53 protein-coding genes, 1 tRNA gene and 1 pseudogene (2 of these 55 only partly in view) are annotated in these 56,547 nt (G+C 70.6%); 28 read left to right on the plus strand and 27 right to left on the minus strand.

All coding sequences use genetic code 11. From position 1 onward, the window contains the following. The 3 genes from FHR82_RS04725 to aceE form a co-directional block, all read right to left on the minus strand. Positions 1-36, minus strand: the 5' end (the start) of a protein-coding gene (locus tag FHR82_RS04725) for an ACP S-malonyltransferase (protein WP_184808956.1). 894 nt of this gene lie to the left of the window's left edge; 36 of the gene's 930 nt are visible here — the first part of the coding sequence; its start codon is at positions 34-36; the stop codon falls past the left edge of the window. Positions 37-167: 131 nt separating this feature from the next. Beyond that, entirely contained in the window at positions 168-1,334 is a 1,167-nt protein-coding gene (locus FHR82_RS04730) for a PucR family transcriptional regulator (RefSeq protein WP_184808957.1), read from the minus strand. A gap of 559 nt (positions 1,335-1,893) precedes the next feature. Beyond that, positions 1,894-4,668 (minus strand): pyruvate dehydrogenase (acetyl-transferring), homodimeric type, encoded by a 2,775-nt coding sequence (aceE, locus tag FHR82_RS04735; protein ID WP_260417893.1) that lies wholly within the window; start codon positions 4,666-4,668, stop codon positions 1,894-1,896. A 228-nt stretch (positions 4,669-4,896) separates the two neighbouring features. Here aceE and FHR82_RS04740 point away from each other — a divergent pair, with 228 nt between their 5' ends. From FHR82_RS04740 to FHR82_RS04750, 3 genes are all read left to right on the plus strand, one after another. Further along, the gene (locus tag FHR82_RS04740; RefSeq protein WP_184808959.1) at positions 4,897-5,328 is read left to right on the plus strand and encodes a DUF3052 domain-containing protein; all 432 of its coding nucleotides are present in this window, start codon (positions 4,897-4,899) and stop codon (positions 5,326-5,328) included. A 56-nt stretch (positions 5,329-5,384) separates the two neighbouring features. Beyond that, the gene (locus FHR82_RS04745) at positions 5,385-5,834 is read left to right on the plus strand and encodes a peroxiredoxin (RefSeq protein WP_184808960.1); all 450 of its coding nucleotides are present in this window, start codon (positions 5,385-5,387) and stop codon (positions 5,832-5,834) included. 33 nt (positions 5,835-5,867) lie between these two features. Next, positions 5,868-5,939: transfer RNA gene (locus FHR82_RS04750), tRNA-Val, on the plus strand. A gap of 254 nt (positions 5,940-6,193) precedes the next feature. On the opposite strand, the gene FHR82_RS04755 is transcribed toward FHR82_RS04750, so the two are convergent. Next, complete coding sequence (locus FHR82_RS04755) at positions 6,194-7,066, minus strand: hypothetical protein (protein ID WP_184808961.1); 873 nt, start codon at positions 7,064-7,066, stop codon at positions 6,194-6,196. A 443-nt stretch (positions 7,067-7,509) separates the two neighbouring features. On the opposite strand from FHR82_RS04755, the gene FHR82_RS04760 reads away from it, so the two are divergent. Then, entirely contained in the window at positions 7,510-7,689 is a 180-nt protein-coding gene (locus tag FHR82_RS04760; RefSeq protein ID WP_221463288.1) for a KTSC domain-containing protein, read from the plus strand. A gap of 190 nt (positions 7,690-7,879) precedes the next feature. Then, a complete protein-coding gene (locus tag FHR82_RS04765) occupies positions 7,880-8,236 on the plus strand; it encodes a 2'-5' RNA ligase family protein (RefSeq protein ID WP_184808963.1) in 357 nt (118 codons plus the stop codon). Positions 8,237-8,284: 48 nt separating this feature from the next. On the opposite strand, the gene pspM is transcribed toward FHR82_RS04765, so the two are convergent. Both pspM and lipA read right to left on the minus strand, forming a co-directional pair. Then, complete coding sequence (pspM, locus tag FHR82_RS48260; protein ID WP_446471754.1) at positions 8,285-9,445, minus strand: phage shock envelope stress response protein PspM; 1,161 nt, start codon at positions 9,443-9,445, stop codon at positions 8,285-8,287. Positions 9,446-9,548: 103 nt separating this feature from the next. After that, complete coding sequence (lipA, locus tag FHR82_RS04775) at positions 9,549-10,556, minus strand: lipoyl synthase (RefSeq protein ID WP_184808964.1); 1,008 nt, start codon at positions 10,554-10,556, stop codon at positions 9,549-9,551. A gap of 80 nt (positions 10,557-10,636) precedes the next feature. Between lipA and FHR82_RS04780 the strand changes: the two genes are divergently transcribed. Then, positions 10,637-13,171, plus strand: coding sequence for a M14 family zinc carboxypeptidase (locus tag FHR82_RS04780; RefSeq protein ID WP_184808965.1), 2,535 nt, complete (start codon positions 10,637-10,639; stop codon positions 13,169-13,171). A 57-nt stretch (positions 13,172-13,228) separates the two neighbouring features. On the opposite strand, the gene FHR82_RS04785 is transcribed toward FHR82_RS04780, so the two are convergent. Further along, positions 13,229-13,717 carry a hypothetical protein gene (locus FHR82_RS04785; RefSeq protein WP_225943948.1) on the minus strand — a complete coding sequence of 163 codons (489 nt, stop codon included), beginning with the start codon at positions 13,715-13,717 and terminating at the stop codon, positions 13,229-13,231. Positions 13,718-13,815: 98 nt separating this feature from the next. Between FHR82_RS04785 and FHR82_RS04790 the strand changes: the two genes are divergently transcribed. Together FHR82_RS04790 and FHR82_RS04795 are read left to right on the plus strand one after the other, a co-directional pair. Continuing rightward, positions 13,816-14,418: a TetR/AcrR family transcriptional regulator gene (locus FHR82_RS04790; protein WP_184808966.1), complete on the plus strand. Its 603-nt coding sequence runs from the start codon at positions 13,816-13,818 to the stop codon at positions 14,416-14,418. Beyond that, positions 14,415-15,020, plus strand: a complete 606-nt coding sequence (locus tag FHR82_RS04795; protein ID WP_184808967.1) for a GNAT family N-acetyltransferase — start codon at positions 14,415-14,417, stop codon at positions 15,018-15,020. The genes FHR82_RS04790 and FHR82_RS04795 overlap by 4 nt, the downstream gene beginning before the upstream one ends. Here the strand turns inward: FHR82_RS04795 and lipB are convergent. The 4 genes from lipB to lpdA form a co-directional block, all read right to left on the minus strand. Beyond that, complete coding sequence (gene lipB, locus FHR82_RS04800; protein WP_311770870.1) at positions 14,995-15,723, minus strand: lipoyl(octanoyl) transferase LipB; 729 nt, start codon at positions 15,721-15,723, stop codon at positions 14,995-14,997. The two genes, FHR82_RS04795 and lipB, sit on opposite strands and share 26 nt — an antisense overlap. Positions 15,724-15,767: 44 nt before the next feature. Continuing rightward, positions 15,768-16,649, minus strand: a complete 882-nt coding sequence (locus FHR82_RS04805; RefSeq protein WP_184808968.1) for a TIGR01777 family oxidoreductase — start codon at positions 16,647-16,649, stop codon at positions 15,768-15,770. A 72-nt stretch (positions 16,650-16,721) separates the two neighbouring features. Next, entirely contained in the window at positions 16,722-18,488 is a 1,767-nt protein-coding gene (gene sucB, locus FHR82_RS04810; protein WP_184808969.1) for a 2-oxoglutarate dehydrogenase, E2 component, dihydrolipoamide succinyltransferase, read from the minus strand. 69 nt (positions 18,489-18,557) lie between these two features. Further along, positions 18,558-19,928, minus strand: a complete 1,371-nt coding sequence (gene lpdA, locus FHR82_RS04815; protein ID WP_184808970.1) for a dihydrolipoyl dehydrogenase — start codon at positions 19,926-19,928, stop codon at positions 18,558-18,560. 134 nt (positions 19,929-20,062) lie between these two features. Between lpdA and FHR82_RS04820 the strand changes: the two genes are divergently transcribed. The 3 genes from FHR82_RS04820 (at position 20,063) to FHR82_RS04830 (ending at position 24,761) form a co-directional block, all read left to right on the plus strand. After that, on the plus strand, positions 20,063-20,377 hold the full coding sequence (locus FHR82_RS04820) for an oxidoreductase (RefSeq protein WP_184808971.1): 315 nt from the start codon (positions 20,063-20,065) through the stop codon (positions 20,375-20,377). A gap of 182 nt (positions 20,378-20,559) precedes the next feature. After that, positions 20,560-22,653 (plus strand): Hsp70 family protein, encoded by a 2,094-nt coding sequence (locus FHR82_RS04825; RefSeq protein ID WP_184808972.1) that lies wholly within the window; start codon positions 20,560-20,562, stop codon positions 22,651-22,653. Next, positions 22,650-24,761 (plus strand): Hsp70 family protein, encoded by a 2,112-nt coding sequence (locus tag FHR82_RS04830; protein ID WP_184808973.1) that lies wholly within the window; start codon positions 22,650-22,652, stop codon positions 24,759-24,761. The genes FHR82_RS04825 and FHR82_RS04830 overlap by 4 nt, the downstream gene beginning before the upstream one ends. A 154-nt stretch (positions 24,762-24,915) precedes the next feature. Here FHR82_RS04830 and FHR82_RS04835 read toward each other — a convergent pair whose 3' ends face one another. Continuing rightward, entirely contained in the window at positions 24,916-26,421 is a 1,506-nt protein-coding gene (locus FHR82_RS04835; protein ID WP_184808974.1) for a leucyl aminopeptidase, read from the minus strand. Between the two features lie 99 nt (positions 26,422-26,520). Here FHR82_RS04835 and FHR82_RS04840 point away from each other — a divergent pair, with 99 nt between their 5' ends. Together FHR82_RS04840 and FHR82_RS04845 are read left to right on the plus strand one after the other, a co-directional pair. Next, a complete protein-coding gene (locus FHR82_RS04840) occupies positions 26,521-27,456 on the plus strand; it encodes a hypothetical protein (protein ID WP_184808975.1) in 936 nt (311 codons plus the stop codon). Positions 27,457-27,625: 169 nt separating this feature from the next. Beyond that, positions 27,626-28,723, plus strand: a complete 1,098-nt coding sequence (locus FHR82_RS04845) for a branched-chain amino acid aminotransferase (RefSeq protein WP_184808976.1) — start codon at positions 27,626-27,628, stop codon at positions 28,721-28,723. Here FHR82_RS04845 and cobS read toward each other — a convergent pair. The 3 genes and pseudogenes from cobS to FHR82_RS04860 form a co-directional block, all read right to left on the minus strand. After that, the gene (gene cobS, locus FHR82_RS04850) at positions 28,716-29,414 is read right to left on the minus strand and encodes an adenosylcobinamide-GDP ribazoletransferase (protein WP_184808977.1); all 699 of its coding nucleotides are present in this window, start codon (positions 29,412-29,414) and stop codon (positions 28,716-28,718) included. The two genes, FHR82_RS04845 and cobS, sit on opposite strands and share 8 nt — an antisense overlap. Positions 29,415-29,710: 296 nt before the next feature. Then, positions 29,711-30,757 (minus strand): annotated as a pseudogene (gene cobT / locus FHR82_RS04855) (nicotinate-nucleotide--dimethylbenzimidazole phosphoribosyltransferase); the annotation flags it as partial. A 15-nt stretch (positions 30,758-30,772) separates the two neighbouring features. Beyond that, positions 30,773-31,285, minus strand: coding sequence for a bifunctional adenosylcobinamide kinase/adenosylcobinamide-phosphate guanylyltransferase (locus tag FHR82_RS04860; RefSeq protein ID WP_184808979.1), 513 nt, complete (start codon positions 31,283-31,285; stop codon positions 30,773-30,775). Between the two features lie 24 nt (positions 31,286-31,309). Between FHR82_RS04860 and FHR82_RS04865 the strand changes: the two genes are divergently transcribed. After that, positions 31,310-31,483 carry a hypothetical protein gene (locus FHR82_RS04865; protein WP_184808980.1) on the plus strand — a complete coding sequence of 58 codons (174 nt, stop codon included), beginning with the start codon at positions 31,310-31,312 and terminating at the stop codon, positions 31,481-31,483. Positions 31,484-31,512: 29 nt separating this feature from the next. On the opposite strand, the gene FHR82_RS04870 is transcribed toward FHR82_RS04865, so the two are convergent. The 3 genes from FHR82_RS04870 to FHR82_RS04880 are packed head-to-tail and all read right to left on the minus strand — an operon-like array spanning position 31,513 to position 33,982. After that, on the minus strand, positions 31,513-32,499 hold the full coding sequence (locus FHR82_RS04870; RefSeq protein WP_184808981.1) for an aldo/keto reductase family protein: 987 nt from the start codon (positions 32,497-32,499) through the stop codon (positions 31,513-31,515). A gap of 51 nt (positions 32,500-32,550) precedes the next feature. Then, positions 32,551-33,348: an SDR family oxidoreductase gene (locus FHR82_RS04875; protein ID WP_311770871.1), complete on the minus strand. Its 798-nt coding sequence runs from the start codon at positions 33,346-33,348 to the stop codon at positions 32,551-32,553. After that, positions 33,332-33,982, minus strand: a complete 651-nt coding sequence (locus tag FHR82_RS04880; RefSeq protein WP_184808982.1) for a DUF3043 domain-containing protein — start codon at positions 33,980-33,982, stop codon at positions 33,332-33,334. Before FHR82_RS04880 ends, FHR82_RS04875 begins: the two co-directional genes overlap by 17 nt. 38 nt (positions 33,983-34,020) lie before the next feature. Between FHR82_RS04880 and FHR82_RS04885 the strand changes: the two genes are divergently transcribed. After that, positions 34,021-35,130 carry a glycerate kinase family protein gene (locus FHR82_RS04885; protein WP_184808983.1) on the plus strand — a complete coding sequence of 370 codons (1,110 nt, stop codon included), beginning with the start codon at positions 34,021-34,023 and terminating at the stop codon, positions 35,128-35,130. 145 nt (positions 35,131-35,275) lie between these two features. Next, positions 35,276-35,638 (plus strand): HesB/IscA family protein, encoded by a 363-nt coding sequence (locus FHR82_RS04890; RefSeq protein WP_184808984.1) that lies wholly within the window; start codon positions 35,276-35,278, stop codon positions 35,636-35,638. Positions 35,639-35,710: 72 nt separating this feature from the next. Here FHR82_RS04890 and FHR82_RS04895 read toward each other — a convergent pair whose 3' ends face one another. After that, complete coding sequence (locus FHR82_RS04895) at positions 35,711-35,881, minus strand: hypothetical protein (RefSeq protein ID WP_184808985.1); 171 nt, start codon at positions 35,879-35,881, stop codon at positions 35,711-35,713. A gap of 195 nt (positions 35,882-36,076) precedes the next feature. Here FHR82_RS04895 and FHR82_RS04900 point away from each other — a divergent pair, with 195 nt between their 5' ends. Next, positions 36,077-37,009 carry a carbohydrate kinase family protein gene (locus FHR82_RS04900; protein WP_184809308.1) on the plus strand — a complete coding sequence of 311 codons (933 nt, stop codon included), beginning with the start codon at positions 36,077-36,079 and terminating at the stop codon, positions 37,007-37,009. A gap of 38 nt (positions 37,010-37,047) precedes the next feature. Continuing rightward, a complete protein-coding gene (locus FHR82_RS04905; RefSeq protein ID WP_184808986.1) occupies positions 37,048-37,875 on the plus strand; it encodes a hypothetical protein in 828 nt (275 codons plus the stop codon). A gap of 3 nt (positions 37,876-37,878) precedes the next feature. Here FHR82_RS04905 and asnB read toward each other — a convergent pair whose 3' ends face one another. Continuing rightward, positions 37,879-39,798 (minus strand): asparagine synthase (glutamine-hydrolyzing), encoded by a 1,920-nt coding sequence (gene asnB, locus FHR82_RS04910; RefSeq protein ID WP_184808987.1) that lies wholly within the window; start codon positions 39,796-39,798, stop codon positions 37,879-37,881. Positions 39,799-39,942: 144 nt separating this feature from the next. On the opposite strand from asnB, the gene ctaC reads away from it, so the two are divergent. Both ctaC and FHR82_RS04920 read left to right on the plus strand, forming a co-directional pair. Next, positions 39,943-40,911, plus strand: a complete 969-nt coding sequence (ctaC, locus tag FHR82_RS04915; protein ID WP_184808988.1) for an aa3-type cytochrome oxidase subunit II — start codon at positions 39,943-39,945, stop codon at positions 40,909-40,911. 20 nt (positions 40,912-40,931) lie between these two features. Next, the gene (locus tag FHR82_RS04920; RefSeq protein WP_184808989.1) at positions 40,932-41,333 is read left to right on the plus strand and encodes a cytochrome c oxidase subunit 4; all 402 of its coding nucleotides are present in this window, start codon (positions 40,932-40,934) and stop codon (positions 41,331-41,333) included. A 578-nt stretch (positions 41,334-41,911) separates the two neighbouring features. Here FHR82_RS04920 and trpD read toward each other — a convergent pair. Together trpD and FHR82_RS04930 are read right to left on the minus strand one after the other, a co-directional pair. After that, complete coding sequence (gene trpD / locus FHR82_RS04925) at positions 41,912-42,946, minus strand: anthranilate phosphoribosyltransferase (protein WP_184808990.1); 1,035 nt, start codon at positions 42,944-42,946, stop codon at positions 41,912-41,914. 6 nt (positions 42,947-42,952) lie between these two features. Then, positions 42,953-43,360 carry a hypothetical protein gene (locus tag FHR82_RS04930; protein ID WP_184808991.1) on the minus strand — a complete coding sequence of 136 codons (408 nt, stop codon included), beginning with the start codon at positions 43,358-43,360 and terminating at the stop codon, positions 42,953-42,955. Positions 43,361-43,600: 240 nt separating this feature from the next. Here FHR82_RS04930 and ctaE point away from each other — a divergent pair, with 240 nt between their 5' ends. The 6 genes from ctaE to FHR82_RS04960 all read left to right on the plus strand — a co-directional run bounded on the left by ctaE (position 43,601) and on the right by FHR82_RS04960 (position 49,442). Beyond that, positions 43,601-44,146: an aa3-type cytochrome oxidase subunit III gene (gene ctaE / locus FHR82_RS04935; protein WP_184809309.1), complete on the plus strand. Its 546-nt coding sequence runs from the start codon at positions 43,601-43,603 to the stop codon at positions 44,144-44,146. 58 nt (positions 44,147-44,204) lie between these two features. Beyond that, positions 44,205-45,011: a cytochrome bc1 complex diheme cytochrome c subunit gene (qcrC, locus tag FHR82_RS04940; protein WP_184808992.1), complete on the plus strand. Its 807-nt coding sequence runs from the start codon at positions 44,205-44,207 to the stop codon at positions 45,009-45,011. Next, complete coding sequence (qcrA, locus tag FHR82_RS04945; RefSeq protein ID WP_221463291.1) at positions 45,008-46,135, plus strand: cytochrome bc1 complex Rieske iron-sulfur subunit; 1,128 nt, start codon at positions 45,008-45,010, stop codon at positions 46,133-46,135. Before qcrC ends, qcrA begins: the two co-directional genes overlap by 4 nt. Beyond that, the gene (gene qcrB / locus FHR82_RS04950; protein ID WP_184808993.1) at positions 46,132-47,817 is read left to right on the plus strand and encodes a cytochrome bc1 complex cytochrome b subunit; all 1,686 of its coding nucleotides are present in this window, start codon (positions 46,132-46,134) and stop codon (positions 47,815-47,817) included. Before qcrA ends, qcrB begins: the two co-directional genes overlap by 4 nt. 2 nt (positions 47,818-47,819) lie before the next feature. Further along, the gene (locus tag FHR82_RS04955; RefSeq protein WP_225943947.1) at positions 47,820-48,734 is read left to right on the plus strand and encodes a serine hydrolase; all 915 of its coding nucleotides are present in this window, start codon (positions 47,820-47,822) and stop codon (positions 48,732-48,734) included. 252 nt (positions 48,735-48,986) lie between these two features. Continuing rightward, complete coding sequence (locus tag FHR82_RS04960; protein WP_311770872.1) at positions 48,987-49,442, plus strand: contact-dependent growth inhibition system immunity protein; 456 nt, start codon at positions 48,987-48,989, stop codon at positions 49,440-49,442. Here the strand turns inward: FHR82_RS04960 and iolB are convergent. The 4 genes from iolB to FHR82_RS04980 are packed head-to-tail and all read right to left on the minus strand — an operon-like array spanning position 49,433 to position 53,756. After that, positions 49,433-50,224: a 5-deoxy-glucuronate isomerase gene (gene iolB, locus FHR82_RS04965; RefSeq protein WP_311770873.1), complete on the minus strand. Its 792-nt coding sequence runs from the start codon at positions 50,222-50,224 to the stop codon at positions 49,433-49,435. The genes FHR82_RS04960 and iolB overlap by 10 nt on opposite strands. A 5-nt stretch (positions 50,225-50,229) precedes the next feature. Next, positions 50,230-51,117, minus strand: a complete 888-nt coding sequence (locus FHR82_RS04970; RefSeq protein ID WP_184808995.1) for a Cgl0159 family (beta/alpha)8-fold protein — start codon at positions 51,115-51,117, stop codon at positions 50,230-50,232. Then, the gene (gene iolC, locus FHR82_RS04975) at positions 51,107-52,051 is read right to left on the minus strand and encodes a 5-dehydro-2-deoxygluconokinase (protein WP_311770874.1); all 945 of its coding nucleotides are present in this window, start codon (positions 52,049-52,051) and stop codon (positions 51,107-51,109) included. Before iolC ends, FHR82_RS04970 begins: the two co-directional genes overlap by 11 nt. Next, on the minus strand, positions 52,044-53,756 hold the full coding sequence (locus FHR82_RS04980) for a DEDD exonuclease domain-containing protein (protein WP_184808996.1): 1,713 nt from the start codon (positions 53,754-53,756) through the stop codon (positions 52,044-52,046). Before FHR82_RS04980 ends, iolC begins: the two co-directional genes overlap by 8 nt. A gap of 72 nt (positions 53,757-53,828) precedes the next feature. On the opposite strand from FHR82_RS04980, the gene FHR82_RS04985 reads away from it, so the two are divergent. Together FHR82_RS04985 and FHR82_RS04990 are read left to right on the plus strand one after the other, a co-directional pair. Next, the gene (locus tag FHR82_RS04985) at positions 53,829-55,184 is read left to right on the plus strand and encodes an NYN domain-containing protein (protein WP_184808997.1); all 1,356 of its coding nucleotides are present in this window, start codon (positions 53,829-53,831) and stop codon (positions 55,182-55,184) included. Positions 55,185-55,214: 30 nt separating this feature from the next. Beyond that, positions 55,215-55,769, plus strand: coding sequence for a cysteine hydrolase family protein (locus FHR82_RS04990; RefSeq protein WP_184808998.1), 555 nt, complete (start codon positions 55,215-55,217; stop codon positions 55,767-55,769). Positions 55,770-56,292: 523 nt separating this feature from the next. Here the strand turns inward: FHR82_RS04990 and FHR82_RS04995 are convergent. Next, on the minus strand, positions 56,293-56,547 hold the 3' end of the coding sequence (locus FHR82_RS04995) for a D-alanyl-D-alanine carboxypeptidase family protein (protein ID WP_311770875.1). Its footprint extends 1,392 nt past the window's final position; the window shows 255 of its 1,647 coding nt (coding positions 1,393-1,647); its start codon lies off the right edge, out of view; it ends in the stop codon at positions 56,293-56,295.

Consider the following 56,547-nt stretch of genomic DNA (forward strand, 5'->3'; position numbering starts at 1 on the left):
CTGGGAGCCCTGACCGGGGGCGAGTAGTGCGAGCACATGTCAAGGGAACACGGTGAACCGGCTGTGGGGGCATGCCGACAGTCACCAAGTCGCGGCAACCGAGTTGTAGGAACCCTACAAAGGTGACGGCCGCATGAACGGTAAAGACGGTTTTCCGTAGTAGGTCACTACCACAGGCCACGAGACCGCGACAATCTTCCGACGGCAAGTGCGATGCGAAGCACGAGCGCGTCCCGAGGCAGGTTCGCGTTGTGCCCGGTGATCTCGGTGGCCTTCCGCAACCGGTAGCGGACGGTGTTCGGGTGCACGAACAGCAACCGCGCGCACGTTTCGAGCACCCCACCCACCTCGAGGTAGGTCTCGACGGTCTCCAGAAGCGCCCCGCCCGCCACCTCGAGCGGCCGGGCGATCTGGTCGATCAACTGCCACTCGGCCTCGGGATCCCCGGCGAGCGCCCGCTCGGGAAGCAGGTCCATGGACCGGACGGGCCGGGGCGCGGACGGCCAGGCGACAACGGCCCGCAACCCGGAGAGCGCCTCGACAGAGGACCGGTGGGCGTCAGCGATGTTCACCACAGTCGGGCCCGCGACGACGGGCCCGTCCCCGAAGGACGTGGCCATCTTGTCGAGCACCCTGGGGTCGTCGGTGTCCCCGGCGAGGACGACGACGAGCCGGGACCCCTGCACGCCGAGCAGCACCGGCCGGTTGGCCCTGGCTGCCCGGCTGCGCACTTCGTAGACCACGGTGGGCGGGTCGTCGGAGGGCGAGTTGCCGACCAGCACGGTGGCTGGTTCGTCGAGGTCCCACCCGAGCGCCGCCGCGCGGGAGAGCAGGGACTCCTCGGCGTCCCCACGGACGATGGCGTCGACGACGGAGGCTTCGAGCCGCGCGTCCCACGCACCGCGGGTCTCGGCGGCGGAGGCGTAGGACATGGCGGAGGTGAAGGCGACCTCCCGGCCGTAGCGGAGCACCGCCTCGGTGAGCACCTGGCGCTCGTCCTCGTCGGCGGCGAGGTCGGGCACCTCCCGTTCGATGACGTGCACGGCCACCCGCACCAGTTCGACGGTCTGCCGGAGTGAGATCCACCGTGAGAGGTCCCGGGGCGCCTGCCGGAACGCGTCGGCGGTGAGCCGGATCGCGTCTCCTTGGTCCCGCAGGTAGGCGACGAACCCGGCGGCTCCCGTCTGGGCGATGAGCTGCACGGAAGCTCGCTGGTCAGCGGGCATCCGGCCGAACCAGGCGAACTGCTCGTCCATGGACGCCAGCGCGGCGGAGGCCAGCTTCCCGGACGCACGATCAAGCGCCGCAAGCGTTTCCTGCGACACCTTCACCATGCCAAGAGCCTAGCGACCCGGGTGCGTACTCCTGCGAAACGAGTTGATCGGGCGCTGGTTCCTGGTCCTCGCCGGATGGGTTTGCCTCCGGCGGCTCCTCGCCGGAGGGGCAGGTCTCCGGGATGGCAGGCAGCCTGGGGGGTGTGGGCTTGCGCCCCCGGCGTCTCCCGCACTCTCGCGACGTCCCCGTTGTGCCGTGAAAGGCGCTTTCACGGCGTTGGCCATGCTGTGAAAGGCGCGTCCGGGTCACTGAGTGTCCTGAAGGCGCCTTTCATGCCATCGGCCGCTGTGGTCCCGCGACCGCGAAGGGAACCAAGCTGGGTCAGGAACCGAACGCACCGTGGGGGGCTCGGGGGGCTCGGCCCCCCGGCAGACACTGAGGCGAAGCAAACGGGAAGGTGTCCCCAGACACCGAACAGCCCCGCCCGGCTTCGCCGGGCGGGGCCTCTCCCCGGTCCCCACCGGTGACTCCACTATGGAGGGTTCGGGGAGAGGACGCCACTGCTGTCCCCCGATCGTGCTACTGATTCATCAGCGCAGGTCAGAGGGTTACCCAGAGTCAGGCGACGCCGGGGTCGGATGTCTGCGGTCCGGCGGCCTGGATGTCGTCGATGCGGTATCGCCGCGCTGCTTCCACGACCTTGTTCTGGTCGATCTCGCCCGTCTTGGCCAGCGCTGCCAGTACGCCGACGACGATGGACTCGGTGTCGACCAGGAAGTGGCGCCTTGCCGCCGGGCGGGTGTCGGAGAAACCGAACCCGTCGGTGCCCAGCGTCAGCATCTCGCCGGGGACCCATGGCCGGATGAGGTCGGGCACGGCACGCATCCAGTCGGACACCGCCACGACCGGGCCGTCCGTGTTCTCCAGTACGGAGGTCACGTACGGCTTGCGTGGTTCGGCCTCGGGGTGCAGGAAGTTGTGCCGGTCGATGTCGACGGCGTCGCGGCGCAGTTCGGCCCACGAGGTGGCGGACCAGACGTCGGCGTAGACGCCCCACTCCTCGTCGAGCTTCTGCTGTGCGGCGAGCGCCCACGGCATGGCGACACCGGAGACGAGGATGTTGGCCCTCGGTCCGTCGCCCTCCTCGGCCTTCTTGTACCGGTAGAGCCCGCGGAGCAGGCCCTCGACGTCGAGGCCTTCGGGTTCCGGCGCCTGCACGTACGGCTCGTTGTAGATGGTGAGGTAGTAGAAGATGTCCTCCGCCTGCTCGCCGTACATCCGCCGCAGGCCGTCCTTGACGATGTGCGCGATCTCGAAGGACCACGCGGCGTCGTAGGCGACGACCGCCGGGTTCGTCGCGGCCAGCAGCAGTGAGTGGCCGTCGTTGTGCTGCAGGCCCTCGCCGGTCAGCGTGGTGCGGCCCGCGGTGGCGCCGAGCACGAAACCGCGTGCCATCTGGTCGGCGGCCGCCCACAGGCCGTCGCCGGTGCGCTGGAAGCCGAACATCGAGTAGAAGATGTAGATCGGGATCATCGGCTCGCCGTGCGTGGCGTACGAGGTGCCCGCCGCGGTGAACGACGCGGTCGACCCGGCCTCGTTGATGCCCTCGTGCAGGATCTGGCCCTGCTCGCTCTCCTTGTAGCTGAGCATGAGCGACGCGTCCACGGACGTGTACATCTGCCCGTGGGGGTTGTAGATCTTCTGCGTCGGGAACATCGAGTCCATGCCGAACGTGCGTGCCTCGTCCGGGATGATCGGCACGAGCCGGCCGCCGATCTCCTTGTCCTTGGCGAGGTCGCGGACGAGCCGGACGAACGCCATCGTCGTGGCGACCTCCTGCTTGCCGGAGCCCCTGCGGATCACGTCGTAGACCTTGTCGCCGGGCAGCACCAGCGTCTTGGCCTTCTTGCGGCGCTCCGGCACGAACCCGCCGAGCTGGCGGCGCCGTTCCAGCAGGTACTGGATCTCCGGCGTGTCGGGGCCCGGGTGGTAGTACGGCGGCAGGTACGGGTCGGACTCGAGCTCCGCGTCGGAGATCGGGATGTGGATGGAGTCCCGGAACTGCTTCAGGTCGTCCAGGGTCATCTTCTTCATCTGGTGCGTCGCGTTGCGCCCGGCGAAGTGCGATCCGAGGCCGTAGCCCTTGATCGTCTTGGCGAGGATGACCGTGGGCTGGCCGTGGTGCTCGACGGCGGCCTGGTAGGCGGCGTAGACCTTGCGGTAGTCGTGGCCGCCGCGCTTGAGGTTCCAGATCTCCTGGTCGGTCATCGGCGTGACCAGCTCCTTCGTGCGGGGGTCCCGCCCGAAGAAGTGCTCGCGCACGAACGCGCCGTCGTTGGCCTTGTAGGTCTGGTAGTCGCCGTCGGGTGTGGTGTTCATCAGGTTGATGAGGGCACCGTCACGGTCGGCGTGCAGCAGCGTGTCCCACTCGCGGCCCCAGATGACCTTGATGACGTTCCAGCCCGCGCCGCGGAAGAACGACTCCAGCTCCTGGATGATCTTGCCGTTGCCGCGCACCGGGCCGTCCAGGCGCTGCAGGTTGCAGTTGATCACGAACGTGAGGTTGTCGAGGCCCTCGTTCGCCGCGACGTGCACGAGGCCGCGTGACTCCGGCTCGTCCATCTCGCCGTCGCCGAGGAACGCCCACACGTGCTGGTCGGAGGTGTCCTTGATGCCGCGCGCGTTCAGGTAGCGGTTGAACCGCGCCTGGTAGATCGCGTTCATCGGGCCGAGGCCCATCGACACGGTCGGGTACTCCCAGAAGTCCGGCATCAGCCGGGGGTGCGGGTAGGACGGCAGTCCCGCGCCGGGGCCGCCGTGGGAGTACTCCTGCCGGAAGCCGTCGAGCTGGTCGGCGGAGAGGCGGCCCTCGAGGAAGGCGCGCGCGTACATGCCGGGGGAGGCGTGGCCCTGGAAGAAGACCTGGTCACCGCCGCCGGGGTGGTCCTTGCCGCGGAAGAACCAGTTGAAGCCGACCTCGTAGAGCGTCGCCGAGGACGCGTAGGTCGAGATGTGGCCGCCGACACCGACGCCGGGCCGCTGCGCGCGGTGCACGGTCATCGCCGCGTTCCAGCGGATCCACGCACGGTAACGACGTTCTGTCTCCTCGTCACCGGGGAACCACGGTTCCTTGTCGGTGGGGATCGAGTTGACGTAGTCCGTGCTGGTCAGCGACGGTACGCCGACTCGGCTCTCCCTGGCGCGCTCGAGCAGCCGCAACATCAGGTAGCGCGCACGCTGCTGGCCGCCCGACGCGAGCATCGCGTCGAACGACTCGAGCCACTCGCTGGTCTCGTCCGGATCGATGTCCGGGAGGTGTGCCGCGAGACCGTCGCGGATGACCCGGACCCGCTCGGGCTGTTTCCTGCTGTTTTCGCTGTTCTGCGTAGCCAAGGGGTCTCCAGTGCCTGCGCTCATACCGCTAACTCTGCCATCGTCGTCCCGATGGCCGCTCAGGTCATCCTTACCGGCGAGTAGCGGTGGGTTTTGGGATGGTCCGTCCAGGGCAAACCCGGCGTGGGTGGTTGCGCGGTATGGCAAGGTCAGTGTTCGCTGTCCCAATACCGTTTCGCGGTTGGTCGCAAGATCGCCGCGGTGGCGTTCGAGGAGGAGTGAGAAGCCGTGGTCGCCGCGGGAGACGCTGGCAAGGCCGGTGTCGCCGAGAGGCTCGGGATCGAGCCGGGCATGGTCGTCCAGGAACTCGGCTGGGACGAGGACGTCGACGACGGCGTCCGAGTCGCCATCGAGGAACAGATCGGTGGCGATCTGCTGGACGAGGATGCCGATGACGTCGTCGACGTCGTGCTGTTGTGGTGGCGCGAGGACGACGGCGATCTCGTCGACGCCCTCATGGACGCCATAGGTCCCCTCGCCGACGAAGGCACGATCTGGGTACTCACCCCCAAGACCGGCCGCGATGGTCACGTCGAACCGAGCGAGATCGCTGAGGCGGTGCCCACCGCGGGCCTCGCGCAGACGTCGAGCATCAGTGTCGGTACGGAGTGGTCGGCCATCAGGCTGGTGTCACCCAAGTCGGCGAAGACCAAACGCTGAGCTTCGTTAGGCTGTCCTCCGGCAAGGCTCACTAGCTCGTCGGAGGTGGCTGCTCGGTGGTCGACGTCGGTTCCAAGGCGCCGGAGTTCACGCTCAAGGACTACAACAAGCAGGACGTGTCGCTGTCGTCGCTGGTCGGTCAGAAGCCGGTGCTGCTGGTCTTCTACCCGTTCGCGTTCAGCGGCATCTGCACGGGCGAACTGTGCCAGATCCGCGACGACTTCACGTCGTTCGCCGACGTCCAGGTGGTCGGTGTGTCCGTCGACACTCCGTTCAGCCTCAAGGTGTGGGCTGAGCAGGAGGGCTACCAGTTCCCGCTGCTGTCCGACTTCTGGCCACACGGGGCGGTCGCCCAGCAGTACGGCGTCTTCAACGAGAAGGCGGGCATGGCGAACCGCGGCACGTTCCTCATCGACACCAAGGGCGTCGTTCGGTTCGCGGAGGTCAACGGGCCCGGTGAGGCCCGCGACCAGGAAGCGTGGAAGAAGGCGGTCGCGAGTTTGTGACTGTTCGGCCGGGCCTTTCGGGTTCGGCCACCAGGGCGTATAGCTCAGCGGAAGAGCACTCGGTTTACACCCGAGCGGTCGTAGGTTCGATCCCTACTGCGCCCACCGGCGGTTTCTTCGCCCCCTGGGGTGGCGCTCCTATATGGAGCGCGGTAGTCTTCGCGCCACAATGGACGCTGAGCGGTCCGGCAAAATCGGTACCTGCTCCGGGGGCCTTTCGTCAACGCGGAACCGCCACCATTCAGCGCATCAGTACGAACAGAAGGAAATATCAAAGATGTTTCTTGGTGGCGGAGAGGATGGCGACAGCTGAGTGCTGTTGCCGTTGAACGTAGCCCGCGTCGCCAAGTCGTCGCGGGTTATTTTAGTTGTAACCTGATTCCGATCCACGTGTATTCAGGAACTTTCTCCGCGTACCACGTGTAGGTCTTCCGGCCGTGTTGTTCGGTCATGTCGCCGATCAGCTGCACGTCGGGTTCGCCTTCGCCGATCAGTTCGTACGCTGCTTCGAACTCTTCGGGTAGGACCACGCTGTACCTGACGAACTTGATCTCCAGTGCGCTCGTCGTCCGGAGTAGGAAGTCCTCCGGCTTGTTGTCGCGCATCATGGGGCGGCACTTGGCCGGCCAGGTGCGCTCCACCTGGAAGCGGATGGTCTCCCCTCGGCGTAGCGGCGGGTCGAGATCGATGTAGGCCACCAGTTTGTCGCCTTCCCAGGCCGCCATCACGTGCCACGACGGCCCGAGCGAGTTGTCCGCGTTGACGCGTCTCGCGGTCATGGTGATCCGGCGGAGCTGACGCTTCGGTTGCCGCCAACGGCTCCTTGCGGTCAGCCTGGCGAAGAAGACCATCTCGCGCGGTGCGACCGCATCGATGATCTGCACTTCGTGCGTGTCGCCGTTCGGCATGATCACTACCGTCTGTTCCCAGTTGTCGACGACGATGAGGGGTTCTGGCCCGAGTTTGCTGAGCACCTCGTAGTACCAGTTCAGCCGGTGCAGGTAGGTGTCGCGTTCTTGCCGGACACCGTGCCGGTCGGCCAGCAGCAGGAGTATTCCGATCACCAGGCAGACAATGCTTACGGCAAATGTCACCGTGTCAATTGTCCCATCGCCGAAGAATGTGCCAAGAAGGCTGGCGAATGCCGTCGCTCCGAGGGCTGTCTTCAGCGCTGCCGAAGGCTCGTGGTCGCGACGATAGACGTCCCACCACCTCGTGGATTTACGGAGCATCGCGTCTCCCCCACCGGCAAAGTGCGAGGTAGGCGCTGTCCGGGTGGTTTCGAGCGCCTATCTCAAGAATAGATGGCGCCGTGCGGAACTCATTAGTGCATCAGAGTGGATCTCCGGCACCTGCGATGACCGTCGGTGCGTGCGCACGCATTTCGGTTGGGTCGAAGAAGGAATGGCCTGCGGGGGCCTTCAGGGCAAATGCCGTGGAGAGGAAGGAGGCGGCCGCGGCGTCGAGCGGGATCCTGATCGTTCATGGGAACGATCTGTGCGGGGGTGTGTAGGGATCCCCAGTGCTCGAGTGCCGCGGTGCCCCGGTCCGCTGTACCTCTTCGTGGTGGAGATCGGATCGTGGTGACAGCGTGTTACTTGCTTTGGGGAGGTATCACCCGTGAGGGGGAGGGTAGCCTGGTCACATGTACCGGCAGCGGGTTGATTCTTCTGCTGTGGTTTCTGTGGGTTACGACCGGAAGCGGCGGGTGCTCGAGGTCGAGGTCGAGGGTGGGGCGGTCTACCAGTACCTCGACGTCCCTGCTCGGGAGTACTTCGCGTTGGTGAGTGCGGAGAGCGTCGGGCGGTACTACAACCAGCGGATCAAGGCGGAGTACGAGTTCCGGCGCCTCTGATCGATGGTGGTGCGGAACCGGAGTGGGTCGTAGACGGTCGGTGCGCCCAGCCACGGGATCGGGGTGCTGACGCCGAGGCCTGAGAAATCCGTGTAGCTCAACGGGATCGCGGCCGGCGTGCCGACGACCACGCCCGCCTGCGGCCCGGTTCACCGCCACCGGCAGAGGTACCCGATGTCGGCGGAGGAGGATGGGTGGAACCCACCGAGAGCGCCGTCCTGGTGCCCTGTGCCGGGACGACGTGGTGTGGCTGGCGCCCGAGCCGGACCGGCCGTTCCGCGCCATGACCGGCGCGGTCTGGCGGGCCTTCCCGGACCACCCGCCCTACGGCGGTGAGTTCGACGACATCGTCCCGCACCTGACCGTCGGCCACGCGGACCTGCCCGCCATGCGGGCCACCGCGGCGGAACTCGCACGGCGCCTGCCGGTACGCGCGCTCGTCGACCGGGTGCAGGTGATGGAAGGGACCGACGCGCCGGACTCGTGGCGGACGACTGCCGAACTCAGCCTGCGGGGGCCAGCTCCGGGGCCGCGCCCTCCGGGGTGACCGACGGGAGCCACCTCAGCGGGGCCAGGACCACCGCACGTGTCCCAGTCAGGCGGACAGTTCCTGCATCGCCGCCGCGAGGCCCGCGAGGTGATCGGTGGCCTCGACCAGTTCGTCGGGCACCGGGTTCGGCGAACCGGCTACCACGAGGTGCCCGGCGGCGGCGATCAGTTCCCGGTAGCCGTCGAGCCCGCGCCCGAAATGGGTCAGCAGGCCGTGCGCACCGTCCTCCAGTGCGGCCCGCTGGTCGGCGGGCGCTTGTGCGACCGCTGCCTCGACCGCCTCGACCTTGGCGGCGATCGTGCGAAGGCGCTGCGCGGTTTCGGTCGCGGTGCGCTGGGCGTCGTCGACCACGTCCTGCGGTACGGACGGACCGCGGTTGGTGTCGCTGAGCTGGGCCATCAGCTCCTCCAGCGCCGTTTCCGCCTCGATGAGCCGCTGCATGGGCACCCGCGCGGCCGAGTTCTTGTGCGGCAGCCCGGACCTGGCCGGTGCGGGCACGACGACGGGCACGGACACGGTGGCCGCGACCACACCGGCGTCGGCCAGCTCCAGCTCCGCGTCTCCCGGCGTGACCACCAGGGCCGCCTCGGCGCGGGCCTTCTTGCGGCGCTTGCGGATCGTCATGGTGATGAGCAGGGCCAGGACCGCGCCGGCCACCACGATCAGGCCGCCGGTGCTGATGACGCCTTCGATCTTCTTCGCGGCCTCGCCGAGCGCGGCGCCGATCGCGATGTGCATGGCCGACCAGCAGGCGGCACCGGCCACCACGGCGGGCAGGAACTTGCGGTACGCCAGCCCCGAAGTACCGGCGGCCGCGGGTGTCAGTGTGCGGACCACCGGCAGGAACCGGGCGAAGAACACCGCCCACGCACCCCTGCGCCGCAGGATGTCGGTGGCCTTGTCCCAGCCGTCGGCGCCGTACTTCTTGATCACCTTCGTCTCGCGGAGGGCCGGGCCGAAGCGGCGGCCGATGGCGTAACCGATGGAGTCGCCGATGCCGGCCGCGACGGTGACGACCGCCCACAGCACGAGGAACCGGGAGACCGAGTCGACGGTCGTCGCGGCCACCAGGAGGCCACCCTCGCCCGGGGCGATGAAGCCCAGACCGATCGTGCACTCGGCGAAGACCAGCGCCCCGGTGGCCCCCACCAGCGCGGGCTGCGGCAACGCCTGCAGCCACTCCAGGACGTCGGTCACCAATGCCACAATCCGCTCCCTCAGATGCTTTGCCCCCGGCGGCGCGCCAAGTCTGGCACTAGGACCGAGGAAATCACATCCGGGTTCCCCCCGACATCAACCCAGGAGCTGACTAGGCGTGCCTACTCAGGACTGACGAGATCTCCTGCGACGCGGGGCCTGCCTCCGCCAGGTGGCGCAGCGCGTCCGGGACTTCCTCGCCGCGGTGGGCGATGGCCTGCGCGTACAGCCGGCCCGCCCGGTAGGACGAGCGGACCAGCGGTCCGGCCATCACACCGGCGAAGCCGATCGCCTCGGCCGACTCCTTGTGCTCGAGGAACTCCTCGGGCTTCACCCACCGGTCGATCGGGTGGTGGCGCAGCGACGGGCGCAGGTACTGGGTGATCGTGATGATGTCGCAGCCCGCGTCGTGCAGGTCCCGCAGCGCGGTGGTGACCTCGTCGGGCGTCTCGCCCATGCCAAGGATCAGGTTCGACTTGGTGACCAGGCCGAACTCGCGGGCCTTCGTGATCACCTCGAGCGACCGCTCGTAGCGGAACGCGGGCCGGATGCGCTTGAAGATCCTCGGCACGGTCTCCAGGTTGTGCGCGAGCACCTCCGGCCGCGCGCCGAACACCTCGGCCAGCTGGTCGGGGTCCGCGTTGAAGTCGGGGATCAGCAGCTCGACGCCGGTGCCGGGGTTCATCGTGTGGATCTGCCGGACGGTCTCCGCGTACAGCCACGCGCCGCCGTCGGCCAGGTCGTCGCGGGCGACGCCGGTGACCGTCGCGTACCGCAGGCCCATGGCCTGGACCGACTCCGCGACCTTGCGCGGCTCGGTGCGGTCCAGCTCGGCCGGGCGGCCGGTGTCGATCTGGCAGAAGTCGCACCGCCGGGTGCACTGCTCGCCGCCGATGAGGAACGTGGCCTCCCGGTCCTCCCAGCACTCGTAGATGTTGGGACAGCCGGCCTCCTCGCACACGGTGTGCAGGCCCTCACGCCGGACCAGGCCCTTGAGCTCGGTGTACTCAGGGCCCATCTTGGCGCGCGTCTTGATCCACGCGGGCTTCTTCTCGATCGGCGTCTGGCTGTTGCGGACCTCGAGGCGAAGCAGTTTTCGACCTTCGGGAGCGATCGTCACGCCGTTCAGGTTACGCCCCTTGACTGGGTCCGATCCGTCCCGTTAGACACGGCCGACCCTGCTACTCCTGGAGGAAGTTCGTGCACGTCAAACGAAGAGTTCTCCTCGCACTCACCACAGCCGCGCTGGCAGTGACTTCGCTCACCACACCGGTGGCCGCCGACCCGGCGGCGAACGCCGAGCGGAACTTCGGCAACGGCCCGGAGCGCAACGCGGTGGCCGCGACCGATCCCGTGGCGGCCGCACGCAGCGCAGGCCCGCTCGGCGAGAACAAGGCGGGTGTCCGGCAGGGCTACCCGCGCAAGACGCAGCTGCGCGTCTACCCGGAGGACGCGACCGACAAGTCGATCAAGCTGGGCCTCACCCCGTACCACGCGATCGCGCCGAGGCTGAACGAGCTGCAGGCCCGCAGCAACCGGATCTCCGTCGAGGTCGTCGGCCAGTCCGGGCTCGGCCGCGACCTGTACCTGGTCACGCTGACCGCGCCGGAGTCCGCCCACGAAACGCGCAGGCAGGACGCCTGGCGGGCGCTGATCGAGGACGACCCGCGCCGCGCCGCCCGCGACAAGGGCCTCGAACGCGGCTACAAGGCGCCGGTGTGGATCAACAACAACATCCACGGCAACGAGTGGGAGGGCACCGACGCCGCCCTCCGCCAGATCGAGTACCTGGCGACCTCGAACGACCCGGCGGCCAGGCGCCTGCTCGCCACCAGCCGGATCTACTTCAACGTCACCGCGAACCCCGACGGCCGCGTCGCTGGCACCCGCGCGAACGCCAACGGGTTCGACATGAACCGCGACTTCGTGACGAACTCGCAGGCGGAGAACCGCGCCATGCGGGACATGATCATCGACACGCAGCCGGTGATCACACTGGACGAGCACGGCTACGTCGACGGCACGCTGATCGAGCCGACCGGCCCGCCGCACGGCCAGAACTACGACTTCGACCTCTACATCGAGCACGGCTACGCCAACGGTCTGGAGATGGAGAAGGCCGTGCAGGCCCTCGGCTACCCGGAGGCGCAGGAGGTCGTGGTGCCGTTCCGCGACCTGCCGCCCGGCGAGTGGGACGGCTGGCCGCCGATCTTCACCGCGCAGTACGCGATGTACCACGGCGCGGTGTCCTACACCGTGGAGATCCCGCTGCGCGTCAACAACGCCTCCTACGACCAGCTGCCGGTCGAGGAGCTGCGGCGGCGGTCGGCGATCAACACCGACGTGTCGGAGGCGACGATGACGACCACGCTGTCGTACCTGTCGCGGCACCGCGACGAGCTGGTCGACAACCAGATCGAGATCTTCCGCCGCGGTGCGGCGGGGGAACGGCAGCGGTACCTCCCGGACGGGTTCGTGCCGGGCTTCGGGCCGGAGGACCGGTTCACCACCGAGTTCCCGCGCGCGTACGTGATCCCGGCCGGTGCCTCGCAGCGGTCGGCCGCGGCCGCCGCACGGCTCGTGGACCAGCTGGTCGCGCACGACGTGCGGGTGCGGCAGGCGACGCGGCCGTTCGCGCTGAACGGCAGGACCTACCCGGCCGGGTCGTACGTCGTGGACATGCACCAGCCCAAGCGGGGCCTCGCCAACGCCATGCTGGAGGCGGGCAAGGACCTGTCCTCGGACGCGCCGCAGATGTACGACATCGCGGGCTGGAGCCACCGCCTGCTGTGGGGCGCTTCGGTGGACATCGTGAAGAAGGGGCAGCTGCGGGTGCCGTCGCGGGACGTCACGGCCGCGTCGCCGACCGGTGGCGTGGACGCCGCGCCGGGCCGCGACCTGGCGCTGCGGGTGCTCGACGGCAAGGACGCGAGTGCCGTGAACGACCTGCTCGGGCGCGGTACCGAGCTGCGGCGGCGCGCCGACGGGACGGTGGTCGTGCCCGCGGCGGCGCAGGTCGCGGCGCGTGCGGTGGCCGACCGGTACGGCGTGCGGTTCACGGCCGCGCCTTCCGGGGACGCCGGGAGCCCGCTGACGCGGGTGACGGTCGCCGCCGCGGTGGCGTCCGACGAGCTGTTCTCCTTGCGGGAGATGGGTTTCGACGTGCGGCCGGTGTCGACGGCGACGCTCAACGCCGGGTTCGACCTGTCGCGCGCCGACGTGCTCGTGGTGTCGTCGGGGCTGCGGTACGACCAGCTGGTGCCCGCGGCGAAGGCACAGGTGGACGCGTTGTTCGCCCGCGGCGGCGTGGTCACCCGCGGTGCGACGGGGTCGCGGTTCAACGCCGATGCCGGGCTGCTGCCGGTGACCGCGGTGCCGGGTCGCGGAGACGCGAACGGGATCGTGGACGTGGACGGTTCCGGTGCGTCCGTGCTCGCCGGGGCGACGCCGCAGTCGTTCGTGTACTCGCCGCAGTGGTTCACCGGCCTGGGTGCCGGGGTGCGGGTCGAGCAGCGGTACGCGCCCGGGAACCCGCTGGTCGCGGGGCACTGGCTGTCCAACGACAACGGCTCGGGCGGGCCTCTGCTCGCCGGTGGCCAGGCCGCGGTCGTGTCGGGTGAGTCGGCGACGGGCGCGCGGGTGCTGATGTTCGGCACCGAGCCGATGTTCCGCAACCACCCGAAGGGGATGTTCGCCCAGGTGGCGGCGGCCATCTACTGGGGCGCCACCCGCTGAGTGCCAGGAAGGGCACCTTCGGAACGCTGAGGCGTCCTGGAGGTGCCCTTCGCGGCGTCAGGCGGAGGTGACCAGGCGGCGGAACAAGCGTTCCACCGGGTTGCGCCGCGGCGCGGAGGCCGGGGCGGTGCGCTGCAGCGCGACGAACGCGGCGCCGATGGCCGCCTCCTCCGTCTGCGAGTCGCCTGGTTCGGTCAGGCCCGCGGTGCGGGCCAGCATGCGGTGTTCCGCGTCGATCAGTTGGCGGAGCGCGAGGTTGTCCGCGTGCGCGTCGAGCAGCGCGCGGAGCTCGGGATTGTCCTCCGCCGTGCGCCGCCACGCCGCGCCGACCGCGTCCACCGGGTCGTCGTGGTCGAGCTCGGCGAGTTCCACGCGGGCCGTGAGCCGCTGGGTCCAGCGGTGGTGGAGCGCCAGCAGCAGCTCGTGCTCGTCGGGGAAGGCGTCGCTCGTGCGCAGCTCGCCCTGTGCGATGGCCGCGTTCAGTGCGTCTCGGCGGGCGTAGAAGTCCTGCCAGCCCATGGTTGCCCCCTGCGTGATCTCTGTCATACCGTCGGTTTTCGACATACCGTTGGTATGGTCGAACAACCTCAACGTACCACCGGTATGTGGTCGCTATGTGTCGTACGGTTGTGAGCGTGGTGACAATGCGGTCCAGGCGCGTCGACTATTCCGAATCCACCAGGCAGGCACTGGTCGACTCGGCGCTTCAGCTGTTCACGAAGCGGGGCTACGCGGCGACGTCCCTCGACGCGATCGTCAAGAGCGCGCGGGTGACGAAGGGGGCGCTCTACCACCATTTCAGTGGCAAGCAGGCGTTGTTCGAGGCGGCTTTCGACCAGGTCGAGACCGCTGCCATCGCGAAGCTGGCGAACGTGGTGGACGGGGACGGGTCGGCGTGGGACCGGGCCATGGCCGGGATCAACGCGTACGTCGGTGTCTGCCTGGAGCCCGCCTACCAGCGGATCGTGATCCACGAGGCGCCCGTGGTGATGGGCTGGGAGCGGTGGCGTGAGGCCGAGGAACATTTCAGCTACGGGCTGGTGCGGGCGACCGTCGAGTCGTTGATTTCCGCGGGGGAAATCGAGAAGCTGCCGGTCGAGGTGACCGCCCGCATTCTTTTCGGTGCGTTGTCGGCAGGGGCGGAGACCATCGCCGGCGCGCCCGATCCGAAGAAGGCGGCCGGTGACGTGACGAAAACCATCACCGCTGTCATGGCAGGCATGCGGCGGGCCACACTGCCCACGTGATCGATCTCGACTGGCCCGTCGAAGCATCCGAGGACCTCCGGGCCGTCGTGCACCGCGTGCTGCACGACGTGGTCGCCGACGGTGGCGCGGTCGGCTACCCCGACCCGCCTGCCCGGGCGGAGACCGACGCGTGGCTCGACGACGTGCTGGCCGACACCCGGCGCCGGGACGGGGCCATCGTGCTCGCCCGTGTCGACGGCGTCGTGCAGGCCATGGGCACGTGGCGACGCGAGCGCTCACCGGTGTTCCGGACCTCCGCCGAGGTCGCCAAGGTCATGGCGCACCCGGTCGCCCGGGGCCTCGGCCTCGGCAGACGGGTGGTGTCCGCCCTGGTCGACGACGCCGGGAAGGCCGGTCTCGAACTGCTCACGCTCGGCGTGCGCGGCAACAACCACGGCGCTAGCCAGCTGTACGAGGAACTGGGGTTCCGCGAGTACGGCCGCCTGCCGAACCGGATCGTCGTCGGCGACGACCGGTTCGACGACGTCAAGATGATGCTGCTGCTCGGCTACGCACCTGGCGTGCGGCTGCGTGGCGCCGAGCCGGGCGGCCCTGGCTCGACCCCGCCGCGGCGGGCTACCGCTGGGCCAGCTCGAAGCTGACGCCCGGGCTGCTCGGCGTCCACTTCGGCAGCCAGCGGTCCTCGATCGCCAGCGTGCCCTCCAGGGCGGCCAGCACGTACTTCTGCGCCAGCGGTGCCACCTCGTCCACGGTGACCGTGCGGCCCAGCTCCCTCGACAGGGACGTCACGCCCGCGTCGCGGATGCCGCACGGGACGATGCGGTCGAAGGCGGACAGGTCGGCGTTGCAGTTGATCTCGAAGCCGTGCATCGTGACCCCGCGCTGGACGCGGATGCCGATCGCGGCGATCTTCCGGTCCCACTGGGTGTCGCTGCCGGGCAGCCACACGCCGCTGCGGCCTTCCACGCGGCCGGTGTGTACGCCCAGTTCGTCGCACACCGCTATCAGGGCCTGCTCCACCCGGCGCACGTACTGCACCACGTCCACCGGGTCGGACAGCTTGACGATCGGGTAGCCGACCAGTTGGCCAGGGCCGTGCCAGGTGATCTTTCCGCCGCGGTCCACGTCCACCACCGGGGTGCCGTCGTCGGGGCGCTCGTCCGGTTCGGTGCGCTTGCCCGCCGTGTACACCGACGGGTGCTCCAGCAGCAGGAGCGTGTCGGGGCCGGTCTCGTCGGCGCGGGCCGTGGCCACCTCGCGTTGCAGTTGCCACGCCTCGAGGTAGTCGATCGTGCCGAGCTCGCGGATGTGCACGGGAGCGCCAGACGCGCGACAGGAAGTCACGATGCCGACCCTACGCCGTCCATTCGCGACACGGGAGAGAACCGCTAGAGCAGCGCGGACAACGTCTCGTCGAGATCAACGTGGCGGTGGGTGAAGCCGTCGCCGGCCAGCGCGGCGGGCACCATGCGCTGGCTGTAGAGGATCTCTCCGTCGCTGTCGCCGACCGCGAGGCGGAGCACCGGGGACGGCGCGAACCACGGTGCGGGGCGCCGGACCGCCCGGCCGAAGGCGGCGGTGAACTCGGCGTTGGTGACGGGGTTGGGGGAGCACACGTTCACGGCGCCGGAGACGGAATCGTGCTCGATCACGTGGCGGATGGCCGCGGTCTGGTCGGTCACGTGGATCCACGGCATGTACTGGCGGCCGTTGCCGAGCTTGCCGCCCAGCGCGAGTTTGAACAGCGGCTTCAGCATGCCGACGAGGCCACCCCTGCGAGCCAGCACGTGCCCGGTCCGCAACCGGACGACCCGCACGCCTGCGTCGGTCGCGCGTTCGGTCGCGGCCTCCCACCGGCCGCACAGGTCGGCGAGGAACCCGGCGCCCCTCGGCGCGGACTCCTCGACGACCTGGTCGCCCTTGTCGCCGTAGTAGCCGGCCGCGGACGCGTTCACCAGGAGCGGGATGCCCCGCTCCGCGACGGCCGCGGCCAGCACCTCGGTCGGCTCGACCCTGCTGTTGACCAGCAGCTGCCTGCGCGCGTGGCTCCAGCGGCCACCCGCGATGGGCGCGCCGCACAGGTTCACCACGGCGTCCGCGCCGGCCAGCGCCTCGTCGTCGATGCGACCGGCCGGCGGGTCCCACGTGTGTTCGTCCTCGGCGCGGGCGGTGCGCCGGACGAGCCGGAGCACGTCATGGCCCGCCGACCGCAGCTCGGCGACGAGTGCGGTCCCGATCAGACCGGACGCACCGGCGACGACAACCCTCACCGGCCGCTCCCCGCAGGCTCGGAGCGGCCGTTCGGGTCTCCCAGCTTCATCGGTTCGCTCCGCAAGCTCCGCTCACAGGCCGAGTTCGCCCTCGAAGTTGCCCTCCTGGAGACGGTTCTTGATCGTCGTCAGGAACCGGCCCGCGTCCGCGCCGTCCACCAGGCGGTGGTCGTAGGTCAGCGCGAGGTAGATCATCGAGCGGATGGCGATCGTGTCGTTGCCGTCGGCGTCGGTGATGACCACCGGGCGCTTCACGACCAGGCCGACACCCAGGATGGCGACCTGGGGGAGCTGGATGATCGGCGTGTCCCACAGCGCGCCCTGGCTGCCCAGGTTGGTCAGGTTGAACGTCGCGCCGAACAGCTCGTCCGGCGTGACCTTGTTCGCCCTGGTGCGCTCGGCCAGGTCGGCGATCTTGTGCGCGAGACCGGCGACCGACAGGTCACCCGCGTTGTGGATGGCCGGGGTGAGCAGACCGCGCTCGGTGTCCACCGCGATGCCGAGGTGCTCGGCGCCGTGGTAGGTCACCTCCTTGGTCTCCTCGTTGATCGACGCGTTCAGCTTCGGGTGCTGCTTGAGCGCCTCGACCGTGGCCTTCGCGAAGAACGGCAGGAACGTGAGCTTCACGCCCTCGCGCTGCTCGAACGCCGTCTTGGCGCGCGACCGCAGCTTGGCGACCTTGGTCACGTCGACCTCGACCACCTGGGTCAGCTGGGCGGCGGTCTGCAGCGACTCGACCATGCGCCGGGACACCGTCTGGCGCAGGCGGCTCATCTTCTCGGTCTTGCCACGCAGGTCGGCCGATGCCGCGGGGGCCGGGGCCGGCTTGGCGGCGGCCGGGGCGGCAGCAGCCGGGGCCGGCTTCTTCGCGGCCTCGGCCGCGGCCAGCACGTCCTGCTTGCGGATGCGGCCGCCGACGCCGCTGCCCTTCACCGTCGACAGGTCGACGTCGTGCTCGGCGGCGAGCTTGCGCACCAGCGGCGTGACGTACGGGCCGTCACCGCGGGCGCCGTTGTCCGCGGCCGAGCCAGAAGCCGCGGGTTGCGCCTCCTGCTTCGGGGCTTCCTGCTTCGGTTCCGGCTTGGGCTCGGGCTTCGGTTCCGGCTTGGGTGCCGGCTTGGGTGCCGGCTGCGGCTCTGGCTTGGCCTCCTGCTTCGGCGCCTCCTGCTTGGGCGCCTCCTGCTTGGGCGCTTCCTGCTTGGGGGCCGCGCTGCCGGAGCCGACGACCGCGAGCTGCCCGCCGACCTCGACGGTCTCGTCCTCGGCCGCGGTGATCTCCAGCACGGTGCCCGCCACCGGCGACGGGATCTCGGTGTCGACCTTGTCGGTGGACACCTCCAGCAGCGGCTCGTCGACCTCGACCGAGTCGCCGACCTGCTTGAGCCAGCGGGTCACGGTGCCCTCGGTGACGCTCTCGCCGAGCGCGGGCATGGTGACCGGCGTGCCATCACCGGACCCACCGGAGGACGGCTCGGGCTCCTCGGCCTGTGCGGGCGCCTCTTCCTGCTGTGGCTCGGCCTCGGCTTCGGGCTCGGGCTCCGGCTCGGGCTCCGCGGCGGCCTCGGAGTCGTCCGAGTCCCCGGAGTCGCCCGAGTCGTCCGAGGAGTCGCCGATGACGGCCAGTTCGGCGCCGACCTCGACGGTCTCGTCCTCCTCGGCGACGATCTTCTGCAGTACGCCTGCCGCTGGCGACGGGATCTCGGTGTCGACCTTGTCGGTGGACACCTCGAGCAACGGCTCGTCGACCGCTACGGTGTCGCCCACCTGCTTGAGCCACCGGGTGACAGTGCCCTCGGTGACACTCTCGCCGAGCGCCGGCATCTGGACGGAGAACGCCATGGTTTCGCTGACTCCTTGAACGTGAAATGTGTGCTGGCCCTGTACTGGTGCTCGCACCGCGAGCTCCGCTCAGGAGTGCACGTGCAGTGGCTTGCCGGCCAGGGCGAGGAATGCCTCGCCCAGCGCCTCGGTCTGGGTGGGGTGGGCGTGGATGAGCGGGGCGACGTCCTCGGGGTACGCCTCCCAGTTGTAGATCAACTGCGCCTCCCCGACAAGCTCGCCGACCCGCTCGCCGACCATCGTGATGCCGACGACAGGACCGTCCGGCGCCTTCACCAGCTTGACGCCACCCGCGGTCTTCAGGATCTGTGACTTGCCGTTGCCGCTCAGCGCGTACGTGTAGGTCTGCGCGCTGCCGTACTTTTCCTTCGCCTGCGCCTCGGTCAGGCCGACGGACGCGACCTCCGGCTTGCAGTACGTCACGCGCGGGATGCCCGCCTCCTCGACCGGCCTCGGGTTCAGGCCCGCGATCTCCTCCGCCACGAAGATGCCGTGCGCGAAGCCGCGGTGCGCGAGCTGAAGGCCCGGGACCAGGTCGCCGACGGCGTAGGTGCCCTCCAGGTTGGTGCGCAGGCGCTCGTCGGTGAGGACGAAGCCGCGCTCCGTCTTCACGCCGGCCTCCTCGTACCCGTGGCCCGCGCTGTTCGGGCCGCGGCCGACGGCGACCAGAAGCGTCTCCGCCTCGATGGTCTCGCCGGACTCGAGCGACACGGTCACGCCGTCCTCGCCCTGCTCCGCGCCGGTGAACCGCACACCCGTCTTGTACTTGATGCCGCGCTTGCGGAACGCTCGTTCGAGCTGCTTGGACGCCCACTCGTCCTCGAGCGGCACGAGCCGGGGCAGCGCCTCGACGATCGTGACCTCCGCGCCGAACGACGACCACACGCTCGCGAACTCGACGCCGATCACGCCGCCACCCAGCACGACCACGCTCTGCGGCACGTAGTCCATGTTCAGCGCCTGGTCGCTGGTGAGGATCCGGCCGCCGATCTCCAGCCCGGGGAGCGTCTTCGCGTACGACCCGGTGGCGAGCACGACGTTCTTGCCGGTGTACCGCTGCCCGTCGACCTCGACGGTGTTCTGCCCGACGAAGGTGCCGGAGCCCTCGACGAGCTGGACCTTGTTGGCCTTCGCGAGACCCTGCAGACCCTTGTACAGGCCGCTGACGACCCCGTCCTTGTAGGAGTTGACGCCCGCGATGTCGATGCCCTCCAGCGAGGACTTCACCCCGAACTGGTCGCCCTCGCGCGCGAGGTCGGCGACCTCCGCGGCGTGCAGCAGCGCCTTGGTCGGGATGCAGCCCCGGTGCAGGCAGGTGCCGCCCAGCTTGTCCTTCTCGACCAGGATCACGGACATGCCCAGCTCCGCCGCGCGGAACGCACAGGCATAACCACCCGACCCGCCACCCAGGATCACGAGGTCAGCGGAAGTATCAGTCACGGGGTCTCCTCGGGGTGCGCAGGTGTGCCTTCTGGGCAACCACACATCATCTTGTCACTACGTGCGGCAGGCTTGCGAGGTGGCCGGACAGGCACAATGAAGGGGACGAAGTTCTCGTAACGGAGGTAGCCGCCGTGGGGTTGTTCCGCCGGAAGAAGAGTGCTGGGCAGGTTCGGAGCGCCAGTAAGGCGGACACCTCGCACCTGGACGAATGGGCGTCGGCCCGGACAGGTGTCGAGGCGTACGTGGAGCCCAAGACCCATGTGACTGAAACCACTGTGTTGCTCGTCGCGCACGACGGGGAGTGGACCCGGCGCCGGATCGCCGACTTCGACGCCGCGCGTGAGTTCGCACGCAAGCGGTCGATGCCCCTGTACGAGGTGGAACGGGTTGGCTACCCGAAGCGGATGCGGGAGTACCAGGAGCGGCAGAAGCGACGGCCGAGCTGACCGGTTCCGGTCTCGTACTTTTGCGGTCTCCCCAACCACGGGGTCTTCTGACAGGCTGACGCGCAATTCCCGTCGCGTTGGTGAGGATCTCGCGTGAGCGTCGCTTGCGGAGCGAACAATTGAACACAGGCGTCACTGCTGTTGTCGATTTCGGCAGTTCGCACACCGTCACCGTGGTGCACGTGTCAGGCTCCGTGCCCCGCGTGGTCACCGTGGACGGCGAGCCGTGGCTGTCCTCGGCGGTGTTCCTGAGCCGGGACGACGCGCTCGTGGTCGGCGCCGACGCGGCGCGGATGGGGGTCGCGGACCCGTCCCGGCTGGCGAGCAGGCCGAAGGCGCGGCTCGCCGAACGGGAGATCCTCCTCGGTGACACGGTCGTGCCGGTCTCGACGATGGTGCTGGCGCTGGTCGCCCGTGCCGTCCGGGCGGCGGCCGCGGTCGCGGGCGCGCCGGTGGACCACCTGGTGCTGACCCACCCCGCCGACTGGAGCGGGCAGCGGCTGAGCGGGCTGCTCGCCGCGGTGGCCGGGGTCGCGCCGAAGATCAGCACGATCGCCGAACCCGTCGGGGCCGGGGTGTGGTTCGCGACGCGCGGCGAGGTCGGGGTCGACGGCGCCGACCGGCTGCCCCTCGGGGCCGTGCTCGGCGTGCTGGACGTCGGCGGCGGGACCGTCGACGTGGCGGTCGTGCGGCGCACGCCGACGGGCATCGTCGTGGTCGGCCACGCGACCATCCCGGACCTCGGCGGCGACGACCTCGACCAGCGGCTCGTCGACCACCTCCACGCGACCGTGCCGGGGCTGGCGGACGTGCCGGTCCGGCCGGGCCTCGTGCAACTGCGCGAACAGGTGGCGTTCCGGCTGGATGTGCGGCGTGCCAAGGAGTTGCTGTCGCGGCACGAGCGGGTCCGGCTGCGGCTGCCGGGCGGGCTGCCCGACACGGAGCTGACCAGAGCCGACCTCGACCGCGTCCTGTACCGCGACCTCGACCGGATCACGGCGTTCACGCTGCGGGCCGTCCTGCACGCCGGTGTCGAGGCGCACGAGCTGACCGCGCTGCAGCTGGCAGGCGGGTCGACGCGGATCCCCCTGCTGCGGCGGCTGCTGGCCGAGGTCGTCCCGGTGCCGGTCCAGCTCGACGACCAGCCGGAGTCGGTGGTCGCGCTGGGGGCGTGCGCGGTCGCCGTGTCGCACAGCGACCCGTCCCTGGTGGTGCCGTCGCCGCCGCGTCCGCCCGTCGCGGCGCAGCGGCCGCCGCGGCTGGCCGGGCTGGTGCTCGTCGTGCTGCTGGCGGTCGCCGGGATCGGGTACTCGCTGCTGCGGCCCGCCGACGAGGTGGGCGGCGGCGCACAGGCGACGACCGAGCGGTTCACGCTGCCCGCGCCCGTGCGGGGCGCGCCGCTCGTCACCGAGGGCGCGGTGACCGACGGCCTGGTGACCGGTCAGATCGCCGTGCCGGTGCGGATGTTCGACGGTGTCACCGACGTGGACTGGACCGTGCACCGGCTGCTCGACCCGGCCACCGACGACATGGTCGCGGTCGGTGCGGTGGCGCCGTCGACCGGCGTGCGGTGGGTGCTCGTCGACGCGTCGATCCGGGCGCGGGCCGTCGCGGCCGCGCCCTACTACCTCGACGACACCTACCTCCTGGACGACCGCGGCCTGCTGATCGCGCCGGAGCGCGGCGTGACGATGCCCCCGTCGTGTCCCACCGAGACACCGGGGACGCTGGCCTCGGGCACGGACGCGCGGCAGTGCCTGGCGTTCGCCGTGTCGGCGCGGACCGCCGTGCGTGCCGTGGTGATCAGCAAGGTGGCGGTGGCCGGGCAGGTCGGGGTGACCGTGCCCGTACGCGGCGCGGAGCCGTCGGCGCGGCTCGGCGAGGCGCCGACGCTGTCGCCCGGTTCGGTGCGGCCGCTGCGGGTCGGCGGGGTGCGGGTGCGCGCGGCGGTGGTCGACGTCGTGACGTCATCGGGCGCCTACGCGGATCCCTCGGTCGTGGACCGGCCCGGGTCGCGGGCGGTGGTGGTGCGTGCGGTGGTGGACGCGCCGCGGGAGGTGCCGGTGGCGGCCCTCGCCACGCGGATCGTGCTGCGCGACGACCGGTCGCAGCCGGTGCCCGTGCGGTTCGTGTCCGACCGGGAGGGTTGCGCGGTGGGGACGGCGAAGGGACGGTTCACCGTGTGCGCGGTGTTCGTCGTGCCCGCCCGCATGCCACTCGGTTCGGCGGCGTGGTCGGGGGACGACGCGCGCCCGTTCTTCTGGCAGCTGCGATGACACTGGTGATCGACTTCGGGACGGTCAACACGGTCGCCATGCTCGACGGGCGGCTCGTGACGGTGGACGGCGCGCCGTGGCTCCCTTCGGTCGTGCACGATGGCGTGGTCGGCGCGGACGCGGCGGCGCTGGCCCACGGGCAGGCCGCCCGCGACCTCAAGGAACGCCTCGACCCGGACGAGGTGCGGGCGCTGTTCGCACGGGTGCTGGACGCGGCGCGGGACCAGGGCGGCGTGGTCGGGGCGATCGTGGTCACGCACCCGGCCGGGTGGCCGCCGGAACGGGTCGAGGTGCTCGTCTCGGCGGCCGGCCCGATGGCACGGGCGGTGCCGGAGCCGGTCGCGGTCGCCGCCGTGCACGGGGACGAGACGGTGCTCGTCGTGGACGCGGGCGGCGGGCCGTGGCAGGTCACCGCGGTGCGCGGGCAGGACGTGCTGGCGTCGTCGGCCCTGCCGTTCGGCGGCAACGACGTCGACCGGCTGATCGTCGAACGCGTGCGGCCGTCACTGCGGTCGGTGACCGCCGACGGTGCGCTGCTGGAGTCGGCGCGGACGGGCAAGGAACTGCTGTCCCGGCACGACTCGGCGGAGATCGTCCTGCCCGACCACCGCGCCGTGCGGCTGGACCGGGCGGAGTTCGAACGCCTGGTGTCGGCGGATGTCGACCGGCTGGCGGCGCTGGTGTCCGAGGTCGGCGGGCCGGTGTCGGCCGGGCGCGTGCTGCTGGTCGGCGGGTCGAGCCGGATGCCGCTGCTGGCCCGTCGCATCGGCGAGGTGACCGGCCTGCCGGTGACCACAGACCCGGAACCGGAGACGGCCGTTGTGCGGGGTGCGCACGTGCTCACCAGGCCGGCGGCGCTCGAGGACCCGCTGGCTCCACCACCGCAGCTGGCGGCAGGCCCCGGCGCCGCTTCGCCGCCGTTCTCCGGGCCGCCGTTCGCCGCCGGGCAGCGACCCGACCCGATGGACGATCCGCTCGCTCCGCCCGGACCACCCGCACCGCCACCGTCCTCGGCCGGAAACGAGCCGGGTGGCCGCACCACCGCGACGGCGTTCGAAGCATCCGTGCGACCGGCCGCCACGACCGTTCCCCGCCGACGCCCGCTCGCCCTCGTCATCCTGCTGCTGCTCGTCGCCGCCGCGGCCGTGGTGTTCGGCGGTGAGCGGCCGGTCGGTGGCAACCCCGTCGCGGCAGGCGGGCCGCCGCCGCTGCCCGAGGCACCCGTCCCGCCCGCGGTCGACGGCAACGAGGTGATCAACGGCGAGGTCGCGACCTTCACGTCCGGCGCGCTCGGCGTGGCCGCCGAGTACCGCCACCCCGCGGGCAACACGTTCGAGGTCACGGTCACCGGCATCGAGACCGCCGTCACCGCGCCGCAGCCCTACCTCGAGGCCCCCGACGGGTTCCGCTGGCTCGTCCTGCGCCTGCACGTGGTGAACACCGAGGGCCCCGACTTCCCGCACGACCCGATGGAGAACGTCGCCGTCCTCGACGACCGGGGGCAGTGGCTGCGGCAGCCGTACGGCTACGGGCAGATCGCCTGCGCAGAGGGTGCGCCGCCCGCGACCCGGATCCCGGCCGAGGGCGAGGTCGACGTCTGCGGTGTCGTGTCCGTGCCCGAGGCCACGCCCGTCGCCGCGGTCCTCTTCGGGGTCCGGTCACCGGAGGCGCAGGCGCCGCTCCGCTTCCCCGTCGACGTGCCTGCCGTGCGGGACCGGGCCGCGCCCACCCGCGTCGTCGGCACGGCCGGCGGACCGGCCGTGACCGTCGACGGGCTGCGGGCGCGGGTGGACCTGGTCCTGACGCCGTCCGGCTACCTCGGCACGCAGGTCCCGGCGCCGGGGCACCGGTTCGTGGTCGTGCGCGCGGCGATCACCGCCACCGGCCAGCGGCACGTCACCGTCCTGCTGCGCGACGACCGCGGCGCGCTCCTGTCCGGCATCGTCGAGGTGGCGACCGGCTGCCCGCCCCTGCCCGCCACGCTGGCGCCGGAGGAGCCGGTGTACGGCTGCCACGTGTTCGAGGTCGCCGTGGACACCCCGGTCACCGGGGTCACGTTCCTCGGCCGCCGCCCGGACGCGACCCGCTGGCCGACCTGGCGTGCCTAGTCCGCCTCCCCGCATTCAAAAGTGTTGGTCCCGACCCAGCGACACCGGCGGACCGCGGGCGGTTGGTGGCTGAGTGCCGTCACGTTCCCCTGAGGTAACCGCTGATCAGGTCAAGACGCACGCACAAAGATCCGCAGGACACGCCCTGGGCCACCTAGCCGTTTTCGGCGATGTCCGCCAGCACGGCGGCCAGCGTGCGGACCGGCACCCCGGTGCCGCCCTTGGCCGTGTAGCCCCAGGGGCCGCCGGTGTTGAACGCCGGGCCCGCGATGTCGATGTGCGCCCACGGCACGCCCTCGGCGACGAACTCACGCAGGAACAGGCCCGCCGCGAGCATGCCGCCCCACCGGTGCCCGGCGAGGTTCGCGATGTCGGCGAACTTGGAGTCCAGGTCGGCGCGCAGCTCCTCGGGCAGCGGCATCGGCCAGCCGCCCTCGCCGGTGGCCTGCGCGATGGTGGCGACGCGGTCGCGGAACTCGTCCGAGCCCATGATCCCCGCCGTGCGGCGGCCGAGCGCCACGATCTGCGCGCCGGTCAGCGTGGCCGTCTCCAGCAGGTAGTCCGGGCCGTCCTCGCACGCACGCACGAGCGCGTCGGCCAGGATCAGCCTGCCCTCGGCGTCGGTGTTGAGGACCTCGACGGTCTTGCCGCCGTACATGGTGAGCACGTCACCCGGCCGGTAGGCGGTGCCGGAGGGCATGTTCTCCGCCATCGGCACGGTCGCGATGACCTCGAGCGGGTACTTGAGCTTGGCGGCCAGGAGCACCGTCGCCACGATCGCGGCGGCGCCGGACATGTCGGAGGTCATCTCCTCCATGTGCGTGGCCGGCTTGATCGAGATGCCGCCGGTGTCGAACGTGATGCCCTTGCCGACGAGCGCGACCTTCTTGCGCGCCTTCGGGCCCTTGTAGGACAACCGCAGCACGCGCGGTGGCCGCGACGAGCCCATACCCACGCCGAGCACACCGCCGAAGCCGCCCTTGCGCAGCGCCTTCTCGTCGAGGATCTCGGCCTCCAGCCCGGCCGCCCGCGCGAGCGCGGCGGCGCGGTCGGCGAACGACGCGGGGAACAGGTCGTTGGGCGGCGTGTTCACGAAGTCACGGGCCGTGCGCACGGCCTCACCGATCGCGCTCGCGGCCTTGAGCGTGGCGCGGTGGTCCTTCGCGGTGCCCTCGGCGGGCTGCACGAGGTCGACGCGCTCGACGGGCGCGTCGCCCTTCTCCGAGCGGTACTCGGTGAACCGGTAGGCACCGAGCACAGTGCCCTCCACCGCCGCGTGAAGATCCACAGTGGACAGGGTGGTGAGCGCGCGCCTGGTGCCTGCCAGCGCACGGGCCGCGGCGCCCGACGCGCGGCGCACCTGCTCGGCGGCCGGTCCGTCGCCAGTGGACTTGCCGAGCCCAACGGCGACGACGAGCCCGGCGGGGATCTTGCCCATGCTCGGGATCTTCACGACCTCGTCCTGGCCGCCCGCGGCGCCGACGCTGCGCAGGATCTCGGCGAGGGTGCCGCCGAACGCGGCGTCGACCTGCTCGCTCCCCGGCGCCAGCGCGACGCCCGTTCCGTTCTTGCTGTCGTCCTGCACGGTGCCGACGATCACCGCGTCAACGGTGGCCTGGTCAGCCGTGGTGGTGGTCAGAGACAGCTTGGGCGCGGTCAACGAGGAGCTCCTGTCGGTCGAGTTGCTGACGCATGCTAACTACTTGTGCCCCACCTGCCCACCGTGAGGTGGCGGGATGGCGTCTGACACGGTGGAGACGTGATCGATCGGACACCCCTGGTGGACGGGCTGGCGCGCGGCGTGGCGCCCGCGTTCGGCGCCGGACTTTTCCTAGGCCTGGCACCGGCTTCCGCGCTCGCGGGGTGGTGGCTGGTGGCCGGCATGGTGCTCGCCGCTGCCGGTGCGGTCCTCTTCGCACTGTCCACATCGGACTCGCCGCCCGGTCCGGTCGGTCTTTCACTGGGAATACTGGGAAGGATTGCCGCCGCCGTGGCGGTCGGGGCGACGTTCGGCCGGTACGTGGTGCCGGAGCAGCCCGAGGTGGGCGCGGTCGTGCTGGTGGTCGCGGTGGCGGCCGTGGTCCTGCTCGCCCCGCCGCTACCTCCCGCGGTCGACCGGATCGCCGCCGTGGTCGTGGTGACGGTGCTGGTCATCGTGGCCGTGGCGTGTTTCACGATCGCGCCCGTCGCGCCCCCGGTGGCCCCCATCCCGGACGCCGCGGGGTCCGACGAGCCGCTCGGTCTGCTGCCCTCGGCCGTGGTGCTGTTCCTGTGCTTCCTCGGCGGCCGGACCGCCGGCCGGGCGCGACCCGCCGTGATCGGGGTGGTGCTCGCGGTGAGCGTCGCGGTCGCGGTCGGGGCGCTGCGCCAGCTGGGCGGGGAACGGCTCGCGCTGTCGCCCGCGCCGCTGCGCGACGTGCTGACGGCCGCCGACGCGGCGTCGATCGACGGGCTCCTCGCCGTCGGCGTCACCGTCGCGTGCGTGTTCGCGCTCCGCGCGTGCCTGACCGACATCCGTGACATCGCGCCCGGGAGCCGGTCGCCGGTGACCGCTGGGGGCCTCGTGGGGCTCGCGGCGGGGGTCGCCGCCCTCGGCGCGCTGGTGCTGGACCCGGAACACGCCCTGGTCGGAGCGGCCGTACTGCTATTGGGCGAAGCCGTGGTCCGCGTGCTGGGCGGGCGGCGGCGGGGTTAGTTCGTCGGGCATAGTAGGACGTCAAATAGTCCGTCCGCCGCATTGTTCGCTCCGCAAGCTCCGCTAGTCACGTTGTTCGCTCCGCAAGCTCCGCTAGTCACGTTGTTCGCTCCGCAAGCTCCGCTCAGGCGATTCTCTGAGCGGCCCGTCGAGAGTTACGGTGCTTTCCATGACACAGCAGTCATTCACCAGGACTCCCCATCCGGCGCCGGCGACCCCGGAGCGGATCGCGGAGGTATTGGCCAACCCGGGTTTCGGGGTGCACTTCACCGACCACATGGTGACCGCGCGCTGGAACCGCACCGAGGGCTGGCACGGGGCGACGGTCGAACCGTACCGCCCGATCGAACTGGACCCCGCGGCCATGGTGCTGCACTACGGCCAGGCGATCTTCGAGGGACTCAAGGCGTACCGCCACGCCGACGGGTCCATCCAGTCCTTCCGGCCCGAGGCCAACGCCGAGCGGTTCCGCCTCTCCGCCCGCCGCCTCGCCATGCCCGAGCTGCCCGCCGAGCTGTTCCTCGACTCGCTGCGCGAGCTGGTCGCGGTCGACGGGCACTGGGTGCCGGAGGAGGACGAGGAGTCCCTCTACCTGCGGCCGTTCATGATCTCCACCGAGGTGGGGCTCGGCGTGCGACCCGCGTCCGAGTACCTGTACCTGCTGATCGCGTCGCCCGCCGGTTCGTACTTCGCGACCGGGGTCAAGCCGGTGAGTGTCTGGCTGTCGACCGAGTACGTGCGCGCCGCGCCAGGTGGCACGGGTGCCGCCAAGTTCGCGGGCAACTACGCCGCGTCGCTGGTCGCCCAGGCGCAGGCGGCCGAGCAGGGCTGTGACCAGGTGGTGTGGCTCGACGCGGTCGAGCGCCGGTGGGTCGAGGAGATGGGCGGGATGAACCTGTTCTTCGTCTTCGGCTCTGGTGCCGATGTGCGCGTGGTGACCCCCGAGCTGTCCGGGTCGCTCCTGGCCGGCATCACCCGCGACTCGCTGCTGACGTTGGCGTCCGAGCTGGGCTACCAGGTGGAGGAGCGCCGCGTCTCCACCGAGGAGTGGGAGAAGAAGGTCGAGTCGGGCGAGCTGACCGAGGTCTTCGCGTGCGGCACCGCCGCCGTCATCACGCCGGTCGGCTCGGTCAAGCACGCCGAGGGCTCGTTCTCGATCAACGGCGGCCAGCCGGGTGCCGTGTCGATGCGCCTGCGCGACGCGCTGACCGCGGTCCAGCGCGGCACCGCCCCCGACACGCACGGGTGGATGTCGAAACTCAACTAAGTGCCACCAGTACGACGGTGGTGGCGAGTTCGCTCGTGGCGCCCAGGACGTCGCCGGTGATCCCGCCGAACCGCTTCCTGGTGTGCCGGACGAGCAGCACGACGAGCCCGGTGGCGACGACGACCGCCACCGGGCCTCGCCATCCCTGGACGACCGATGCCGCCGCCAGCGCGACGACCCACGCGACGGGCACGAGCGTGGGCTGGGTCCCGGCGACGAGCGCGCCCAGCCCTTCGGGTCTCGCGGCGGGCACTGCTTGGTGGCAGCAGATGGTGAACGCGACCCGCCCGGTGACGACGGCGATGACGAGCGCCTGCCAGTCGTGGATCGCGGCGGCCTGAGCCCCGAGCACGAGCACGATGGCGACGACCCCGAACGGGCCGACGGGGCCGTCCCGCATGATGGCGAGGGCTTTCTCGGGGCCCCTGTAGGAGCCGAGCCCGTCGGCGGTGTCGGCGAGGCCGTCGAGGTGCATGCCGCGAGTGGCGAGCGCCAGGAACGCGACGACGAGGACACCGCCGAGCAGGCCCCTGTCGAGGAGCACGAGCAGACCCGCCCCCGCCGCGCCAAGGACGAGGCCCACGACCGGCGCGCACGCGATCGCCCAGCGGGCCGCGTCCCGGTCCACGTGCCGCGTGTGCACGGGGAGGACGGTCAACCAGGAGAAGGCCAGCCGCAGCCCGGCGATCATCAGCTACTGGACGGCGGTGTGGCGTCGGCCCCGGGTTCCGTGCTCCGCGTCCCCCGAGCGGCGGCTGGTGCGCCGTCCTCGGCCGTGGTCCCGGCGGGTTCGGTGGCCGGTGCGCGGTCTTCGGCGGCTTCCGCCCTGCGTTCGGCCTCCTGTGCCCGGCGTTCGGCGGCCTCGGCCCGGCGTTCGGCCTCTTCCGCGCGGCGCTCGGCGGCTTCCGCGCCGCTTTCGGCGGTGTCCTCGGCCGTGGTCCCGGCTTCGGCGGTCTCCGGTTCGGCCTCCTCCGGGGCCACTGTCTCGGTAGCTGCTGCCTCGGTGGCGGGGCCGCTCACGCCCGCGTCCGCGAACGTGGCCATGTCCGTCAGCACCTGGACGGCCATCGTGAGCAGGGGGATGGCCGTCGTGGCGCCAGAGCCCTCGCCGAGGCGCATGTTCAGCTCCAGCAGCGGGGTCATGTCGAGCTGCTCCAGCACCAGCGTGTGCGCGGGTTCCGTGGACCGGTGCCCGGCCACCCACCACGCGCGTGCCCCCGGCGCCAGCTCTTCCGCCAGCAGCGCCGCCGCTCCTGACACCACGCCGTCGAGCACCACCGGCGTCCGCCGCACGGCGGCCTGGGCCAGGAACGCCGCCATGGCCGTGATGTCGGCACCCGCGACGGTCCGCAGCAGTGCCACCGGGTCGGCCGTGACCGGCTTCGCACGGCGGAGGGCGTCACGGATCGCGGCGGTCTTGCGCATCCACGTGTTGTCGTCGATGCCGGTGCCGCGGCCGACGACCGCGACCGGCTCCGTGCCGGTCAGTGCCGCCACCAGTACCGCGGCCGGCGTGGTGTTGCCGATGCCCATGTCGCCCGCGACCAGCAGGTCCGCGCCCGAGTCGACCTCCTCGTCCGCGATCGCCCTGCCCGCCGCCAGCGCGGCCTGGACCTCGTCCTCGGTCAGCGCGTCCTCGGTGTCGATGGCACCCGACGAGCGGCGCACCTTGTGGTCACCGGCGGTCGTGTCCACCGCGACCGACATGTCGACGACGCGCACCGTCGCGCTCGCGATCCCGGCCAGCACGTTGATCGCCGCGCCACCCGACTGGAAGTTCGCCACCATCTGCGCGGTGACCTCGCTCGGGTACGCGGACACACCCTTCGCCGCGACGCCGTGGTCGCCGGCGAACACGATCACCCTCGGGCGCTGCAGCGGCCGAGGCGGGCACTGGCCCTGGCACGCCGCGATCCACGTGCCCAGCTCCTCCAGCAGCCCCAGCGCGCCGAGCGGCTTCGTGAGCTGGGCGTGCCGCTCCTCTGCCGCCTGCCGCACGGACTCGTCAGGCGGGCTGACGACGTCGAACTCCATGAGGGCTTCCTCCAGTTACCGCAGCCGCAACGGGAGCCCGGCCACGAGCAGCAGCACCTGCGCGGACACGTCCGCGAGGGCAGCGTTCAGCGTGCCGAGCTGGTCGCGGAAGAGCCTGCCAGAACGCGTCGCGGGCACCACGCCGAGGCCGACCTCCGACGACACCAGCACCAGCTCCGCCGAGCACCCCCGGACCGCCGCGACGAGCCGGTCGCACTCGCGGCGCACCCCGTCGAGGTCGCCGTCCCACGCGCCGTGGTCGTCCATGACCCCGGTCAGCCACGTCGCGACGTCGTCGACCAGCACCGGGCCGTGCGCGGTGACGAGGAACGCGGGTAGGTCCGGTGGCTCGACCGTGTGCCAGCCCGGTGGCCGGCGGGCGACGTGCGCGGCGATGCGGGCCTGCCACTCGGTGTCGGCCGGGTCCACGCGGGCGGTCGCCACGTACGTGGCCTCGTCGGCGGGCAGCAGTCCCTCGGCGTGCGCGGACTTGCCGGACCGGGCGCCGCCGAGCACCAGGGTGGTCACGGCCGCACGCTATCTTGTGCGGCCGTGACCTACCGCTGGGACCAGGACGCTGCGCCGACCTTCGCCGACCGGACCACCGCCGAGGAATGGCTCTCGGCCAACTGGCGTGACCTCCTCGACGCGGGCGTCGACGAGGTCACGCTCCTGCACGGCGACGAGGTCGTGTACGGGCCCATGAGCCTGCACCCGGCCGACTGAGCCGGCCGGCCAGTCTGTGCCGGTCAGCCTCAGCCGGTCAGCGAGGCGTCCCGCACGATGACGCCGTCGAGCGCCTCGTCGATCTTCTTCAGCACGTCGGCGTCGAGCTGCACACCGGCCGCCTTGACGTTCTCCCGCACCTGCTCGGGCCGGGTGGCGCCGATGATCGCCGAGGCCACGTTCTGGTTCTGCAGCACCCACGCGACCGCGAGCTGCGCCATCGACAGGCCCAGCTCGTCGGCGATCGGCCGCAGGTCCTGGACCTTCCGCAGCAGCTCGTCGTTCTGCAGGAAGCGGGAGATGAAGTTCGCGCCGCTCTTCTCGTCGGTGGCGCGCGAGCCCGCGGGCGGCGGCTGACCCGGCTGGTACTTGCCGGTGAGCACGCCCTGCGCGATCGGCGACCACACGATCTGGCTCACCCCGGCCTCCTCGCTCGCCGGGACGACCTCTGCCTCGATGACCCGCCACAGCATCGAGTACTGCGGCTGGTTCGAGATGAACGGCACCTTCAGCTCACGCGCCAGCTCGGCGCCCGCCCTGATCTGCTCGGCGTTCCACTCGGACACTCCGATGTAGAGCACCTTGCCCTGGCGGACCAGGTCGGCGAACGCGAGCATCGTCTCCTCGAGCGGGACGCTCTTGTCGAACCGGTGGGCCTGGTACAGGTCGACGTAGTCGGTCTGGAGGCGCCGGAGCGACGCGTTCGCCGACTCGAGGATGTGCTTGCGGCCGAGCCCCTTGTCGTTGGGGCCACCGGGGCCGGTCGGCCAGAACACCTTCGTGAAGATCTCCAGGCTCTCCCGCCGCTGCCCGGCCAGCGCCCGCCCCAGCACGGACTCCGCGCGCGTGTTGGCGTAGACGTCAGCGGTGTCGAAGGTGGAGATCCCCGCGTCGAGCGCGGCCTTCACACAGGCGAGCGCCTGCTCCTCCTCGACCTGGGAACCGTGCGTGATCCAGTTCCCGTACGACAGTTCACTGACACTGAGGCCACTACGGCCAAGACGACGAAACTCCATGTACACCAACCTAGTGGTGGAGTTACTCCAGCTCCGGCCACGAGCCGCGAGTCATCGGCGGCGGAAGCCACCCTCTGTGTTCAGCACCTGGCCGGTGATCCACGCGGCCTCGTCCGTCGTGAGCCAGGCGATCAGGCGCGCCGGGTCGTCGGGCTCGCCCCACCTACCGCCCGGGAAGCGGGCCGCCACCGCGGCCCTGGTCTCGCCGTCCGCGTAGCCCGTGTCGACCGGGCCCGGGTTGACCGTGTTGACCGTGATGCCCTGGTCGGCCAGCTCGTCGGCGAGGGTCGCGGTGATCGACCACAGTGCGCCCTTGCTCGCCGCGTACGCCACCTCGCCCGGCATCGGGCCCTCGTTCTGACCCGAGGTCAGGAACACCAGCCGGCCCGGCCGCCCCAGCGCGGCGAACGAGCGCGCCAGCAGGATCGACGCCCGCGCGTTCACCGCCCAGTGCACGTCCAGCGTCGCCGCCGTCTGGGTCACCAGTGGACCGTCCGAACCGGACAGCGCCTGGTTGCACACCACGATGTCGAGCCCGCCCAGCGCGGTCACCGCCGTGTCGACCAGCGTGGCGGGGCCCTCGGGCGTGGACAGGTCCACCGAGCCGTGCGCGACCGGCGCCGACGCGACCGCCCGCACCCCGTCGACCACCTCGGCGACGTCGTCCGCGCCCCACGGCTGCGCCGAGTCGTGCGGGGAGAAGTGGTGGACGAACACGCTCGCCCCGTACGCGGCGAGCCGCCTGCACGTCGCGTAGCCGATACCGGCCCGTCGTGACGCGCCCGTCACCAGCGCGACCCGCCCGCGCAGCGGATACGGGTCGCGGCCGGGCTCAGACGATCTTGTCACCAGGGCGCACCTTCGGCTTCGGCACCCGCAGCTTGCGGATCTGCGACGCGCGGATGAACGAGTACCAGCCGATCGACAGCCCGCGCACCGGCTCCTTCGGGAACCTCGCCCGGACCTGCCGCGTGATGCGGCTGCCCATCAGTACGCCCTCGATGATCATCGCGACCAGCATCAGCAGGCACAGCAGGGTCGTGAAGCTCTGCACGCGCGGGTCCGGCACCAGCAGCGCGACGAAGATCAGGATCGCGAGCGGCATGAACAGCCCGAGCAGGTTGCGGCGCGAGTCCACCGAGTCCCGGATGAACGACTTCACCGGCCCCCGGTCACGGGGCATCAGGTACTTCTCGTCGCCAGCCATCATGCGTTCGCGCTGGGTGGCGCGGATCTCCCGGCGCTTGGCCGCGAGCTCCTTGCGCTCGTCCTTGTTGCCGCGCGCCCGCTTCATCGCCTCGCGGGTCGTGCGCGGCGGCGGTGCGACCGGGCCGCGCTTGCGCTGCTCGGCCTCGCGGCGCTTCGGCGTCGGACGGCCCTTGCCCGGTGTGTGGGCCTTGCTCTGGGCGGCTTCCTCCTCCGCGGTGTCGACGACGTCATCGGCGTCGGTGGTCTCTGCTTCTTTGCGGCGAAGGAACCTCACACGCCAAAGGGTAAAGGAGGTGCAACTACGCTTTGACCATGCGGGTCCTGATCGCTCCTGACTGCTTCGGTGGGACGTTGACCGCGCCGGAGGCCGCCGAGGCCATCGCCGCCGGGTGGCGCAGTGGTGCGCCGGACGACGAGCTCACCCTCTGTCCACTGGCCGACGGCGGCCCTGGCTTCGTCGACGTGCTGTACTCCGCGCTCGGCGGGCACCTCCACCACCGCTCGGTGTCCGGCCCGCTCGGGTCGTTCACCGACGCCGTGTGGCTGGAGCACGACGGCACGGCCTACATCGAATGCGCGCAGGCCTGCGGCCTGACGCTGGTCCCGAAGGAGGAGCGGGACGCGCTCGGCGCCCACACGATCGGCGTCGGTGAGCTGATCCGGCACGCGCTCGACTCCGGTGTCCACACGATCGTCGTCGGGCTCGGCGGGTCCGGCAGCACCGACGGCGGCTCCGGCCTGTTCCGCGCGCTCGGCGCCATCCCGGTCGGCGAGGACGGTGAGCCCCTGCCGCCCGGCGGTGGCCCGTTGATCGACACCGCACGGCTCGTCGGCGAGGCCGACCTGCGCGGCGTCAAGCTCATCGCCGCCTCCGACGTGGAGAACCCGCTGCTCGGCAAGGACGGCGCCGCGCGGGTGTTCGGCCCGCAGAAAGGTGCCGACGACCTGGCCGTCCGCCGCCTGGAGCGGTCGCTGACCAGGTGGGCGGACGTACTCGGCGAGGTCGCCGGACGGGACATCCGGGACGAGCAGGGCGCGGGTGCCGCGGGTGGTCTCGGTGCCGCCCTCATCGCGCTGGGCGCCACCGTCGAGTCCGGTGCCGGGGTGGTCCGGCGGCTCACCGGCCTCGACGCGGCGCTCGACCAGGCGCAGCTCGTGGTCACCGGCGAGGGCAGCTTCGACTTCCAGTCACTGCGCGGCAAGCTTGTGACGAGGGTCTCCGGTGCCGCGTCCGAGCGGGGCGTGCCGTGCGTGGTGCTGGCCGGGCAGGTCAGCGTGGGCAGGCGCAGGGCCGCGTCCGCCGGGGTGGAGCAGGCATACTCCGTGGCCGAGCACGTCGGATCGGCCGAGGCGTCGCTCGCCGATCCAGCCGGGACACTCACCCAGCTCGCGAAGCACGTGTCCGGACAGTGGCGGCTGTAACAGCGTGCTTCGAGCCCCATGTGTCACCATGGGAGACAGAGGCGATGCTCGCTCCGCAAGCTACGCTCGGAAAGACGGGGAATAAACCACGGTTCGGCCGAGATTGACCCCGGGTAGTAGGAGTCCGAAAGGTCGAGGGAGAACCATGACGACCGCCCAGGAGAACACCACCGAGACGGAGACGCACGGCGTGCTCCTGTCGGACACGGCCGCCAGCAAGGCCAAGGCCCTGCTGGACCAGGAAGGCCGCGACGACATGCACCTGCGTATCGCCGTTCAGCCTGGTGGCTGTGCCGGCCTGCGCTACCAGCTCTTCTTCGACGAGCGCACGCTCGACGGGGACCTGATCCGGGACTTCAACGGTCTCAAGGTGGCCGTGGACCGGATGAGCGCCCCGTACGTCCAGGGCGCCACGATCGACTTCGTCGACACCATCGAGAAGCAGGGCTTCACCATCGACAACCCCAACGCCGGTGGTTCCTGCGCCTGCGGCGACTCGTTCCACTGAGTCGCTGAGTTCGTCGGACGGGCAGTTGGACGATACGTTGGGCCGCGACGCACGCGTCGCGGCCCTTCGTCGTCACACGTACTCTTCCAGGCCGTTGACCTGGGCGAACGTCGTCTCGTCCACCTCCCACGGAGCTGGTTCCCGCTGGCCGGGGAGAGCAGGTCCGCCGTCGCGCAGTGCCCGGGGGATGTCGGCGCAGTCCGCGATGAGCTCGGCGAACGACTCGGCTTCAGGTGTGGTCACAGCTCGAACCTAAGTCCGCAGGTCCCGTTCGCACGAGCCTTACCAACCGGTAGTGTCGAGGGAGTGCCCTAGTAGGTCTCCAGCACGGTCGCCCACTATCGTTGATGACTTCCGTTCACTCCACCTGACGACCACCAGACAGGGGAAGCCCTCGTGCCCGTAGCCGTCTCCGGAAGCATCGCCACGGACCACCTCATGCACTTCCCGGGGAGGTTCGCCGAGCAGCTCGTCGCGGAGCAGCTGCACCGGATCTCCCTGAGCTTCCTCGTCGACGACCTCGTCGTCCGGCGTGGCGGGATCGGCGCGAACATCGCGTTCGGCATGGCAGTGCTCGGCAGCTCGCCCGTCCTGGTCGGATCGGTCGGCGAGGACTTCGCCGACTACCGGTCCTGGCTCGAGCGGCACGGCGTCGACTGCTCCGGTGTGCGCGTGTCCGAGACCGCACACACCGCCCGGTTCGTGTGCACCACCGACGACGACATGTGCCAGATCGCGTCGTTCTACGCCGGTGCCATGGCCGAGGCCAGGCTGATCGAGCTGCACCCCGTCGCGGACCGCGTCGGTGGCCTGGACCTGGTGCTCATCAGCCCGGACGACCCGGACGCGATGCTGCGGCACGCCGAGGAGTGCCGCCAGCGCGGCTACGACTTCGCCGCCGACCCGTCGCAGCAGCTCGCCCGCATGTCCGGCGAGCAGATCCGCGCGTTCGTCACCGGCGCGAAGTACCTGTTCTCCAACGACTACGAGTGGGAGCTCCTGCGCCAGAAGACCGGCTGGACCGAGCAGGACGTCATGTCGAAGGTCGGCATGCGCATCACCACTCTCGGTGAGAAGGGCGTCGAGATGGTCGACGCCGCAGGCGCGTCGATCCACGTCAGCGCCGTCCCCGAGACCGTGAAGGCCGACCCGACCGGCGTCGGCGACGCGTTCCGCGCCGGCCTGCTCGCCGGGCTCGAGAAGGGCCTGGAGCTGGAGCGCGCCGCGCAGCTCGGTTCGTACATCGCGGTGCTGGTGCTCGAGACCGTCGGACCGCAGGAGTGGACGCTGGACAAGGAGCTGGCCATCTCCCGCATCGGCTCCGCGTACGGCCCGGAGGCGGCCGAGCAGATCGGCGCCATCCTCCCGTAGGTACCGCTTTCGGGGCATGCCTGGTAGTTCTGATTACCATGCGTGCTCTCGCGGTCACCGCTGCGTTGTTGCTGTTGTTCGCCGGCGTCGCTTCGGCCGACGTCGGACCGTGGCGTACCGTGGGTTCCGACGTGGCACGGCCCCTGGACGAGAGCCAGGGGCTGGCCGTCGTCGAACGCCCCTCGGGCACGGTCGTGAAGTACACCGGCATCGGGACCGTGCCGCCGTCGCTGGCGACGCGCGGGTGGAACCACGTCGGCGACCCCGGCGCGGGGCACGGCTACTACGTCGAGCCCTACCAGCGGGACGACCGCGGCGCGAAGCTGTTCCGCGTCGAGGCGCCGGACGGGACGTGGGCCGAGTACCAGCACGCGCTGGAGTCGTGGGAGGCGAACAACAACTCGTTCGCCGCCGTGTCGCCGGACGGGCGGTGGATGGTGGCGGGCGAGTGGGGGACCATGGACCGGCTGCTCGTGCACCCCATGCCGGGCATCGCGCACACCGACCCCGCCGCGAACCTGCCGTACGCGTCCTCGGTGCGGCTCGACCGGCCGGTGCGCGACATCCAGGGCTGTGACTTCGTGTCGGCCACGCAGCTGGTGTGTTCCTCCGACGACCCGGAGGGGTCGCTGTTCGGCGTCACCAAGCCGTTGCTGCAGGTCGACCTGGCCGCGCCGGTCGGCGGCTCGGACGTCACGGGGACGGTCACGCTGCTGGGCCAGCTGCCGCTGGAGAGCGGCTGCTCCGGCGAGTTCGAGGCCGAGGGCATCGACTACGACGAACGCGACGGGACGCTGCGGGTCGTGGTCCTGTCACCGGGCATCTGCGTCGTGTTCGACAGCAAGACCTGGCGCTTCCGGCGGTAGGCCCTACAGCTTCACCGGGTAGTGCGGCTCCGGGACCCTCGGCCTGATGTTCTGCTCCACGAAGATCCCGTGCCACAGCATGTACACCAGCAGCGCCCAGATCCGCCTGCTGTGGTCGAGCGTCCCCGCGCGGTGCTCCTCCAGCAGCTTCAGCACGGCGTTCTTGTCGATCTCCTCCTCCGTCTGCGACTTGAGGATGATCTGCCGCGCCCAGTCGTACATCTCGTCCCTCAGCCACAGGCGGATGGGCACCGGGAAGCCGAGTTTGCGGCGGTTGAGCACGTGTTCCGGCACGATCCGGCGCAGTGCCTGGCGCAGTGCGTACTTCGTCGTCTCCTTGGTGATCTTCTCCTCGGGCGGGATCTTCGCCGCCACCTTGAAGACCTCCGAGTCCAGGAACGGGACGCGCAGCTCCAGCGAGTTGGCCATCGTGACCTTGTCGGCCTTCACCAGGATGTCGCCGCGCAGCCAGGTGAACAGGTCCACGTGCTGCATGCGGGTCACCGGGTCCCACGCCTGCGACTCGGCGTAGGGGCCAGCCGTGATGTCCTTGTGGCTGATCGACGGGTCGAAGGTCTTCAGCACCGCCTGCAACTGGTCGTCGCGGAAGATCCGCGCGTTGCCGTAGTAGCGGTCTTCCAGGGACAGGGCACCTCGGCGCAGCAGGTCCTTGCCCCGCGTGCCTTCCGGGATCTTCGTCGACAGGCTGCCCATCGCCTTGCGCAGTGCGCCGGGGACCTTCTCGAACGCGGCCAGGGAGATGGGTTCCTTGTAGATCGTGTAGCCGCCGAACAGCTCGTCCGCGCCCTCGCCGGACAGGACGACCTTCACGTGGCGGCGGGCCTCCCGCGCGATGAACCACAGCGGCACCAGCGCCGGGTCCGCCACCGGGTCGTCCAGGTACCAGACGATCAGCGGGAGAGCCTCCATCATCTCTTCCGCGTTCACGGTCCGGACCACGTGTTTCACGCCGATCGCCGCCGCCGACTCGGCTGCCACGTCGACCTCGGAGTAGCCCTCGCGCTCGAAACCCGTGGTGAAGGTGATCAGGTTCGGGTTGTGCTCGCGGGCGAGCGCGGCGATGGCCGTGGAGTCGATGCCGCCGGAGAGGAAAGAGCCGACGGTCACGTCGGCGCGCATGTGCTTGGCCACCGAGTCGCGCATGACCTCGGCGATCTCGTCGTACAGCCGCTCGGGGTCCTTCGCCGCCGTCGGGCGGAACGTGTGGAAGAAGTACCGGTCCGTCCGCAGCTCGCCGCCGGGGGAGACGGTGAACGAGTGGCCGGACTCGATCCGCCTGACCTCGTTGTGCAGGCTCTCCGGCTCCGGGACGTACTGCAGCGTCAGGTAGTGCTGCAGGGCGGTGCGGTCCAGCGACGGGCGCAGGTGCAGGCGCGGAGCCAGCTCCAGGAGCGCCTTCTTCTCGCTCGAGAAGGCGACACCACCGGGGCCGGACGAGTAGAACAGCGGCTTGATGCCGAACGGGTCGCGAGCGCCGAAGACCTCGCGGCGGCGCCAGTCCCAGATGACGAAGGCGAACATGCCGCGCAGCTTCTGGACGGCGGCCGGGCCGAGGTAGTGGTAGAGCGCGACGATGACCTCGCTGTCACCGTGCGTGCGCATGGTCGCGCCGTGCTGGGAGATCAGTTCCTCACGCAGCTCGAGGTAGTTGTAGATCTCACCGTTGAACAGCAGCGTGTAGCGCTCCTGCACGCCCTCCGGGCTCCAGTGCAGCGGCTGGTGGGAGTGGTCGACGTCGATGATGGACAGCCGGTTGAAGCCGAAGACCACTTCGTCGCCGGTCCAGGTGCCGGTTTCGTCCGGGCCGCGGTGGCGCTGGCACCGCATCGCCGCGGCGACCGCGTCCCTGGCGGCGACGGCATCCTGTTCGGTCGGGCACACCACACCAAGCAGACCGCACACGGTTCGGCACAACCTTCCCTGTCGAGTGCTTGTGAGGGGTAAGTATGGCCGTCTCGGCCAGGACGGCCCCTAAGCGGTGTGGCCTGGGCCTCTCGGCTAGGCTCCAACGCTGTGATCACCGGTCTTCCTAGGAGGGATCGCGCAGTGAGCGGAACGCAGCGTTCGCGGGCATCGCGACTGACCACCATCGGTGGGCTCGTCGGGTTGGTCGCGTTCACCGCGACGGGCTGCTCCGGCAGCGAGGTCCTGCGTTTCGGCTGGCCCGAGGGGGTCACGCCGCAGTCCGAGCGCATGGTGGACTTCTGGACCTGGACGGTCATCGCGTCACTGGTCGTCGGCGTCATCATGTGGGCGCTCATCCTGTGGCCGGTCATCGCGCACCGCAAGAAGGGCGACGCCCTCCCGAGGCAGTTCCAGTACAACCACTTCCTCGAGTTCATCTACACGGGCATCCCGTCGATCATCGTGGTGGTGCTGTTCTACTTCACGGTGACCACGCAGAACTTCGTGCTCGCCGAGGAATCCGAGGACAACGTCGACGTCAACGTCGGCGTGCTGGCCTTCCAGTGGAACTGGCAGTTCACCTACAACGAGTACGCCACCGCCGACGGCCGCACCGTCGTGCCGCGCACCTCCGACGGCGAGCTGGTCACCACCACCGGCAGCACGACGGAGATCCCGCTGCTGGTGCTCCCCGCGCAGAAGACCATCCATTACGACCTGCGCGCGCGTGACGTCATCCACTCGTTCTTCGTGCCGGAGTTCCACTTCAAGCGGGACGTCTTCCCGTACCCGGAGAAGAACAACCAGGACAACACGTTCCAGAACTCGATCGACCGCGAGGGCTCGTTCGTGGGCCGCTGCGCCGAGCTGTGCGGCACCTACCACTCGGGCATGAACTTCGAGGTCCGCGCCCTGAGCCCGGAGCGGTTCGACGACTACATGCAACTGCGCGTCACCACGAACGAGAACACCGGCAAGCCGTTCACGGCAGCCGAGGCCCTTGCCCGCATGGGTGAGGACGACCCGTCGTGTGGCGAGCTGTGCAGCCCGACCGCCGTGACCACGTCCCCGTTCAACTCGGACCGCACCGCGCGGACCTCGTCGAACTGACGTCTGGAGAGGACTGACTCATGAAGGTCGAAGCCAGGCTCTTCGACGTGACGACGGCGTTCTTCTTCATCGCCGCCATCGTGTACGGCTTCTGGGCCAAGGAGCCGGTCGGCATCGTCGGCCTCATCCTGACCGGCGGGTTGTCGCTGATCATCGGCTCGTACTTCCACTTCGTCGCCCGGCGCGTCGAGCGGCGGCCGGAGGACAACCCCGAGGCCGAGATCAGTGACGGTGCCGGCGAGGTGGGGTTCTTCTCCGCCGGGTCCTACTGGCCCGTCGGCATCGCCGCTTCCGGTGGTCTCGCCGCGATCTCCATCGCCTTCTGGCAGGTGTGGCTGTTGGTGGTCGCGATGGTGCTCGTGCTGGCCACGGTGGGTGGGCTCGTGTTCGAGTACCACACCCGGCCGGACGCCACCGACTGACAGTTGGCTCGCTCAGGGCGCGTTCCGGTCTTCCGGGACGCGCCCTTTCGCGTTGGTGGCTTGGTTCGGAAGGGCCCGCTTCGGGCACTAGGTGCGATGAAGGACCCCTTCGTAACGCCTGCTGCGATGAAGGACCCCTTCGTTGCGTTCACCGTGATGAAGGGCCCCTTCGTAACGCGCGGTGTGATGAAGGGCCCCTTCATGACATCGGTCCACGTCCCGAAAAGCGCCGTTCACGGCGCGAAGGCCAACCGAGCGCGGGGCGGAAGCCCGCCACAAGGGGCTCCCTGCCATCCCGTCGACCTGGCGAAGCCCGATCACACCGGATCAAGGGGGCACCAACAACCCAAACCGGCGGCGAACGCTGGGACCGCCCCCTTGAGCCGGTGTGATAGCCCGTAGGGAGGTCGACGGGATGGCAGGCAGACCCGCACCCAACGCAACCAAACAACCCCAAGCCATCCCAGAGACCTGCCCCTCCGGCGAGGAGCCCCCGGAGGGCACACCCGCCCGGCGGAGGCCGTGGGGCGAGGACAACCCCGTTTGGCAAAGACCCACGTCAGACGCAACCGACCGCGTCAGGCCAGTTCCTGGCTCCGCGTGATCCAGCGGTCCAGCAGCTTCGCCGCCTTGCCGGAGTCGATGGCGTCCGCGGCGATCTCCAGGCCCGCCGTCAGGTCGGCCGTCAGATCGGCCGTGAGGCCGCGGAACGCGGCGATCGTGCCTGCCGCGTTGATCAGGACCGTGTCGCGGACCGCGCCCGCGTCGCCGGCGATCAGGGCCTTCAGGACCTTCGCGTTGTCGGCCGCGTCGCCGCCTGCCAGTGCGTCCGGGGCTGCCGGGGCCACACCCAGCTCGGCCGGGTCGATCACGTCCTCGCGGACGGTCCCGCCCGAGGCGACCCACGCCTTCGTCGTCGTCGTGGTCGTGATCTCGTCCAGCCCGTCGTTGCCGCGGACCACGAGCACGGAGAAGCCGCGGGACGCGAGCACCTCCGCCACCACCGGGGCCAGGCGCTCGTGAGCGCAGCCGACCAGCGCGGACGTCGGCTGGGCCGGGTTCGTCAGCGGGCCGAGGATGTTGAAGACCGTCGGGATGCCCAGCTCCTTGCGGGTGGGACCAGCGTGGCGCAGTGCCGGGTGGAAGGCCGGGGCGAAACAGAAACCGATCCCCAGCTCGCGGACGCAGGTGGCGACCGCCTCAGGGGAGAGTTCGATCACCACGCCGAGGGACTCCAGCACGTCCGCGGCACCGCAGCGGGACGACTGGGCGCGGTTCCCGTGCTTCACGACCGGCACGCCCGCGGCGGCCACCACCAGCGCGCTCATCGTGGAGATGTTCACACTGCCGGACTGGTCACCACCCGTGCCGACGACGTCCGCGGCGGCCACGTCGAGGGGGACCCGGCGCGCGTGCGACAGCATCACCGTCGCCAGACCGGCCACCTCGGCAGGGGTCTCACCCTTGGACCGCAGCGCGGCGGCGAACGCGCCGATCTGACCGCCGGTCGCCCGGCCGGTCATGATCTCTTCCATCGCCCACGACGTGTCGTCGGTGGTCAGGTCCTCACGCGCGACCAACCGGCCCAGCAGGCCGGGCCAGGTCTGTGTCATCCGTGCTCACCCCTGTACGACTGGGAGCTGCTTGTTGCGCAGCACGTCGGCGACCGTCTCCGCGGCGGCCAGCGGGTCGAGCGGGTGCACGATGACCGCGTCGGCCTGCGACCAGGTGGCGAGCCAGCGGTCGTCCTTGCGGCGGATCGCGATCACGATCGGGGGGCAGTCGTCGATCTCGTGCTTGAGCTGCCTGCACAGCCCGATGCCGCCGGTCGGCTGCGACTCGCCGTCGAGGATGGCCAGGTCGACCTTGCCCGCGTCCATCTCCATCAGCACGTCGGCGATGGTCGCGGACTCGTGGTAGGTCACCCGGCCGAGATCGGCGGCGGGACGGCGCCCGACGGCTGTGAGAATCCTCTCCCGGACCTCCGGCCGGTGGCTGAACACGAGGATCTTCAGCGGGGAGCTCATGGCGGTGCCTCCGGCGAGACGGTGTTGGACGAGAGAACCGGGCAGGTCCGGACACCTCGATGCTATCCGGCACGACTTCGCGGCCCGCAGGTGCCTGACCGAGCCCCGACGATCTCCCCGAGCGCCCCGACGCGCCGCAACCCCGATCAGCTGACCTGTGCAAGCACAGGCAATAATGCCCGCGTGACGACAGCAGCGCCCTCAATCAGCCAGCGTGTGCACTCGCTGAACCGGCCGAACATGGTCAGCGTCGGCACCATCGTGTGGCTGGCCAGCGAGCTGATGTTCTTCGCGGGCCTTTTCGCCATGTTCTTCACGGTGAAGGCCCAGAACGACACCGGTCATTGGCCTCCGCCGCCCTACCACCTCGATGTGCCCTACGCGCTCGTTGTCACGATCGTGCTGGTCGCCTCGTCTCTCACCTGTCAGATGGGTGTGTTCGCGGCGGAGCGGGGCGACGTGTTCGGGTTGCGGCGGTGGTACACGATCACGCTGGCGATGGGCACGTTCTTCGTGCTCGGCCAGGCGTACGAGTACTACACGCTCGTCGGGGAGGGCCTCACCATCCCGTCCTCGGCCTACGGCACGGTCTTCTACCTGACCACCGGGTTCCACGGTCTGCACGTGACCGGCGGTCTCATCGCGTTCGTGTACCTGCTCATGCGCACCAAGATGAGCAAGTTCACACCGGCACAGGCCACGTCGGCCATCGTCGTGTCCTACTACTGGCACTTCGTGGACATCGTCTGGATCGGCCTGTTCACCGTCATCTACTTCATTCCGTGATGCGAACGAGCCGCCGACTCGCCGGGTCCGAACTGACATCAGTAGAGGTTGCCGCACAATGACGACACAGCCCAAGAAACGCAGGGGACGTACCAAGCTCCGGCGCCGCGTCGCGGGCCTGCTGGCGCTGGGTATCGCGCTGATGGGTGTCGGCGCGCTGTACAGCGTGCTCGTGCCAGAGCCGCAGACCGCGCAGGCCCAGCAGGACCCGGTCATGGTGCGCGAGGGCGCGAAGATCTACAACAACACGTGCATCAGCTGTCACGGCGCGAACCTCGAAGGTGTGAAGGACCGCGGCCCGAGCCTCATCGGCGTCGGCGAGGCCAGCGTGTACTTCCAGACCTCGACCGGCCGCATGCCCGCCGTCGCCCAGAGCGCGCAGATCCCGGAGAAGCCCCGGGTGCTGTCGCCGCAGGAGGTCGACGCGGTCTCGGCCTACGTCCAGGCCAACGGTGGCGGCGTGGAGATGCCGGAGGAGAAGGGCGCGGCGCTGCGCGGGGAGGACCCTGCCCGCGGCGGCGAGCTGTTCCGGTTCAACTGCGCGTCCTGCCACAACTTCACCGGCCGCGGCGGTGCGCTGTCGTCCGGCAAGGAGGCACCCGCCCTCGACGGCGTCGCCGAGGAGGAGATGTACGCGGCCATGCTGTCCGGCCCGCAGAACATGCCTCGTTTCTCCGAGCGGCAGCTGTCGCCGGAGGAGAAGAAGGACATCATCGCCTACGTCAAGTCGGTGACGGACGGCAACAACAACCCCGGTGGTAGCCCGATCGGCGGTCTCGGTCCGCAGTCGGAGGGCTTCATCGCATTCGTCGTCGGGATTGCCGCTCTGCTCGGCATCACGTTGTGGATCGGGGCAAAACATTGAGCACGCAGAAGCCTGAGGAACTGCCGAGCGAGGAGGAGCTCGCGCAGATGTCCCGGGACGAGCTGGTCAAGCTCGGAAGCAAGCTCGACGGCGTCGAGCTGGTGGAGTACCCGGACCCGTGGCCGGTCAAGGGCACCCGCGCGGAGAAGCGGGCCGAGCGCATGGTCGCGTTCTGGTTCGCCCTGTCGGGTCTCGCCGGTCTCGCGTTCGTCGTCGCCTTCATCTGGTGGCCCGCGAAGTACGTGGCGCCGGACGAGGACGGGCACCTCATGTACTCGCTGTACACGCCGGTCATCGGCCTCACCCTGGGTGTCGCGATCCTCGCCGTCGGCATCGGCGTGCTGAACTACACGCGGAAGTTCGTCCCGCACGAGATCGCGGTCCAGGAGCGGCACGACGGCGGCTCGAACGAGCTGGACAAGGCGACGATCCTCGCCAACCTGGCCGACGCGGGCAACCGCAGCACCATCTCCCGCCGCCCGATGATCAAGCGGTCGCTGGCGTTCGGTGGCGGTGTGCTGGGCCTCGCGCTCACCGCGCTGCCGCTCGGCAGCCTCCTGCGTAACCCGCACGCGCAGTCCGACAACAAGGACGGCCTGATCCACACCCCGTGGCAGCACACGAAGGAAGGCGAGAAGGTCTTCCTGCGCCGCGCCACAGGCACGGACGAGGTCTCTCTCGTGCGTCCGGAGGACATGGACGCGGGTGCCATGGACACGGTGTTCCCGTACCGCGAGGGCGACACCGCCCACGACTGGACGAAGATGCTCCTGCGTGGCGACAGTCCCGTGATGCTGATCCGCCTGCGGCCCGCCGACGCGGCCCGGGTGATCAAGCACGAGGGCCAGGAGGACTTCAACTACGGCGACTTCTACGCCTACACGAAGATCTGCAGCCACGTCGGGTGCCCGACCTCCCTGTACGAGCAGCGGACCAACCGGATCCTGTGCCCGTGCCACCAGTCCCAGTTCGACGCGCTGCAGTACGCCAAACCGGTGTTCGGCCCGGCCACCCGCAAGCTGGCGCAGCTGCCCATCGCGGTGGACGAGGAGACCGGGTACTTCATCTCGACCGGTGACTTCATCGAGCCGATCGGACCCGCCTACTGGGAGCGGAAGTCATGAGCGGAATCACCACGCCCACGAAGCCCGACAACCTGGTCATGCGGGCGGCCGGTGGCGCGGCCAAGTGGGCCGACGACCGGTACCACCCGGCCGGTGGCCTGCGCCGCCAGCTGAACAAGGTCTTCCCGACGCACTGGTCGTTCCTGCTCGGCGAGATCGCGCTGTACAGCTTCATCGTGCTGCTGCTCTCCGGCACCTACCTTGCGCTGTTCTTCGACCCGTCGATGGCCCACGTCACCTACCAGGGCTCGTTCGCGAACCTGCGCGGTCTCGAGATGTCGCGGGCCTACGAGTCGACGCTGTACATCACGTTCGACGTGCGCGGCGGCCTGTTCGTGCGCCAGGTGCACCACTGGTCGGCGCTGCTGTTCATGCTGTCGCTGACGATCCACATGTTCCGCACGTTCTTCACCGGCGCGTTCCGCAGGCCGCGTGAGGTCAACTGGGTCATCGGTGTCCTGATCTTCCTGCTCGGCTGCTTCGAGGGCCTCGCGGGCTACTCGCTGCCGGACGACCTGCTGTCGGGCGCCGGCCTGCGCATCACCTCGGGCCTCACGATGTCGATCCCGGTGATCGGCACCTGGGCGAACTGGCTGCTGTTCGGCAGCGAGTTCCCCGGCACGGAGATCATCCCCAGGCTGTACACGCTGCACATCCTGCTGATCCCGGGCATCCTGCTCGCGCTGATCGGTGTGCACGTCGGTCTGGTCTGGTACCAGAAGCACACGCAGTTCCCCGGCGTGCGGCGCAAGGAGACCAACGTCGTCGGCGTCCGCATCATGCCGACGTTCGCGCTGAAGGCCGGTGGCTTCACCGCCGTCGTCATCGGTGTGACCGCCCTGCTCGGTGGTCTGTTCCAGATCAACCCGGTGTGGAACTTCGGGCCGTTCTCGCCGGCCCAGGTCTCGGCGGGCACCGTGCCCGACTGGTACATGGGCTGGACCGACGGCCTGGTCCGGCTGTGGCCCGCGTGGGAGGTCTACCTCGGGAACTACACGATCCCGGCGGCGTTCTTCCCCTTCATGATGGGCCTGCCACTACTCGGTGGCGTGGCACTGGTCTATCCGTGGATCGAGAAGAAGTTCACCAAGGACTACGCGCACCACAACCTGCTGCAGCGGCCGCGTGACGTGCCGGTCCGCACCAGCCTCGGTGCGATGGCGATCACGTTCTTCATGGTGTCGCTGCTGTCGGCCGCGAACGACGTGCTCGCCGAGAAGTTCGACATCTCGCTGAACGCGACGACGTGGATGGGCCGCATCGGGTTGCTGGTGCTGCCGCCGCTGGCGTACGCGATCACGTACCGCCTGTGCCTCGGCCTGCAGCGGTCCGACCGGATGGTGCTGGAGCACGGTGTCGAGACCGGCATCATCAAGCGGCTGCCGCACGGTGAGTTCATCGAGGTCCACCAGCCGCTCGGCCCGGTGGACGACCACGGTCACCCGATCCCGCTCGAGTACCAGGGCGCACCGGTGCCGAAGAAGATGAACAAGCTCGGCTCGGCCGGTGAGCCGGTCGCCGGGTCGCTGCTGAGGCCGGACCCGCCGGAGGAGACGGCGGCACTGGCCAAGGCCCGCGCGGCGCAGCACGGCCACGGCGCCGAGCTGGAGTCCGGTTCCGGTGAGACGGAGACGGGCACCGAGATCGCGAAGACACAGGACGACCCGTCCAAGAAGATTTGACGTTGAACACCCGGTCGATGGCGGCCGTCGCACTCATCGCGGCGGCCGCCATCGGCGTTGCCGGGTGCGGCGCGGGCGCGTCCGCCCCGAACCCCGCCCGCACCGCGGGCCGGTCGGCGGCGGCGACCCCACCCGGTAACGGCAACGGCGCGCGGCAGGAGGACTGTCCCCTGCCCGACTCCGGCTTCGACTGCGACTTCCAGCGCCGGATCGCGGCGGTGGGGCGGTACCTGCCGACCCGCCCTGGCACCACCGGCGTGGTCCTCCGCGACCGTGAGACGGGCGCCGTGTGGCGCAACGACCAGGCGACGGACCTGACGTGGACGGCGTCGACGATCAAGCTCGCGATGGTGGTGGACCTGTTCACCCGCGACCGGGCGGGCGAGATCACCCTCACGTCCACCGACCGCGCCCTGATCCAGTCGATGCTGCACTCGTCGGACGACGACGCCGCGGACACCCTGTGGCACCGCTACGCGGGCGACGACCACATGGCGTACAACGACAACTTCCCCTCCTACGGGCTGACCGGCCTGGAACCGGAGGAGGGCTACACGGACTTCTACCCGTACTGGGGCTTCCAGAAGTGCACGGCCGACGACCTGGACCGGCTCATCCAGTACGTCCTGACCGAGCTGCCCGCCGACGACCGCGCGTACGTGGTGGGTGAGATGCGCACGGTCGCGGAGAACCAGCGGTGGGGCGTGTGGGGCGCGGGCCCGGCCGCCCAGCCGGGCAACAAGAACGGCTGGTCGGAAGAGGACACGGGCTGGGTCATGAACACCGTCGGCTTCGCCGGCCCGGAGGAGCGCTACACCCTGGCCGCGATGAACGACCTGGCCGGCGCCGGCGACGAGGACACCGGCCGCGACACGGTGACCCACGTGGCCGAACTGCTGTTCGCCGGGCGCTTCTGACGGTCCTCTTGCTGCCAGCGCGCGCACGCAGCCGTCGTTCGGCTAGCAGGTCGGTCACCATCTCGCCACCGCGGGTGCCGCCGTGGTCAACGGTGCGCTGTCCTTCGGGAACGCCGCGCTCAACAACCGCATCGGCGATCTCAAGAAGACGCTCGGTGACACTCGCAGCACCGACGAGCAACGGGCCCGCGGCCCAGGAGGAGCTGTCCGAGGCCAGCCGCCTGCTCGACCATTCCGAGGGGTATCCGCCAGGTGACACGAGAACGGAGAACGCACGCGATGGTGCCGGAGAGCCCGGACGAGACCCGGTCGCTGACAGCGCTCGAGAAGGACGACTGGGGCGCCGCACCCCCGGACGCGACCCATCTCATGTCCACGGTGCACCGGCTGCGGCACGTTCCGGTCGGCGAGCTGAGCCCCGGTGATCTTCGCGTGCTCATCGGCCAGAACGTCGGCGTCGACGTCCTCGTGCCGCGTGCGCTGGCCGTGTTGCGTGCCGAGCCGCTGGTCACCGGCACCTACTACCCCGGTGACCTGCTGGTCGCCGTGCTGGAACTCCCGGTGTCGTACTGGACGGCGCACCCGGCCGAGCACGCCGAGGTCGAACGTGTCCTCGACGGCCTCGTCGTCGAGGACAGCCAGCTCCGGGCCGACATCAAGCTGTTCCGTGACGTCACGGGCACCCTGCGGTCGCCAGGTCAGCGGTAGAACGGCAGCCTCGGGTCCGGTTCCTGCTTCTCCCACGTCTCGCGGATCCAGCCGTGGGCCGGGTCGTCGCTGATCAGCCAGGCTCGGTCGGTGCCGGGGCCCGCCATGACGTTCAGGTAGTAGAGGTCGTAGCCGGGGGTGGCCATCGACGGGCCGTGCCAGCCGTGCGGGATCAGCACCACGTCGTCGGTGCGGACCTCCTCCAGGATGTCGATCGGGCGTTCCGGGGTGCCGTACACGCGTTGGTAGCCCATCCCGCCATTGGCGACCTCGAAGTAGTAGATCTCCTCCAGCTCGCACTCGCCGTCCCGGGCCTCGTCGTGTTTGTGCGGGGGGTACGACGACCAGTTGCCGCCCGGGGTGAGGACCTCGCACGCGATCAGCTTGTCCGCCTCGAAGGCGGCGGGGGTGCAGAAGTTGTTGACCTGCCTGCTGCAGCCGCCCGCGCCGCGCAGCTCCACCGGGGTGTTCGCCGCCGGTACGTGGCGGACCGGCAGGCGCCGGTCGCACACCGCCGACGGGAACGCGATCTTCGCCGGTGCCTCGGCCGTCACCGTCGCCGTGCAGTCGCGGGGGAGGTACAGGAAGTCCGTGTTCGCCGTGAAGACCGACTCGCGTCCCGCCAAGTCGTACCGCGCACCCGCCACGGACACCGTGCAGCTCCCCGAGAGCGGCAGCACCAACGTCTCCGACTCGCCTGTCGACAGCTCCAGCGGCCCGTCCAGCGTCAGTACCTTCAGACCGCTGTACGTCCAGCCCGCCGACGCCGGGGTGATCTCCACCGCCGTCACAGCAGGCCTGCCGCGGTGTTCACGGCGCCCGCCACGTCGCCGTCCGGTGGGTACAGCAGCGACCGGCCCACCACCAGCCCCATCACCGTCGGCAGCCGCAAGGCGCGGGACCAGCGTTCGTACGTCGCGTCCTGGTCCGCCGCCACCTCGCCGCCGAGGAGCAGCGTCGGCAGCGTCGTCGCCGACAGCACCTGCGCCATGTCGTCACCGCCGTCGCCGATCACCGGGACCTTCAGCCACGTGTACGCGGACGTGCTGCCCAGGCCGGACGCCACGGTCACCGCTCTGGTCGCGGCCTCCACCGACAGGTCGTTCCGCAGCCTGCCGTCGTCCCGGGTCGAGATGAACGGTTCCACCATCGCGGTCAGCCGGTGCTCGGCCAGCGTGCTCACCGCGGTCGCGCAGGCCGCCAGCGTCGCGACGGTGCGGTCGTCGGTGTAGTCGACGCGCAGCAGCATCTTGCCGCCGTCGAAGCCCGCGCGGACGAGCGAGGGCGCGTCGTAGCCGGTGAACCGGTCGTCCATCTCGAAGGCCGCGCCGGCCAGGCCGCCCCTGTTCATGGAGCCGAACACGCTCTTGTCGTGCAGTGCGCCCAGCAACAGCAGGTCTTCCAGGATGTCCGCGGTGCCGAGCACGCCCGTCACGCTCGGGTGCGCCAGCGCTGTGCGCAGCCGGGTCAGCAGGTCCGCCCGGTCGGCCATGGCGAGCGGGTCCGCGCCGGCGCGCAGCGAGCCCCGGGCCGGGTGGTCCGCGGCGATGACCAGAGCCTTCCCCCAACTCCCCAACGGTGAGTCGCGGCGGGTCCTGGCCAATGCCAGTTCGGCGATCCGCTCCGGGTGGAGTGCCCGGATCTCTGTGATCTTCCGCAGGTCGTCATCCCGCATCCAGGACCGCCTCCACCTCGTCGGTCGTCGGCATCGCCGACGAGCAGGACAGGCGGGACGCCACGATGGCGCCCGCCGCGTTGGCGAACCGCATGGTGCGTGCGGTGTCCCAGCCGGACAGCAGGCCGTGGCACAGCGCGCCGCCGAACGCGTCGCCCGCGCCGAGACCGTTCACCACCTCGACCGGGTGCGCCGGCACCTCGACCGCGCCCGTGTTGTCCACCGCCAGCACGCCCTTCGGTCCCTGCTTCACCACCGCGAGCCGGACTCCCTTGGCCCGCAACGCTTCCGCGGCCTCGGCCGGGTCGCGGGTGGCGACCGCCGTTTCGCACTCGTCGAGGTTGCCGACCGTCACCGTCACGTGTTCGAGCGCCTCCTGCACCCACCGGCGCGCCGCCCCGCGGGACCGCCAGAACGCCGGGCGGTAGTCCAGGTCCAGCACGGTGAGCGCCGCCGGGTCACGGGCCCGCAGCGCCGCCAGCGTCGCCGAGCGGCTCGGCTCGTCGCACAGGCCCGTCACCGTCACCCACAGGACCTTCGCCGCGCGGATCGCGTCGAGGTCCAGCTCGTGTTCGTGGATCACCAGATCGGGTGCCTTGGGCAGGCGGTAGAAGTAGATGGGGAAGTCGTCGGGCGGGAAGATCTCGCAGAACGTGACCGGTGTCGGCAGGTCCGGCACGTCGGTGACGTACCGGTCGTCGACGCCGAAGTCTCGCAGCGCGCGGTGCAGGTACTCGCCGAACGGGTCCGCACCCGTCCTGCTCACCAGCGCGACGCGGTGCCCGTACCGCGCGACGGCCACGGTCACGTTGCCCGCGGTGCCGCCCAGGTACTTGGCGAACGTCTCGACGTCCGCCAGCCCGACGCCGGTCTGCTGCGGGTAGATGTCCACGCCGAGCCTGCCCATGGCGATCACGTCCAAGGGATCACCCACTCGTCACCTCCATGCTGCGTGCCGCGTCCGCCCTGGTCAGCCAGCCACGCCAGCTCGCTGCCGCCCGTGCGGGCTCGGTCCAGGGCTGTGAGCATCGAACCATCCGGGTGCCCTGCCGATCCAGCCATCGCAACACGAGTGCCACCTCTTCCGCGGGCGCCCCGCGCAGCGGACCCTCGCCGGGTACCACGGTCTCCGCCGCCGCGGCGAGCGCGTCCACCACCGGCATCGGCGGCACCCCGCGCCGCGCCACCCCCGCCGACGCCAGCCTGCCGTACCGGACCACCGCGAACTCCCAGCCGTGGTTCCCGTCCGGCCGCGCCGCGATCAGCTCCGGCACCGCCGCGAGCGCGGCCAGCCGCTGCCCCCGGTCCAGCGCGCGGACCAGCACGCTCAGCCGGTCCCGGTCGACACCCGCCTGCTCGAACCGCTCCGCCGCCGCGTGCGCCCGCAGCCGCCGCTCCAGCACGTGCAGCGGGTCCAGGAGCCTGCCCGCCACCAGCGACACGAACGACGACACCGACGGCGCGTACTCGTCGGTCGTCTGCCTGCCGGCGCAGGGCGCCTGGCAGCGGTGCAGCTCCGCCAGCGCGCAGGGCGTGGCCCCGGCGCGCTGTGCCGGGATCCGCACCGTGCACGGCCGGATGCCGGTGGCGTCCTGCAGCGCCACCATCGCGTCCTCGGCCAGTCCCCGCGACCGGAACGGGCCCAGCGCGCCGCCGCGCGGTGTCCGCACCAGTGACAGGCGCGGGAACGGCTCGTCGGTGAGCGTCAGCCACCACGCCTGCTTCGGGTTCTTCGACCGCCGGTTGTACGCGGGCTTGTGCGCCGACAGCAGCCGCAGCTCGCGGACCTGCGCCTCCAGCGAGTGTGCGCACTCGACGTGGTCCACCCGCACCGCGAGCGCCACCATCTCCCGCAGCCTGCGCCTGGTCTCGCTCGCCGTGAAGTACTGTCGCACCCGCCTGCGCAGGTCGCTCGCCGTGCCGACGTACAGCACCTCCTCGCCCGGCCCGCGGAACAGGTACACCCCCGGCGTCGACGGCAGGTGCGCCGCCATGGTCCGCTTGCGGCGCTGCTCCGGGGTGACGTCCGGGATGTAGTCGTGCAGTTCCTCGAGGGTCTGCACACCGAGCGACCCGACCCGCTCCAACAAGGAGTGGAAGACGTCGACGGTGGCCCGCGCGTCCATGAGCGCGCGGTGGTTCGGGGTGGTCGAGGCTCCCAGGAGCGCCGCCAGCGCGGACAGCCGGCAGCTCGGGGCCTCCTCCCTGGTCAGGACCCGCCGAGCCAGCTGGACCGTGCACACGACCGCGGGTTTCGGCCAGCGGTAACCGTGCCGCTCGCAGGCCTTGCGCACGAAGTTGGTGTCGAACCCGGCGTTGTGCGCCACCAGCACCGCACCGCTGATGAACTCCATGAACGCGGGCAGGACCGCGTCCAGCCGCGGCGCGGTGTACACCATCGCGTCGGTGATGCCGGTCAGCGCGACGATCTCCGGGGGGATGCCGCGGCCGGGGTCCACGAGCGTGGCGAACTCGCCGAGCACCTCGCCGCCGCGGACCTTCACCGCGCCGAACTCGGTGATGGTGTCCTCGTCGCTGACCCCGGTGGTCTCGAGGTCGAACACGACGAAGGTGGTGGCCCGCAGCGGCGTGCCCAGCTCGTCGAACGCGAGCTGGCCGCCCGCCCCCGGTTTGGTCATGCCCGGCAAGCTAGACCCGACCACCGACAAAGCCGGTCGGTGCGCCTCCGACCTGGGGACTAACCTGTAGAGATGGTGCCGTCGATCCAGCCGGTCGATCCAGTCGAACCGGTGGACGGGCCGTCCGAGGAGGACGGCGAGTCCACTGTGGACTGGACCGCGCTGCCGGACGCCGTGCGCACCAGGATCGCCGAGCTCGGCGCGGACGCGCTCGGCGCGTTGCCCAAGGTAGACGTGCCGCAACAGCTGCGCGCGGTCGCCAAGTTCACCCCCGCCAAGCGGGCCAGGCTCGGCGCGGGCGCCATCATCGCGAGCCTGCGGGACTCGGTCGCGTTCCGCACCGCCGTCGTCGAGTGGTGCCGCGAGCACCGGCCGGCCACGCTCGACCTGTCCGGTGACGACCCGGTCGCCGTCGCCGCCGCCGCGGTGCTCCAGGGCGCGGACACCGCGCCCCACTACCTCGAGCTGGTGTCGCGCCGCGCGTCCGACGCGGGCCTGCGGGCCCAGCGGGACGCGGCGGTCGTCCGCGCGGAGAAGGCGGAGACCGAGCTGGCGAAGGTGCGTGCCGAGCTGGAGGACGTGCAGGACGCCGTGGACCGGGTCCGCGCGGAGGGCGAGGCCGAGCTGGAACGGCTCCGCAAACGCCTGCGTGAGCAGGGTGTCCGGGTGCGCAACGCCAAGGACGAGGCGGAGAACGCGGCGGGTGCGATCGAGCGGATCCGTGCCGAGACGCGGGCCGAGCTCGCCGCGCTCACCGACCAACGCGACCGCGAGCGGGAGCGGGCCGAGACCGAACGGGCCCGCGCGGAGCGGGCCGAGGCGGACGCCGAGATGGCCAGGCAGTCCGCGCGCGAGGCCAGGCAGGCGGACGAGGTCCGGCTCGCGTTGCTCGTCGACACGCTCGACGGCGCGGTCACGGGCCTGCGCAGGGAACTGGCACTGGGTGGCTCCGGCCCCCGGCCCGCCGACCTCGTGCGCGGCGCGACGGAGGCCCAGGGCTCGGTCGGCCGCGTCGAGGACCCGGCCGCGCTGGACCGGCTGCTCGCACTGCCGACTGTGCACGTCGTGGTCGACGGCTACAACGTCACCAAGACCGGTTACCCCGAGCTGTCGCTCTCCGACCAGCGCGAACGCCTCATCCGGCAGCTCGCGGCGCTCGCCGCCCGCACGTCCGCCGAGGTGACGCTCGTGTTCGACGGTGCGGGTGTGGTGGCGGTGCCGACGACCGCGCCGCGGGGTGTGCGGGTCCTGTTCTCCGACCCCGGCGTGCTCGCCGACGACGTGATCCGCGCGCTGGTCACGGCAGAGCCGGAAGGGCGCCCGGTGGTCGTCGTGACCTCCGACCGAGCCGTCGCCGACTCGGTGCGCCGCCGCGGCGCGCACCCCGTTCCGTCGGCCGTTCTGCTCGCCCGCCTCGGACGGAGCTGACCTGTCGGTGGCCGGCGCTACGGTCACCGCATGACAACTTTGGAGAACCGGCCGGGCACCGCGCTGATCGTCATCGACGTGCAGAACGGTGTGGTCGCGGGGGCACACGAGCGCGACGCGGTGGTCGCGAACATCGCGACGCTGGTCGGCAGGGCGCGCGAGGAGAAGGTCCCCGTCGTGTGGGTCCAGCACTCCAGCGACGAGCTGCCGAAGGGGAGCGACACCTGGCAGTACGTGCCGGAGCTGCCGCCCGGTGACGGGGAGCCGGTCGTGGAGAAGGAGTACGGCGACTCGTTCGAGGACACGACCCTGGAGTCGGTGTTGTCGGAGCTGAAGGTGGGGCGGCTGATCGTGGCGGGCGCGCAGACCGACGCCTGTGTCCGTTCGACGCTGCACGGTGCGTTCACCAGGGGCTACGACGCGATCCTGGTCGGCGACGCGCACACGACGGAGGACCTCACGCAGTGGGGCGCGCCGTCACCGGCGGAGGTCATCTCGCACACCAACCTGTACTGGAGCTTCCAGACGGCGCCGGGCCGCGAGGCCGGGACGGTCAAGACGGAGGAGGTCGACTTCGCCTCCTAGTGCTGTGTCCACCAACGTTTGCCGGGTCCTGCGGCGGGTCCGGCCAAGCCGACGGTGATCGCCGTACCCGGGGTGGGGCTGGGTTTGCCGTGAAAGTCGCGTTCAGGGCATCGCCGGTGCTGTGAAAGGCGCGTTGAGGGCGTTGAGTGCCCTGAAAGCGCCTTTCGCAGCGTGGCCAATGCCGTGAAAGCGCCTTTCACGGCACAACGGACGTCGTGAGGGTGCGCGGGAGACGCCGGGGGGCGCCAGGGGCGCGAGCCCCACACCACACCCCAGGCAGACCGACCCATGCCAAAGAACCGAAGATGCCAACCCGGAGCCATCCCGGAGACCTGCCCCTCCGGCGAGGAGCCGCCGGAGGCAAAACCCGCCCGCGGAGGCAACCCGCCCGCGGAGGCAACCCGCCCGCGGAGGCAACCCGCCCGCGGAGGCAACCCGCCCGCGGAGGCAACCCGCCCGGCGAAGACACCCGTCCGGCGAGAACAAACCACGAACCCACCCCGGCCAACGCAAGTGGACACAGCTAGCCGCCGAACTCCCAGTGCCACGGCTCCTCCCGGCCGCGGCCGGGCCACGCCCACTCCGGGTTGACCCAGCCGAACGACAGCGCGTTGGCGCGGAGCCACGCGTACTGCGCTGACCCGAACGACTGCGCGCCACCGCACAGGTCGAGAGCCAGGCCCCAGCCGTGGTTGCTGGTGCCGGGCACGGCCGCGAGCGCGGGCTTCTGCGCGTACAGGCGGACCTGCGCGTCGAACCCGCGGTACGAGTCGGTCAG

This window comes from Actinophytocola algeriensis (genome assembly GCF_014203735.1).
Taxonomy (GTDB): Bacteria; Actinomycetota; Actinomycetes; order Mycobacteriales; family Pseudonocardiaceae; genus Actinophytocola; species Actinophytocola algeriensis.

Bases quoted from the DNA above. Each gene is read 5' to 3' on its own strand.
- FHR82_RS04730 (WP_184808957.1), bottom strand. From the start codon at position 1,334: ATGGTGAAGGTGTCGCAGGAAACGCTTGCGGCGCTTGATCGTGCGTCC.
- FHR82_RS04755 (WP_184808961.1), bottom strand. From the start codon at position 7,066: ATGCTCCGTAAATCCACGAGGTGGTGGGACGTCTATCGTCGCGACCAC.
- FHR82_RS04765 (WP_184808963.1), top strand. From the start codon at position 7,880: ATGGGTGGAACCCACCGAGAGCGCCGTCCTGGTGCCCTGTGCCGGGAC.
- FHR82_RS04785 (WP_225943948.1), bottom strand. From the start codon at position 13,717: ATGACAGAGATCACGCAGGGGGCAACCATGGGCTGGCAGGACTTCTAC.
- FHR82_RS04790 (WP_184808966.1), top strand. From the start codon at position 13,816: ATGCGGTCCAGGCGCGTCGACTATTCCGAATCCACCAGGCAGGCACTG.
- sucB (WP_184808969.1), bottom strand. From the start codon at position 18,488: ATGGCGTTCTCCGTCCAGATGCCGGCGCTCGGCGAGAGTGTCACCGAG.
- FHR82_RS04830 (WP_184808973.1), top strand. From the start codon at position 22,650: ATGACACTGGTGATCGACTTCGGGACGGTCAACACGGTCGCCATGCTC.
- FHR82_RS04845 (WP_184808976.1), top strand. From the start codon at position 27,626: ATGACACAGCAGTCATTCACCAGGACTCCCCATCCGGCGCCGGCGACC.
- cobS (WP_184808977.1), bottom strand. From the start codon at position 29,414: ATGATCGCCGGGCTGCGGCTGGCCTTCTCCTGGTTGACCGTCCTCCCC.
- FHR82_RS04870 (WP_184808981.1), bottom strand. From the start codon at position 32,499: ATGGAGTTTCGTCGTCTTGGCCGTAGTGGCCTCAGTGTCAGTGAACTG.
- FHR82_RS04885 (WP_184808983.1), top strand. From the start codon at position 34,021: ATGCGGGTCCTGATCGCTCCTGACTGCTTCGGTGGGACGTTGACCGCG.
- FHR82_RS04890 (WP_184808984.1), top strand. From the start codon at position 35,276: ATGACGACCGCCCAGGAGAACACCACCGAGACGGAGACGCACGGCGTG.
- FHR82_RS04900 (WP_184809308.1), top strand. From the start codon at position 36,077: ATGCACTTCCCGGGGAGGTTCGCCGAGCAGCTCGTCGCGGAGCAGCTG.
- FHR82_RS04905 (WP_184808986.1), top strand. From the start codon at position 37,048: ATGCGTGCTCTCGCGGTCACCGCTGCGTTGTTGCTGTTGTTCGCCGGC.
- FHR82_RS04920 (WP_184808989.1), top strand. From the start codon at position 40,932: ATGAAGGTCGAAGCCAGGCTCTTCGACGTGACGACGGCGTTCTTCTTC.
- trpD (WP_184808990.1), bottom strand. From the start codon at position 42,946: ATGACACAGACCTGGCCCGGCCTGCTGGGCCGGTTGGTCGCGCGTGAG.
- FHR82_RS04930 (WP_184808991.1), bottom strand. From the start codon at position 43,360: ATGAGCTCCCCGCTGAAGATCCTCGTGTTCAGCCACCGGCCGGAGGTC.
- ctaE (WP_184809309.1), top strand. From the start codon at position 43,601: ATGGTCAGCGTCGGCACCATCGTGTGGCTGGCCAGCGAGCTGATGTTC.
- qcrC (WP_184808992.1), top strand. From the start codon at position 44,205: ATGACGACACAGCCCAAGAAACGCAGGGGACGTACCAAGCTCCGGCGC.
- qcrB (WP_184808993.1), top strand. From the start codon at position 46,132: ATGAGCGGAATCACCACGCCCACGAAGCCCGACAACCTGGTCATGCGG.
- FHR82_RS04970 (WP_184808995.1), bottom strand. From the start codon at position 51,117: ATGCGGGATGACGACCTGCGGAAGATCACAGAGATCCGGGCACTCCAC.
- FHR82_RS04980 (WP_184808996.1), bottom strand. From the start codon at position 53,756: ATGACCAAACCGGGGGCGGGCGGCCAGCTCGCGTTCGACGAGCTGGGC.
- FHR82_RS04985 (WP_184808997.1), top strand. From the start codon at position 53,829: ATGGTGCCGTCGATCCAGCCGGTCGATCCAGTCGAACCGGTGGACGGG.
- FHR82_RS04990 (WP_184808998.1), top strand. From the start codon at position 55,215: ATGACAACTTTGGAGAACCGGCCGGGCACCGCGCTGATCGTCATCGAC.